We start from the raw sequence: 57,671 nt of genomic DNA, 5'->3' as shown, positions 1-57,671 counted from the left end.
GACCCTGCCCGAACAGCTACGGCTCCTCGAGGCGGCGCTCGGCGCGCGTCCGATCGCGCTCGACGATCTTCCCGAGGAGTTGGTCGCCCAGATGCAGGCGGCGGATGGGCGCGCCCGCGTCCAGATCTTCCCGCGGCGCGACGTCTCTCAGCAGGCCGAGCTGGCCGCCTTCCTCGACGCGGTCCGCGCTGTCGAACCGCGCGCCGCCGGCCCGGCGAACGAGATGGTCGAGAGCGCCCGCACGGTGGTCGGCGCGCTACAGCAAGCGCTGTTGCTGGCCACCCTCGCCGTCACCCTCGTGATGCTCTTCCTCTGGAGACGCTGGACCGACACCGCGCTCGTGTTGCTGCCGCTCGCCTTGGCATCGGCGCTCACCGTTGCGGCGGCCGTGCTCCTCGACATCCCGTTCAACTTCGCGGACGTGATCGTGCTGCCACTGCTGCTCGGCATCGGCGTCGACAGCGGCATCCACCTGGTGCATCGGGCGCGCAGCTCCGGCGACGTGCGCAACCTGTTGGGCACGAGTACCGCGCGCGCCGTCGGCTACAGCGCGATGACGACGATCGCGAGCTTCGGCACGATGGGCTTCGCATCCCACCTGGGTCTCGCAACACTCGGGCAGCTGCTCACCCTCGGCGTGGCGATGACGCTCTTTTGCAACCTGATCGTGTTGCCGGCGCTGATCCAGTGGCGCTGGCTGCCGGATGCCGCTTCGGTCAGCCGCTGAGCACGAAGTCGGAGACGGCTTCTCCGAACCCGTCCGGGTTGTCGGTCATGACCGAATGGCCCGCCTGGCCCACGACGGCGAGCCGCCCGTTCTGCAGGACGTCGTCGACCATGCGATCGGCGATCTCCGGCGAGAGGATGTCCGAGGCCGCGCCACGCACGACGAGGGTCGGACACGGCAATGCCCCGAGCGCATCCCACTGTCGTTTCTGCAGCACCGCTTCGGCGGCCTCGGCGTCGGCTTCGCTGCCGCGGCCGGCGGTGAGTCCGCGCCACGCGGGGTCCATCACGAGTTCGTAGCGCCCATCGTCGCGTTGCCGGACCCCGTGCTCGGCCATGCGGCGCAGCGCCGTCGGTGTCGCAGCGGGGTAGGAGATCGAGAGAGCGCGCGCGTACTCGTCGACGCTCTCGAAGGTGGGCGTCATGTTGTCCTCGACGTCCTGACGAATCCGCATGCTGCCGCGCGCATCGACCTCGGGCCCGATGTCGACGATCACGAGCCCGGCGACGCGCTCGGGATGTCGGCCGGCGAACAGCGTGGCGACGCGTCCGCCCAGGGAATGGGCCACTAGCACCATGCGCTCGATCCCGAGCGCCGCCGTGACTGCCTCGACGTCGTCGACGAGGTGATCGAGGTCGTAGATCCCATCGCTCGCCCAGCCCGACTGGCCGTGCCCGCGGTGATCCAAGGCGACGACCCGGTAGTAGGGCGCGACGAGCGGCGCGAAGTCGTCCCAGATGTGGGCTTCGTTTCCGAAGCCGTGGAGCAAGAGCATCGGGACGCCCTCTTGGCTCCACTCGAGGAGACGCAGTTCGAGGCCGCCGGCCCCTTTCACGCGAACGTCGGTGGGTTCCATGCCGCCATCTTACCCCGTCCGACGGGTGCTACGTTCGCCCCGTGAGCGCACCGGAAGCCGTTCTTCGCGCCCTCGACGCCGGCATGGACGCCGCGATCGACGAACTCGTCGCGCTGTCACGGATCCCCAGCGTCTCCGCGGCCGGCTTCGACCCGGCCGAGGTCGAGAAGAGTGCCGACGCCGTCGCCGACCTCTTGCGTCGCACCGGTCTCGAGAACGTCGAGGTGCTGCGACTCGGCGATGCCCACCCCTACGTCGTGGGCGACTGGCTCCACGCCGGACCCGAAGCGCCGACCGCGCTCGTCTACGCCCACCACGACGTCCAGCCGCCGGGCCGCGAGCCCCACTGGCAGAGCCCGCCCTTCGAGCCCACGCGCCGCGACGACGGACGACTCTACGGGCGCGGTGTCGTCGACGACAAAGCCGGTGTCGTGCTCCACGTCGCGGCACTGCGCGCCTGGTTCGAAGCCGAAGGCCGCCTGCCCGTGAACCTCAAGTTCGTCGTCGAAGGCGAAGAGGAGATCGGGTCGGAACACCTGGCCGAGTTCCTGCGCGCGCACCGCGAACGTCTCGATTGCGACGTACTGCTCTTGTCGGACACGGCGAACCTGGCGACGGGCGTGCCGTCGTTGACGACGAGTCTGCGCGGCATCGTCCAGGTCGACGTCACCGTGCGGGCGCTCGACCATCCCATTCACAGCGGCATGTGGGGTGGGCCCGTGCCCGACGCAGCCACCGCGATGGCCGTGCTGCTGGCCCGTCTGGTCGACGCAGATGGGGCGATCCAGGTGCCTGGCCTACTCGACGACGTCCCCGAGCTCGACGCCGAGGAGCGCCGCGAACTCGCTGCACTCCCCTTCGACGCCGACGCATTTCGGCGCGACGCGGGTATGACCGCCGCCTCGCGCTTCGCCGGCGAGGGCGACCGCAGCGTGTACGAGCGGCTGTGGCATCGGCCCGCGCTGGCCGTCACCGCACTCGAGGGCATGCCGCTGGCGACCGCCGCGAATCAGCTAATGGCCGAGGCGAAGGCGCGGATCGGGGTTCGCGTCGCTCCCGGTCAGGACGCCGATCGGGTGGCGCGTTGCGTGGCCGACTTCGTGTGCGCGGACCCGCCGGTCGGGGTCGACGTGATCACCGAGGTGCCGGCGGCGGTGCCGGGTTGGAAGACGCGCGCCGAAGGCCCCGCCTTCGACGCCGCGAAGCGCGCACTCGAGCGGGGGTACGGCTGCGCCGCCACGGTGATCGGCTGCGGCGGGACGATTCCCTTCGTGGGACCCTTCGTCGACGTGTTGGGCGGTGTGCCCGCACTGCTGCTCGGCTTGGAAGACCCGCCCTGCAACGCCCACGGCGAGAACGAGAGTCTCGACCTCGCCGACTTCCGGCGCGCCGCGCACAGCTCGGCGCACCTGCTCCAAGAGCTGCGCAGCGCCCTCGCCAAAGGCACCTAGCGAGGCGTTGTGGCCCGGCCTGAGGGCCCCAAGCCCCGCCGGGCCCGCTATCCTCGCGCCCCCCGGAGGAGCCAGCCATGCCGTCGATCGAGACCACGCCCGCCCTCGTCGAAAGCGTCTATCGGACGCTCGCCAAGAACGTCGAGACGGCGCGCGACCGCAAGGACCGCCCGCTGACCTACGCCGAGAAGGTCTTCCTCGGCCACCTCGCCGATCCCGAGGGCGAGGACCTCGACCCGGGCCAGAGCTACGTCGGTCTGCGCCCCGATCGCGTGGCGATGCAGGATGCCACCGCCCAGATGGCGGTCTTGCAGTTCATGCTCGCCGGCAAGGACGAGACTGCCGTCCCCTCCACGGTGCACTGCGACCACCTGATCCAAGCCTACGTCGGTGCCGCCCAGGACATGGAGACGGCGAGGACGACGAACCAGGAGGTCTACGACTTCCTGAAGGGCGCCTCCGCGCGCTACGGCATCGGCTTCTGGGGACCGGGCGCGGGGATCATCCACCAGGTCGTGCTCGAGCAGTACGCCTTCCCCGGCGGCATGATGATCGGCACCGACTCGCACACGCCGAATGCGGGCGGCCTCGGCATGTTTGCGTGTGGCGTCGGCGGTGCCGACGCCGTCGACGTGATGGCCGGCTTCCCGTGGGAGGTGCTCTACCCGAAGCTCGTCGGCGTGCGTCTGACCGGCAGCCTCAGCGGTTGGGCCGCGCCGAAGGATGTGATCCTCAAGGTATGCGAGATCCTCACCGTGAAGGGCGGCACCAACCGGGTCATCGAGTACTTCGGGCCGGGCACCGCTTCGATCAGCTGCACCGGCAAGGGGACGATCACGAACATGGGTGCCGAGCTCGGCGCCACCACGTCGATCTTCCCCTATGACGAGCGCATGGCGACCTACCTGAAGGCGACCGGTCGCGAGGAGATCGCCGACCTGGCGAACCGACACGCTGAGCTGCTGCGCGCGGATCCGGAGATCGAAGCCGATCCCGGGCGCTTCTTCGACGAGGTGGTCGAGATCGACCTCTCGACCCTCGAGCCCCACATCGTCGGGCCCCACACGCCGGATCTCGCGCGTCCGGTTTCCCAGATGGCGGCCGACGTCCGCTCGAACGGGTATCCGCCGGCGCTCACCTCGGCCCTGATCGGCAGCTGCACCAACTCCTCCTACGAGGATCTCGAACGCGCCGCGGACGTGGCGCGACAGGCGCGCGAGGCCGGCGCGAAGGCGAAGACGAAGCTGTGGGTGACGCCCGGCTCTGAACAGATCCACCTGACCATCCAGCGTGACGGTCAGATGGAGGACTTCGACGAGATCGGCGGACTCGTGCTCGCGAATGCCTGCGGCCCCTGCATCGGTCAGTGGAAGCGCGACGACATCGCCGAGGGCGAAGAGAACTCGATCATCAACTCGTACAACCGCAACTTCAAGAAGCGCAACGACGGCAACACCGGCACGTCGTCCTTCATCGCGAGCCCAGAGATCGTGGTGGCCTACGCCCTGGCGGGCACCCTCGAGTTCAACCCGCTCACCGACGAGATCGACTACGAGGGCACGAAGTACACCCTCGAGCCGCCGGCTCCTGCCCCCGAGATTCCGCGCGACGGCTTCGTATCGAGCCGTGCCGGCTACGCCGATCCGCCGGCGGGAGGTGCACCGGACGTGTCGGTGAGCCCGACCTCCGAACGCCTCCAGCTCCTCGAGCCGTTCGCGGCGTGGGACGGCCAGGACATCCAGGGCGTTCCGCTCCTGCTCAAGGCGAAGGGGAAGTGCACGACCGACCACATCTCGCCAGCTGGGAAGTGGCTCAAGTTCCGGGGCCACCTCGAGAACATCAGCGACAACATGTTCTCCGGCGCGATCAATGCCTTCACCGACGAAGCGGGCCTCGGCAAGAATCCGCTCACCGGCGATGGCGGCAAGACCTTCGCGGAGATCGCGAAGCACATTCGTGGCGCGGGCAGTCGCTGGATCGCGGTGGGCGACGAGAACTACGGCGAAGGGTCGAGCCGCGAGCACGCGGCGATGTCGCCGCGCCTGCTCGGGGCCGCCGCCGTGCTGGTGCGCAGCTTCGCGCGCATCGCCGAGACGAATCTCAAGAAGCAGGGCGTCCTGCCGCTCACCTTCGCGAACGCCGCCGACTACGAGAAGGTGCAGGAAGGCGATCGCCTCAGCGTAAAGGGTCTCGCGGCCCTGGCCCCGGGCCAGCCCGTGACCGTCGTGCTGCACCACGCCGACGGCAGCGAAGACGAGTTCGCGGCCGACCACACGCTGAACGAAGAGCAGATCGAGTGGTTCCAGGCGGGCTCGGCCCTGAATCTGCTGCGCAGCCAATAGCCGCCACTTCGCGAGCTCCCAGTCGCATGACGCCCCGCACGCTGGTGATCGTGAACCCGCAGAGCGGGCAGGGATCCGGTGCGGGGCGCTGGCGTCGTCTGGAGGCGCCGCTGCGCGAGCGGCTCGGTGCACTCGACGTCGCCTGGACCGAAGGCCCGGGTGACGCCGGACGTCTGGCCCGCGAGGCCGTGCAGGCGGGCATCGAGCGACTCGTCGTGGCCGGCGGCGACGGCACGCTCGGTGAGGTCGCGAGCGGCTTGCTCGCTGCGGACCTCGGTGGACGCACCGAGATCGGCGTGCTCCCGCTGGGAACCGGCTGCGACTTTGCGCGCAGCCTCGGGGTGCCCACGGATCCCGAAGCGGCGATCGAGACCCTGGTCACGGGAAGTGCACGCCGGTTCGACGCCGGGCACCTCACCTACACCGATGCCGACGGAGCGACACGTGTCACCCACTTCGTCAACGAGGTGAGCTTCGGCGTGAGTGCGCTGACCGTGGAGCTCGCGCGGCAGGCCGCTGCGCTCGGGGGCCGGCTCGCATTCGCCCTCGGCACCGTGCGCGCGCTGCTCCAGTTCCGCGCCGACCGCATCGCGTTGACGGTCGACGGCGAGAAGGTCTTCGACGGTCCGACGGTGCTGCTCGTCGTCGCGGGCGGCGGCTACTTCGGCGGCGGCATGCCGATGGCTCCCGAGTCGCGCCTCGACGACGGCCAGTTCGATCTCGTGCACGTGGCGCCGTTGCCGCTGCCCGTGCTGCTCTTTCGGCTGCGCAAGCTCTTCGTCGGAACCCACCTCAGCGACCCGATCGTCTCGAGCTGGCGGGGACGCGAGATCGCGATCGAGTCCGACGCCGCGGTGCGACTCGAGGCCGACGGCGAGCCGCTCGGGCTGGCGCCGGCGCGTGTGCGGATCCTGCCCGACGCGCTGGCCTGGATCGGCCCGAAGGGGTGAGCGACTTCTTCGCCGAGATCCGGACGGCCTGCGCGCGTGTGCGGGAGCGTGCGCGCCACGTGCGCGTCGATGCCGACGCCTTCGCGCGGTGGATCGACGAGGAGGCCGTCGCGCCGCCGACGCCGAGCCAGGATCCCGCGCACCGCGCCTTCCCCGACGCGGACACGACCCTCGCCTACGTCATCACGATGGACGCGATCAACTTCGGCTCGGGCTGGTTTCCCCATCTGCGGAAGCGCCCGGGGAAGTCGGGTTACCTGAGCCTCTCGGCCCGCCTCTACGAACACTTCGAAGCCGCCGGCGCCTGGAGCGCCGCCGACCTCCGCACGCTCGACGTCGCGCGCTGCAACCGGATCTTCGAGCAGGAAGGCGTCGCCGAAGTGCAGCCCCTGATGGAGCTCTTCGCGCGTGCCCTCCACGATCTGGGGAGCTGGCTCGAGACGCACCACGCCGGATCGTTTCGTCGGGCGGTCGAGGCGGCAGGCGGGCGCGCATCGACGCTGGCTGCCGACCTGGCCCAGATGCCCTTCTACCGGGACGTCGCGAGCTACGACGACTTCGCCGTTCCGCTCTACAAGCGCGCCCAGATCACGGCCTCGGACCTCGCGGCGGCCTTCGAGGGGAAGGGGCTCGGCGCCTTCGACGACCTCGATGCGCTCACGATCTTCGCCGACAACCTCGTGCCCCATGTGCTGCGCTGCTCGGGCGTGCTCGTCTACGACGAAGCGCTGGCGTCGCGGATTGCCGCCGAGGAGCAGCTCGAGGTGGGCTCGCCGGAAGAGGTCGAGATCCGCGCGGTCGCCCTGGACGTCGTCGAGTCGGCGGTGGCAGAGCTGCGTGCGCGCGGTGTAACGCTCACGGCCCAGCAGCTCGACACCGCGCTGTGGAATCGCGGGCAGCGGCCCGAGATCAAGGCCCACCCCCGGCATCGAGCACGCTCCTACTACTATTGAGACGATTCACGGGGAGTACCCAATGGGAGAGCCCGGTCGATGCCGGCACAGCGGAGCGTGATCGACGGAACCCTGATCGTGATGGTGGTGCTGCTCGCCGCCCTCGCGGCGCTCGCCTACGCGCAGGGCGGGCGCGATCTCCTCGTGTCCGGGCTCGGCGAGGGCGGTCAGCTGTTGCTGCGCTTCGGCTTGGTGATCGCCGTTTCCTTCTTCGCCGCCGGCCTGGTCAGCCAGTTGATTCCCGCCGACTGGGTAAGGGAGCAGCTCGGTGCCGACTCGGGGGCGCGCGGCCTCGTCATCGCGATGGGCGCCGGCATGGTGACGCCCGCCGGCCCGTTCGTGTCGATGCCGATCGCGGCGGTCATGCTGCGCAGTGGCGCCGGGGCCGGTCCCGTCGTCGCGTTCCTGGCGGCGTGGTCGCTGCTCGCCGTCCACCGTCTGCTGGCCTGGGAGGTGCCGATCCTCGGCTGGCGCTTCGCGCTGCTTCGCTACGCCACCTGCCTGGCGCTGCCCTTCGTGGCGGGTCTGGTGGCCCGGGCGCTCACGCGTCCGTAGGCGGGAGCACCGCGTCTTCGGGCAGGATCTCCGGCGGGGCGGGCGCCTCGAGCTCCTCCGGATCCTTCGGCAGGCAGTCCCCGATGGCATCGGCCAACGCGAGCCGCAGCTCGTCGTCGAGGTAGGGCGCGCGCAGTTCACTGCGTGCGCGCGCACGAATCGTCTCGAGCGGGAGGTCGGCCGGAAGCTGCAACACGAGCTGGGCTACCCGCTCACCGATGCGCACCAGCGCTGGGCGCAGCGCGGCGTCCAGGTCGGGGAGTGCCGGCGGGACGTACTCCGCGTCCTTCACCGCGCGCCACTGCACGCGCTTCGCCGCGTCGATCTGCGCCTGGAACAACGCGTGCAGGGCCGGCGTCGCCGGCGCCTCCTTCTCCTCGCGTTCGGCCGCCGCCTCCAAGTCGGCGATGGCGCGGTCGATGACGTACACCTCCCGCTCGGGCACCTCGAGCGCGACGCCGTCGCGACGCTTGACCACGCCAACGAGGGGCATCAGCGTCAAGCGTTCGTCGATGGCGCCAAGCAGCGCGCCCAGCGGGTCGGCCGTCGCGGCGGCTTCCGAGCCGAGCCACTCCTGCCGGAGGCGCGCGAGCGTGCCGTCGGCCTCGCGTGCGAGCAGCCAGGCGTCGAGTTCGCGGACGAGTTCGGCGCGGGCCGGATGCACCCACCAGGCCTTGCGGTCCGCCGACAGCGGTCCGAGTTGCCGGACGGGCACGCCGACCGCGGCCTTCCAGTGCGTTGCCTCGACGCTGTCGGTGACCACTGCGTGCACGCGCTCCTCCTGGAGCAGGGGCAGCACCGCGTGGTTGTCCGGGACGGCGACCAGGTGGGCGCGCGGAAAGCGGGCCCGGGCGACACGCTCGAGATGGCCGCCCGCGTTCACGGCGATCCGGATCTGGGGGCGGTCGAGATCGGGCAGGCCGCGGAAGCGCTCGGGGGGCCGCGCCAACACGACGGGCGACGTCTCGGCGACCGGCACCGTGAAGCGCCCCGCGACCGATCGCTCCGGGCGCATCGTGATCCCCGAGGCGACGATGTCGAACTTCCCGTCCTCGAAGGCGGCCATCAGCTTCGGCCAGCGGAAGGGCACCCAGATCACCGGGCGGCCGGTGTCCTCGGCCCAGGCTTCGATCAAGGCGATGTCGAACCCGCGCAGGGGAGCTTCCCCCTCGGCGGCCACGCTGAAGGGCTGGTAGTCGCCGCTGGTGCCGACCCGCACCGCGCCCGCCGGTAGCGGATCGCCTGGCTCCGCGACGGAGCCGACGGCTGCCGCCAGGAACAGGGAGAGGGCCGCGAGCGGCGGCCAGCGGCGCGGGAAGGAAGCTCGCAAGCCCGCACGCTAGCGAAGCGCGGCCCGAATTGACCCACCTGGGGCGATCCCCTAACCTGCGGCTCCTCCTGCGTTTCTGGCGTTCCGCCAGGTCGCTGCGGAACCCCCGCATCCCCGACGGTGTCCCCTCCCGGGCCCAGTCCCCCCGTCGGCCAGGCCGGGAATCCCGGTTCCGCCCCCGCAGGACCGAATCCCCTTCGAAAGGAGGCGCCGCCATGCTGTCGATCGAAGAGCTCGAAGAAGGATCCCTCGTGGTCCACAAGAACACGGGCCTCCGCTACACCGTCGTCGACATCAGCGACGAGGAAGTGCTGCTTTCGCCCCAGTCCGACTCGACCATGCAGGACCTGATGGTCCCGATGGAGCTATTCCGGGCCGAATTCGTCGACGGCGATCGCTACAGCGCGCCGCGCTCGCGCGGCGGCCGCGGCCGTGGGCGCCGCACCGCCCAGCAGCGCACCGTGCCCTCGGGGCCGAAGGTGCGGGGCCGCGTGAAGAAGCTCGTGCCCGACCGGGGCTTCGGCTTCGTGCGCGGTGACGACGGGAAGGAAGTCTTCTTCCACCGGTCCGGGCTCGGCACGAACGACTACGACTCCCTCTCCGAGGGCGACGTCGTGGAGTACGTCGTGCAGGAAGGGCCGCGGGGTCCGCGGGCCGAGAACGTGCGGGCGGTCGGGGCCGACGGAGCCGCCGCCTCCTAGCAGCTTGCCGAAGAACCCTGGGCCGAGCCACGCGAGCGGGTTCCGGTTGCCTTGGAGGCGCCGAAGCGAAGCCGTAGTGTCGCTACAGCGAGTTTCGGGAACGAAGAAGGCGGCCGGCAGACGCGGCGTGGCGACGGGAATGGGTTTTTCAGCATCCTGCTAGCTCCCCGGGCCGCTACGCGTAGCGGTGAACGATCGGGAGCCTGCGTCCGGTACCGAACGCCTTCGTCGAGGTGCGAATCACCAGCGGCGTCTGGCGGCGCTTGTACTCGTTGCGATCGAGTCGCGTGACCACCTGTTCCACGAGCTGCTCGCTCGCGCCAGGCGGGGGTTCGATCGCGCTCGCGCCGAGCCGGCCCTCGATGGCCTGCATCAGGATCGCATCGAGGACGTCGTAGTCGGGCAGGTCGTCGGTGTCGAGCTGGTCGGGGGCGAGTTCGGCCGACGGCGGCTTGTCGATCGTGCGCCGGGGAATGCGCTCGCCGTGGGCGTTCGCGAGCCGCGCCAGGGCGTAGACGTCGCGCTTGTAGACGTCGCCCAGGACGGCGAGGCCGCCGACGGTATCGCCGTAGAGCGTGCAGTAGCCGACCGAGAGCTCGCTCTTGTTGCCGGTGGCGAGCACCAGGCGCCCCTCGGCGTTCGAGATCGCCATCAGGAGCGCGCCGCGGATGCGGCTCTGGATGTTCTGCTGCGCGAGTCCGTAGTCGTCCCTCGAGCCGAAGAGTTCCCCGAAGAGTTCGAGGTAGGCGCGGAACACCTTCTCGATGTCGACCACCTGGGTCTTGATCCCGAGGTTCTGGCCCAGGGCGACCGCGTCCTCGATGCTGTGGTCCGAGGAGAACGGGCTCGGCATGGCGATGCCGAGTACGCGGTCCGGGCCGAGAGCGCGGGCCGCGAGGTGCGCCGTGACCGCCGAGTCGATGCCGCCCGAGAGTCCGATCACCGCGCCGGGCGGCAGCCCCTGCTTGCCGAAGTAGTCGCGAATGCCGAGGACGAGGCCGGCTTCGAGCTGCTCGACCCGGTCCATCCCCTCGATCTCCTCCGGGCGTTTCCCGAGCCCGGGAGCGGGGAGGTCGACGACGCTGAAGGCCGGCTCGAACAGGGGCAGGGCGCCGTGGATACGCCCCTGGCCGTCGGCGATGAAGGAGCCGCCGTCGAAGACGAGCTCGTCGTTGCCCCCGACCTGGTTCACGAACACCACCGGCGTAGCGTGGCGCTCGGCGAGTCGCGCGATCATCGCGCGCCGCTCGCCGGCCTTGCCAACGTGCCAGGGCGAACAGGACGGATTGATGATGAGGTGGGCGCCCGCCTTCGCGAGCTCGCCGGCCGGGTCGATCGAGTAGCCCAGGGGTTCGACCCAGACGTCCTCGCAGACGGTCAAGCCGAGCGCCGTCTCGCCGTCGCCGAAGGGCACCGGGGTCCGTCGCCGGGCGGGCGCGAAGTAGCGGCGCTCGTCGAAGACGTCGTAGGTCGGCAGATGGGTCTTGGCCCGCGTGGCCATCCGCTTGCCGCCGGCCAGGAAGACCGCCGCGTTGTGCCACGCCCCGCGCTCGGACGGCAGCACCGCCCCGAGCACGATCGCCACCTTCTGCGACACGGTCTCGAGCTTCGCCAGCTCCTGGAGCTGGTCGCGCACGAAGCCGTCGCGCTCCAGCAGGTCCATCGGCGGGTAGCCGGTGAGCACCATCTCGGGCAGCACGAGCAGATCGGCGCGCTCGGACGCAGCGCGCTCGGCCGCTTCCTCGACGAGCCGCCGGTTGCCGTCGAGGTCGCCGACGGTGGGGTTGACCTGTGCGAGGGCGATCCTCATGGAACGAAGATCGCGGCGCCCCGCGAGAGCGTCAAGACGAGGGCGGGGGCGCCGGCGCCTGCACCGTCACCCGATTCTCGACCCGCTCGACGCCGAGCGTCTTCGCCGCGACCTCTTCGGCACGCGTGCGCTGGGCCTCCTTCGGGACGCTTCCCTCGAGGGTCACGACGCGATCCCGGACCCGGGCGCTGATCGCGAGCTTCTCGAGGCTCGCGTCCTCGAGCAGCGCCTGCTGGATCGCGCGGAAGAGGTAGGCGTCGTCGGCCGCCTCGGCGACGGCGACCTCGGCGTTGGACAGGCGCTCCTGGGCCTCGCGCAGCCACTCCTGGGCCTCGGCGAGTTCTTCCTGGGCCGTCGCGAGTTCGCCGACCTCCCGTTCGACGGCCTTCTGCGCCAACTCGACGTCGCGCTGGATGCGCTCGACCTTCTCGTTGGCCTCGAGGATCTTCTCTTCGGAGCTCTTCTCGGCGCACGCCGTTCCCAGCGCGAGCACGCACGCGAGAGAGAGGAGGCCGAGTCGTCGGGGGGTTGCGGGGGTCATGAGGTCTTCGCTCCTGCGGGTTGGGGGAGATGGACATCGGTCTGCGGGTAGGGGATCGAGCACCCCGCCGCCTCGAGCTGTTCCTTGAACGCTCGAGTGAGATCGAAGCGCAGGTCCCAGTAGTCGTCCGCGTTGCACCAGGGGCGCACGACGAAGTTCACCGACGAGTCGGCGAGTTCGGACACGGCGACCACGGGCTCCGGGTCGGCCAGGACCCGACCGTCCGCGTTCAGGACGCGCAGGATCGTATCGCGCGCGACGCTCAGATCGTCGTCGTAGCTGACGCCCACCACCATGTCGTTGCGGCGCGTATCGTAGGCCGAGTAGTTGGTGATGGTGTCGTTGTAGATCGTGCTGTTGGGGATGATGATCCTCACGTTGTCCGGTGTGTTCAGCACGGTGGTGAAGATGCCGATCTGGGCGACGCTGCCCTTGACGCCGGACGCCTCGACGAAGTCGCCGTTCTTGAAGGGACGGAAGACCAGCAGCATCACGCCGGCGGAGAAGTTGGACAGCGTTCCCTGGAGAGCCAGGCCGATCGCGAGACCGGCGGCGCCGAGCACCGCCACGAGCGACGTCGTCTCGATGCCGAACAGGCCGAGCACCGCGATGATGACGACGGCGAGGGCGAGGTAGTAGACGATCCCCGAGATGAACGGGACCAGGGTCGGGTCGGTTTCGGCACGCTCGAGCGCGCGGGTCGCACCGTTCCGCAGGGCCCCGGCGACGATGCGTCCGATCACCAGAACCGCGATGGCCCCGATGACCTGGAGTCCCCAGGTCGAGACCAGCTCGATCAGGCGCTCGAGGGTCTGACGAATCGTCGCCTCGTCCATGCTGATGTCCACGTGCCCACTCCTCTCGTGTCCCGGCGCTCGGATCCGCCGCCCGGATGCGCCGGGCACATCCGCTTCGAGCACCGCGGGGTATCACGTCGCGGGGCGGCTCGCAAAGCGGTGTGTGCCGGGAGCGTCCTATTCGAAATAGGCGTAGTTCACGCGGGTTCGGCAGCCCGGCGTTTCGCTTCCCTCGATGTCGAACCAGGCATCGAAGCCCAGCCGGCAGCCGTTCGGAAGGACGCGCGCCCGGGCCAACCGCGCCCCGAGCCGCACCCGCGACCCGGCCGTGACGACGCCCGGGAACTCGGTGTGATCGACACCCGTGTTGATGGCCTTCGACCACCCGATCAGCACGATCAGCTGGGGCAGCAGATCGGGAATCAGCGAGAGGAGCAGCAGGCCGTCGGCAATGGTGCTCTTCCAGGGCGACTCGACCGCGGCCCGCTCGGGATCGACGTGGATCCAGCGGGTGTCCCCGGTAGCGGCCGCGAACCCGTCGATCCGGGCCTGATCGATCGTGACCCACTCGGTCGCGCCGAGCTCGGTGCCCTGGTAGTGGCGCGCAGCGCTCATACTCGGGATGACGACGGGGCGAGACATGACTCTCCGGGAACCTCGACCCGGAAGCCTACCCCGCCCCCTGCCGGGCCGACCAGCGGCCGCACGGCGGGCCGGGGCGAGGCCCGTCTATACTGCGCCAACCACTGTTGGGCGCGTCGCTCCAGCCCTCGGGCCGGTACGCCCGGATTCTCTTATCGGAGGAGTCGCCATGTTCGCCCGTCCCCGCAACGCCGCTCTCCTGGCCATCGGAGTCGCGCTCGTTTTCGGATTCGTCATCGTCGGAGGCCTCCTCTACGACTCGTCGATCGGTCTCGACGCCAGTGGCTTCTGGGCGGGCGAGTTCTTCCAGTCCCTTGCCCCCGGTGCCACGCGGGCGATTGGCGGCCTCGTCTGGGCAGTCCTCACCCTGTTGGCGTTGGGCGGCTTCGGCTTCTGGCTGGTGAAGCGCTCGGTCGCCGCCAGCGTCGATCCCGGTCGCCGCAGCTTCCTGACCGGCGCGGGCAGCGGGGCCGGCGTGGCTCTGGGCTCCGTCGTGGCAGCTGGCGCGGCTGGTGCTGCGCGTGCGATGTACGGCGTCGGGACCGGGACGAAGGGCTGGCGCCCCGTGCTGACCGACATCTTCTCGGACGAGGGGGTGCCCGAGACCCATCCCGAGTGGAAGGACTCCTGGAAAGGCAGCCGCGTCCAGGAGTACCGCCGTTTCGGTCGCACCGAGTGGAACGTCTCCGACATCGTCCTGGGCACCGGCTCGATCCGCGGCGAGAACGGCGAGCAGATCGCCCGGCTCGCGATCGAGCGCGGCGTCAACTACTTCGACACCTCCCCGGACTACGCCGGCTCGGGCAGCGAGCAGGCGATGGGGAAGGCGCTGAAGTCGATCCCGCGCGACCAGATCTTCATCGCGACGAAGTTCTGCACGCCGATCGGTCACCTGCCCGCCGGCACGTCGCCGGAGAAGTACATCGAAGCCGTCGAGGCCAGTCTGCAGCGCCTCGGTACCGACTACGTCGACCTGTGTCACGTGCACTCGGTCGACACCGAAGAGCGGCTGATGGATCCGAACGTCCACGAGGCCTTCGATCGTCTGAAGGAAGCCGGCAAGGTGCGTTTCCTCGGCTTCTCGACCCACACGCCCAACCTCGTCGACACCGTCAACGCGGGCATCGATTCGTCTCGCTTCGACGTGATGATGGTCGCGTACCACCACGGCATCTGGGCGCCGATGAACGAGCTCTTCCGCCGCGCGCGTGCCGAGCAGGACATGGGCGTGGTCGCGATGAAGACGCTGAAGGGCGCGAAGCACCGCGGTTTGATGGACTTCCAGAAGTACGCCGACAGCTACTCCCAGGCGGCGCTCAAGTGGGCGCTCGCCAACGAGGACGTCTCGTGCGCGGTGATTTCGTTCTTCGAGCTCCAGCACGTCGACGAGTATCTGGCTGCTTCCGGCGGCAAGCTCAGCGACGCCGACATTGCCCTGCTCCGTGAGTACGATCGCCAGATCGCCGGCACCTACTGCGGTCCGCACTGCGGGGCGTGCCTCAGCAGCTGTCCCGAGGATCTCCCGATCCACGACGTGCTGCGCCACCGCATGTACTTCGAGGACTACGGTCAGCAGAAGGAAGGCCTGCAGCGCTACGCGGAGCTGCCGAAGAACGCCAGCGCCTGCCTGTCGTGTAGCGGACCGTGTCTCGGGAGTTGCCCGGTGGGTGTGGACATTCCCACCCGTATGCGCGGGGCCCACGATCTCCTCACTCTCGGCTAGCGGTCAACCGAAGAGTCCGGCCAAGGAGGCGAGCCGCCTTGGCCGGATACGCGAGTGGATTGGTGGTCGACGCGTCGTCGGTGGCGCGCTCCCTCTTGTTGCGCTCGCTTCGCTTCCAGTGCGCCGAATCTCGAGAGGCCGACGACGTCGAGACGGCGCGCCGGCTCGCCGAGGACCTCGACGACCCGGTCGTGATCCTCGACCTCGAGTTGAAGGGTGCGCTCGACTGGCTTGCGGAGCTGAATGACGCCGGCGCGACCGCGCCCCGTCTTGCCGTGACCGCGCGACCCAACCCGGCGGAGCGCGAACGCGCACTCGCACTCGGTGCTTCCGCGTACCTGACGAAGCCGATCTCGCTCGGCGAGATCGCCCGGGCACTGTTGCTGGCGCGCGGGCCGTTGCGGGCGTCTCCGCCCCGGATCCGCTCGCGGCCCGCTACCCGCGCGGACGTGGTCGATGCCGGCAGCGCGATGCCGCAGGTCACCTGCGAGGTGCTCGACATGAGCATCAGCGGCGCGCTGGTGGCCACGCCGGCGCCCGTCCCCGTTGGCACCGAGTTGCTCCTGCGCCTCGAACTCGACGGCGACCCGGTCGAAGCGCGGGGCCGCGTGATCCGGATCCAGGAGCCCGCCTGGGGTGTGCGCGCCGGTGTCGGCGTCGTCTTCGCCTACGCCACGGACGCCGACTATCAGCGGGTCGAGGCGTTCATCGCGGCGCACCCGGATCCGGCTCCGGAACGCGACCCGGTCTAGCTCCCCGGCTCGTCCCAGTCCGGCTAGCGCGCTCAGCTCTCGCGGTTGATCGCCGCGACGAAGGCCTGGTGGAGTACCTCGCGCACCCGATCGCGGGTGGCGCTTCCGTAGGTCTCGCGGAACGCCTTCAGCGGAATGATGCCCTTCGCCATCGAGCGGTGCCCACCGCCGACGCCGAGGCCTTCGACCACGGCGCGCACGACTTCGCCAGCGGCGCGGACGTACCCGACGTTGCGCACCGAGAACACCAGGTCGCCGCCGACCGTTCCGGCGGCGATCGCCCACTCGGCGCCCTCGGCCTGCAGGGCGAGGTCGGCCACCTGGGGGATCACGTCCTCGCGGACCCGACCGAGCACCAGGATGTGCAGGTCGTCGACGACTTCCGTCTTCGCGAGCGCCTTACCGAGCGTGCGCAACGCTTCCGTCGGCAGCGCCGGGCGCTCGATGCGCCGCAGCAGCGCCGCACTGTGGAGCCCGTGCAGATAGGCGAAGGCCGACATGTCCCGGGAGCTGGTCTCTCGACCGAGCAGCTGGGTGTCACTCTTGATGCCGTAGGTGAGGGCGGTCGCGAGCTTCGGCTTCACCTCGACGCCGGCGGCCCGGAGGTACTCGGTGAGGATCGTCGCCGTCGCGCCGTAGCTCGAGCGGATGTCGCGAATCTGGGCGTCGTAGCCCGTGCGCTCGGGGTGGTGATCGATGACGACGTCGACCGAGCGCACCCGGGCCGGCGGGTTCTCGCCGAACACCGTCGGCTGGACGTCCACCAGGGCGAGGGCGTCGAAGTCGTTCAGTTCCTCGTGCGTCACGGTGCGCACGTCGATGCCGAGGGCCTGCACCATCGCGACGTTCTCGGGACGCTTCACCTCGCCGAAGGAGATCAGCGGGGAGGTCGGCGCCTTGCGACCGAGGATGGCGCGGAGGGCGTAACCGGCCGCGATGCCGTCCGGGTCCGGATCGGGCTGGAGCAGGATGCCTACCTTCTCGCGGCGCTCGAGCAGGGAGCGGATGTCGACCACCCGCCGCAGATTTCCGAGCATCGAGAACTCTTCGTCGACGTCGTCGCGGATCAGGGTCCGCAGACCGGCCGAGCGCAGGCACGGGTGGGAGGGCAGCACCTCCGGATCGACCGTGTCCGACAGCACGAGCACCGGCGCTTCCGGTGCGGCTTTGCCCAGGACCGTCACGGCCGCCTTCGCGAAGCTCGGATCCTCGGTCTGCACCGCGAACTCGTCGCCCAGCTTCGGTCCCAGCTTCTCGATCGCCTCGACGCACAGCCCACCCTGCAAGGCGGCGAAGCCCGTCGGCCGCGAGCGGGCGGACTCCTCCGGCCGCGGGATCCAGGTCAGGACCTCGTCCTCGCCCGCGCCGATGCGGCTCCACAGCCGCGCGGACCGCAAGCCATCACACACGATGATCCGGCTGCTCAACGGGACTCCTGAATGGGATCGCGGTTGCGGAAACGCGACCGGGAGACGGGGAAGGCTCGGCACCAGAGGCCGATGAAATCGGGGGGCGCTGGAATCGCCCGCCACGAGTGGATGCGAAATCGCCTGGAAGCGGATCGAGGGTCGAAGTTGTCCCCCCATCGGCCAACCGTCAAGATCGCCGAACCGGCAACTTTCCCCGCGGGAAAATCGACTTCCGCCACGCGATCCCTTGCGTCAGGCCGCCAGCTCGGGGAAAACGGACGCGTGCAGAGGATCTTCGTGGGGGACGTGCAGGGCTGCGCGGACGAACTCGCCGAGCTGCTGGCCCGGGCCGAGCGGGAGTTCGGCCGCGACTTCGAGCTCTGGGTGGTCGGAGACCTGATCAACCGGGGCCCCGAAAACCTGGGGCCGCTGCGCCAGGTCCGCGAGCTGGTCGAGGCGGGCCGCGCCCAATACATCCTCGGCAATCACGAGATCTCGCTCCTGCGCTGCTGGCTGGGGCTGCGGTCGGTGTCGCCCTTCGACTCCTTCCAGGACGTCCTCGATCACCCGACCGCCAGCGAATGGGTGGACTGGCTGCGCGAACGCCCCCTGGTCGTCACGGGCCGGCTGGGGGAACAGGCGTTCGCGATGGTCCACGCGAGCGTCCACCCGGACTGGGACCTTGCCCAGCTCGAGAAAACGGCGCGGGAGCTCGAGGCAGACCTCGCGGGCGCCGACCTCGCCGATTTCCTCGGCAGCACCGCCCCCCGCGACGACCGCCTGGGGCGCCTGACCCGCTGCCGCAGCGTCGATGCCGGCGGAGCCTGGTCCTCCGAGCTCCCCGAAGCCGAGCCCTGGCAGCCCTGGCACGCGATCTGGGGGCAGGGCGGCCACGACTACGGTGTCGTCTACGGCCACTGGGCGCTGCAGGGGCTCCACGTCGGCGCCGGCCTGCGCGGTCTGGACACCGGTTGTGTCCATCACGGCCGAGGCCGCGATGGGTTCCTCACGGCCTGGCTGCCCGACGAAGGAGCGGAGCGACCCTTCGACGTACCCGACGAGCGGTTCTGGGCGATTCCGGCCCGGCGCGCCTACTACGCCCACCGCGACCCGAGCGCCTAGTCCAGCGCCGCGTCTCAAGAGCCGGAGCGCCGCGCCCGCGCGAGCGGCGCCTGAGACCGGCCCCTACCATCGGCGCTCGCCAGGAGGACGCCATGCCCAACGTCAAGATTCCGCCGCCGTACCAGGGTCCCACCGAGGGGCGCGCGCTCGTCGACGTCGAGGGCGCCACCGTCGGCGCCTGCCTCGAGGCGCTGTGTGCGCAGTACCCGGATTTCCGCCAGCAGCTGTACGACGGTCAAGGCGCGATTCACAAGTTCGTCACCCTCTTCGTGAACGGCGACGAGATCGAGCGCAGCGCCCTCGATCGCTCGGTCGAGGCCAGCGACGAAATCGAGATTCTGGCTGCGATCGCAGGCGGATAGCGCGCTTCCCGCCGGTGGGGCCCGTGGTATGATCCACGGCCGATCGGCACCTCACCGGCGTCCCACCGACGAGGCGCGGATCGTTCGAAGTTCAGTTCACGGAGTGGGCCCCACGTCGCAGCCGCGACTTCGGACCCCTTCGCAAGCCGCCCGCACGAGAGATCGAGGAGGATTCGATGGCTGGCCCCAGTGGTGATCGTCTGATTCGGGTCGACATGACCAACCAGAGTGTCGAGATCGTCGACTTCCCCGAGGACTGGAAGTACCTCGGTGGTCGCGGCCTGTCGGCGAAGATCCTGCTCGCGGAATGCGACCCGACCTGCGACCCGCTGGGTCCCGACAACGTGCTCGTGATGGCGCCCGGTGTGATCTCGGGAACCTCCGCGCCGACGTCGGGCCGCATCTCGATCGGCGGCAAGAGCCCGTTGACCGGCGGCATCAAAGAAGCGAACGCCGGCGGCAACCCGGGCCAGGACCTGATGAAGCTCGGCTACCGCGCGATCGTCGTGACGGGCCAGCCCGCCGACGGCAGCAAGCGCTACGCCCTCGACATCGGGACGGACGGCGCGAGCGTCAAGGAAGCGAACGACACGAAGGGCATGTGGAACTACGCCCTGATCGACCATCTCGCGAAGAGCTACCCCGAGAGTGCGTCCTTCATCAGCATCGGACCCGCCGGCGAGCATCAGCTCTCGGGCGCGTCGGTGGCCTGCACCGACCAGGACGATCGCCGCCCCGCCCGTCACGCGGCACGCGGCGGCCTCGGCGCCGTGATGGGCGCGAAGGGGCTGAAGTACGTCGCCGTCGATCCCGCGAAGGAGAAGCTGCGACAGCCCGCCGAACGCAAGGAGTTCATGGGGCTCTGCAAGAAGTTCACGAAGGAGTACCTGGAAGGGCCTCAGATGTTCAAGACCGGCACGAGCACCGTCGTGCCCGTCGCCAACATGCTGAACACCTTCCCCTACAAGAACCGCACCGAGGGCCAGTCGCCCGACGCCGAGAGCCTCGACGGCAACCGCATCATCGAGAGCTTCGAGACGCGCGGCGGCCACATGCACAACTGCATGACCGGCTGCATCGTCCAGTGCAGCAACGTCGTCCACGACGCCGAGGGCAACTACAAGACCTCGGCGCTCGAGTTCGAGACGCTCACCCTGCTCGGAGCGAACTGCGCGATCCAGAGCTGGGAGGACGTCGCCGATCTCGACCGTCTGTGCGACGAGGTCGGCCTCGACACCGTCGAGACCGGTGCCGCGATCGCGGTCTACATGGACTCGGGCGAGATGCAGTGGGGCGACGCAGAAGGCGCGAAGAACCTGCTGAAGGAGATCGCGGAGGGCACCGAGGTCGGCAAGGCGATCGGCAACGGCGCGGCGGCAGTCGGCAAGAAGACCGGTCACCACCGGGTGCCGACGGTGCGCGGCCAGGCGCTGCCCGCCTGGGATCCGCGTCCGCTGAAGGCCACGGGGATCACCTACTGCACGAGCCCGATGGGCGCCGATCACACCGCCGGACTGATCGTGAACCCGGGCCTTCCGGCCGAAGAGTGGGTGCAGGCGAGCCAGGAGTGCCAGATGGTGAACGCCCTCTGCGACTCGTCGGGCTTCTGCCAGTTCCTGCAGCCGACGATCGACGACATCCGCGTGTTCTACGGGCACCTCTACGGCGAGCAGATCTCGCGTGAGCAGGCCAGCGACATGGCCTGGGAAGTGCTCCAGGACGAGTGGGAGTTCAACCGCCGCGCGGGCTTCTCCGAGTCGGGCGACCAGATGCCCGACTGCATGAAGAAGGACGCCATCGGGCCGGCTTCGGTCGTCTGGGACGTGCCGGACGACGTCGTGGTGCAGGCGTATCAGCGCCAGGGCAACCGCGAGGAGCTGTTCACCATGAAGGCGAGCGGATAGTCGTCTTCCGGCAGATCGTGTTCGAACGCGGGCAGGGGGGGCGACCTCCCTGCCCGCTCTGTTTCTCGGACGTCTCCGACGACCGGGGTTCCGAAGAGGGTCCATGCGCGACGTACGCATGAAAGGCTTCGCCGAGCGCACCGATATCGAGGTGGTGGAGCAGTTCCTGGCCGAGCGCGCGAAGCCGCTCGGCGGGGAGCCGGTCGCGATCGTCGACGCCATCGGTCGCGTCCTGGCCGAGCCGGTGCGTTCCGAAGTCGACGTGCCGAGCTTCCGTCGCTCGGCCATGGACGGCTACGCCGTCCGCGGGGAGGAGACCTTCGGCGCGTCGCCCTACGACCCGATCGTCTTCTCCGTGTTGGGCCAGGCGCTGCCCGGCGCACCCTTCGCCGGCGACATGCCGCCCGGCACCGCCGTGCGCGTGATGACCGGCGCGCCCGTGCCCGACGGCGCCGATGCGGTCGTGATGGCGGAGGTCTGCGACGAGGCGGACGGTCGGGTCGAGGTCCGCGAGGCGGTCGCGCCGCGCAAGCACGTGGGGGCGATCGGAGAGGACATTCGCAGCGGTGACGCCGTGCTCGCCGCGGGCCGACGCTTGCGGCCTCAGGACGCGGCGCTGCTCGCCTCGATCGGTGTGGCCGAACCGTCGTGTGTGCGACGGCCCCGGGTGTCTTTGTTGATCACCGGCGACGAACTCTTGCCGCCGGGCGCGCGTCCCCACGGCGCCCACATCGTCGACTCGAATTCGCTGATGCTCACGGGTCTCGCCGAGCGCGACGGGGCGCAGGTGTTGCCGCACGCGATCCTGCCCGACCGCGTCGACACGATCCGAGACGCGCTCGCCAGCGCCGACGCCGAGGTCCTGCTCGTGTCGGGCGGCAGCTCCGTCGGTCAGGAAGACCACGCCCCCCGGCTCGTTGCCGAGCTCGGTGAGCTCGATTTCCACGGCGTTTCGATGCGGCCCTCGAGCCCGGCGGGTGTCGGACGCCTGCCCGGAATCGAAGGCGGGCGCGAGCGCTTCGTGTTCCTGCTGCCGGGAAACCCGGTGAGCTGTCTGTGCGCCTACGAGTTCTTCGCGGGGCCGACGCTGCGCGCCCTCGGCGGTCGCTCGCGCGCCTGGCCGCATCCGCGCATCGAGCTCCCGCTGGCCCGCAAGATCGCGTCGGCGGTGGGGCGCACCGACTACGTGCGCGTCGCCATCGAGGCCGATCGTGTGGTGCCGCTCGCGACGTCGGGTGCGTCGATCCTGTCTTCGACGGTGCGCGCCGACGGGTGCGTGATCGTGCCGCGCAGCGCCGAGGGCATGCCCGAGGGAGCCCGGGTCGAAGTGCTCCTGTATGACGAAACCCATCCGGGGCGTGCGTGAAGCAATCCCAGTTCCTCACGATCGTCGACCGCGACGAAGCCGAACGCAGCTGGCGCGCGGTAATCGATGCGGCTCCCCGCGAGGCCGAGGAGATCTCGCTCGACGCGGCGCTCGGTCGCGTGCTCGCCGAGGACGTGCGTGCCGAGGTGGACGTCCCGGGCTTCGACCGTTCGAACATGGACGGCTTCGCCGTGCGCGCCGCCGACACCTACGGCGCCAGCGAAGACGCACCACTGCGCCTGCGCGTGAACGCCGAGAGCATCCCGACGGGCGTCGCGCCGACGATCGAAGTGACCGAGGGCACCGCGACGCCGATCGCCACGGGCGGGATGCTGCCGCGCGGCGCCGACGCGGTGCTGCCCGTCGAGTACACCGACCTCGAAGACGACGGCACGACCCTCGTCGTACGACGTGAGCGCACGCCGGGCGCCGCGCTCTCGTTCGCCGGCACCGACATCGGTTCGGGTGAGACGGTGCTCTTTGCGGGCACGCGGCTCACCTCGCGCGACACGGGCGTGCTCGCAGCGATCGGCCGCGACCGCGTGCCGGTGGTGCGGCGACCGCGGGTCGCGATCCTGTCGACGGGCGACGAGATCGTCGCGCCGGGCGCGGCGATGCGCCCCGGGCTGGTCTACGACAGCAACGGCCGGATCCTCGAGGACGCCGTCCGCGAGCTCGGTGGCGACCCGGTGTTCCTGGGCGTTTTCGCCGACGATCGCGCCGCGGTGCGGCAGGCCCTGTGTGACGCCCTCGCCGACGCGGACCTGGTGCTCCTCTCGGGCGGGACCTCGAAGGGCGAGGGCGACCTCAACCACGCCGCCGTCGCGGAGCTCGACCCGGGCATCCTGGTCCACGGTGTGGCCTTGAAACCCGGAAAGCCGATCTGCCTGGCGGCGTCGGGCTCCCGGCCCGTCGTGATCCTGCCCGGGTTCCCGACCTCGGCAGTGTTCACCTTCCACGAGTTCGTCGCGCCGGTCGTGCGCAGCATGGCCGGACTGGCAGAGGAGGCGCGCGAGACGCGTCGGGCGCGGCTGGCCCAGGCCACGGTCTCGGATCGCGGGCGACTCGAGTACCTGCTGGTCGGGCTCACCGAGCGGGGCGACGGAGCGCTGTCGGCCTATCCGATGGGGAAGGGCAGCGGCAGCGTCACCGCCTTCAGCCGCGCCGACGGCTTCGTGCGCATCGGTCGAAACACCGAACTCGTCGAGGCCGACACCGAGGTCGAGGTGACCCTCGTGGGTCGCGACCTCCCCGTCGCCGACCTGGTGGTGATCGGCAGCCACTGTGTGGGTCTCGACGTATTGGCTTCGGCGCTGTCGCGCGAAGGCTTCCGCGTGAAGGTGATGGCAGTGGGGAGCCAGGGCGGGCTCGCGGCGGCGCGTCGCGGCGAGTGCGATGTCGCTCCGATCCACCTGCTGGACGCCGACTCGGACCGCTACAACACACCTTTTCTCGACGACGGGCTCGCCCTCGTTCGCGGCTACACCCGGGTCCAAGGGGTCGCGACGCGTCCCGACGAGACCCGCGACGTCGACGCCCTGCTCGCCGATCCCGGCTTGCGCATGGTCAACCGGAACCGCGGTAGCGGGACGCGGGTACTGATCGACGGGCTCCTCTCGGGCCGCAAGCCGCCGGGCTACCCCTACGAGCCGCGCTCCCACTTCGCCGTCGCGACTGCGGTGGCGCAGAAGCGTGCCGATTGGGGCGTGACCATCGAGAGTGTCGCGGCGCGGGCCGGGCTGCGGTTCCAGCCCCTGCGTCCGGAGCACTACGACTTCGCCGTCCCGGTCGACCGTCTCGAGCGCGCGGCCGTGCGCGCCCTGGTGCGGCTGCTGGCCGAGGACGGTAGCGTGCGCGAAGCGCTCGAAGCGCTGTCCTTCGAACTTCCGGAACAGGGCCCGGAGCCCTTCCCGGAGCACCGGCGGAGCTGAATTGGCGACGGTCCTGCGCAGGGGCAGCCGACTCGGGAAATACCGGCTCGAACGACGCATCGGTCGCGGTTCGTTCGCCGACGTGTGGAAGGCCCGCGATGCGGTCGAGGGCGTCGACGTCGCGCTCAAGGTGACCCTGCTCGAAGCGGTGCGCGAGTGGGGGCCGAAGGCGATCGAGCACGAGGCGCGTATCGCGGTGCGCCTTCACCACCCCCACATCGTCGGTGTGCGCAACGCAGATTGGATCGACGGGCGCTTCGTGATGGCGACCGATCTCGCGAAGACCCACCTCGCCGACTACCGCGCTGCACGCCGCTCCGGTGCGACGGCGCTGCGGATCGTCCGCGAGATCGCGGCCGGTCTCGCCCACGCCCACAGTCAGCGGGTCCTGCACCGCGACGTGAAGCCCGAGAACATCCTGATCTTCGCCGACGGTCGCGCCGCGCTCGCCGACTTCGGCGCGTCGCGCTTCGCGAAGGGCGCCACCCAGGCCTACACCGAGGCCGGAACCCTCGGCTACATGGCGCCCGAGCAGGCCTACGGACGCGTGCGCTTCGCGTCCGACGTGTTCTCGCTGGGCCTGATCGCCTACGAGGTCCTCACCGGGGTGTTGCCCACGTGGCCCTTCGAATGGCCGCCCGAGGGCCACCGCAGCTTCGCCCAGAAGGTGCCGCCGCTGGTCCAACCCGTCCTTCGAAAGGCCGCCCAGTTCGATCCGCGCCGGCGATACCCGAATGCGGGTGAGTTCGTGAAGGCGCTGGAGCGGGCGTTCGCGCGCAGCGAAGAGCGCAGCCAGCGTCCGGCTCCACGGCGCCGCAAGAAGAAGACGCGCGGTCCGGTCTCACCGCTCGAAGCCCAGTCGGCCGCGTTTCGGCGCAGCCACGGCAAGGCCCTCGAGCTCCACTTCCACTGTCATCGCTGCAACGGGCCGATCTCGGAAGCGATGACCTTCTGTCCCTGGTGCGGGAGCGGGGACAATTCCTTCGCCGAGCTCACGCGCGCGCCGCTGGTGTGCCCCGAGTGCGAGCGCGGCGTGCGTCCCGAGTGGACGGCCTGCCCCTGGTGCTACGCCGGACGCTTCGAAGGGAACGGCCGCAAGCCGCCCGTCGACCCCAGGGCCGAGCGCGCGTGTACGAAGAAGGGCTGCGACGGACAGCTGCGCCCGTTCATGCGCTACTGCCCGCGCTGCAAGCAGAAGCCGAAGCGCGTGTGGTCGCATCCCGAGCTGCCGGACCGCTGCCCGAAGTGCCGCTGGCCGACCTCTCACGCCTACTTCCGCTTCTGTCCCTGGTGCGCGCGCCGCGAGCCCCGCGCCGGCAGCTACCGCGGCCGCTAGCTCACTCGCGGGCGAGTCGCAGGTCGGCGAAGTAGGCGATGCTCTCGGTGTCGGTCTGATCGGTGTCGCAGAAGAGCGCGACGTCGGTGATCCGCACGCCGTTCGGTTCTCCCCAGAGCGTGCGGTAGAGGTCGCTCAGGTCGACTCGCTCGCGGTGCCAGCGTCGCGCCTGGGCTTCGCCCCCGTTCACGACGTAGTGGGGGAACTCGACCAGGCCGAAGAGGAAGCCGAGGTGCAGCCAATCGCCGGCCGCGAGATGGCGATTCCCCCAGATCAGCTCGAGGGCGTGCTCTTCGCCCTCGGCGTCGGCGAAGCGGAGGTAGATGCGCGCGGGGTGATCGTCCCCGGCGACGGTGCGCTCGTCGATGTTCGTGACCACGGGCTGCTCGATCAGCCACTGCCAATGCAGCACCGGGTACTCGGCGAGCGGCACGTCGACGAAGCGGAACAGCATGGAACCGCCGGCCTGGGTGGCCAGGCGCAGGGCGTGTCGGCCGTCGCGCTCGACCGATTCGATCTCCATCGGATCGACACCGAAGAAGGTGCGGTGGTGCCAACCGGCGGGCAGCGGATCGAGGGGCAGCGGCTCGGTGAAGTCCATGACGAGCAGGGGGTGCTCGTCGCCCGGCACCAGCGCGGCTTCACGGGGCAGGCTCCGGAACGGGCCACAGGCGCAGAGCCCGATGCAGGCGAGGAGCGCCATGGCGGCGCACGGGCGGGGCAGGGCAGAGCGACTCACGGGGGACTCCGGGGTTCGGGCGCGCGCGGCCGATAGGGATACCTTCCGCAGCCATGCCCCGCACCCTGGCTCCGGGAGACGAGCTCGAACTCGCGATCACGTCACTCGCTTCGGGCGGCGAAGGCGTCGCGAGGGCCGACGACGGCCGCGTGGTGTTCGTCGAGGGGGCTGCGCCCGGCGATCGGGTGCGGGCAAGTCTCGACCAGGTCGCGCGGCGTTTCGCACGCGGCCGCGTGGCCGCGGTCCTCGCGCCCGGCGACGCTCGCGTCGAACCCCGCTGTGCCGTCTTCGGCCGCTGCGGCGGGTGCGCCTGGCAGCACGTGTCCGCATCGGCACAGGCCGAGGCGAAGCGGTCGATCGCGACGGACGCGCTGCGTCGGATCGGGAAGCTCACGTTGCCCGAGGAGCCGCTGCCCTTCCATGCCTCGCCCGATGGCTACGGCTATCGCGATCGCGCGCGGCTGGTGGTCTCCCCTGACGGCGTCGGCTTTCGCGCGGCGGGCAGCCACGACACGGTCACCGTGTCGGAATGCCCGGTGCTGACGCCGCGGGCGAACCAGCGGCTTGCGGCGTTGGCCGCGAACCCGCCGAGGGCGTTCGGCGAATGGGAGATTGCGGTCGGGCGCGGTCGTGGCCGGACCGCACGCCTCGGGGACGACGCGATGCCCATCGCGCTCGAAGCCGGCGATCGGCAGCTCCGTGTCTCGAGCGGCGTGTTCTTCCAAGCGCATCGCGCCCTGCGCTCCCGGCTGCTCGAGCGGGTCGCGGCCTTCTGCGGGGAGGGCGAACGAGCGCTCGAGCTCTATGCCGGCGCCGGCTTCTTCACGGTCGGCCTGGCGCGCGCCTTCCGAACGGTGGTCGCCGTCGAATCAGCGCCGGCCGCGGTCGAGGATCTTCGCCACAACTTCGCGACGGCCTCCCGGGTCGAGGCCCGCGAACAGCGGGTGGAGGACGCACTGGCCGAGGGCGTCGAACGCCCGGATCTCGTTTTCCTCGATCCGCCGCGCACCGGACTGGCGCCCGCGGCGAGTCGCGCGCTGGCGGCGCTGCAGCCCGATCGCATCGTCTACCTCTCGTGTGACCCGGCGACCCTGGCCCGCGATCTCGCCGTGCTGGTGTCGGAGGGCTACGGGCTCACGGCGGTCGAGGCGTTCGACCTGTTCCCCCAGACGCCCCACGTGGAGTTGCTGGCGCGCCTCGACCGCTCGGGTGCTGGCGGCGCGGTGGCCCGGTAGAATCGCGCCAGTCCGGGCCTCCGATCGCGATCCTCCGCGCCCCGTTCACGTCGCTCTTCCGCCGTTCCCACGCCGTCCTGCGGCCCCGGAGTTCGAAACCGTGCCCACGACCGACCCTGCCGCATCGCCGGAGCCGCGCTCGGGCGGCTCGGCTGCGTTCGTGTTGTACGTGGAGGGTCCCCGCGACCGCAGCATCCTGCGGGCCTGGGCGCATCGCCTGATGCCGCGCCAGGCGGCGGCTCTCGTCGCCAACGCCGTGATCCTGGGCGGGCGACGTCCGGCCCGGGCCGTCGAGGACTTCCGGGAGCGCGCGGCCGGGTCGGTGGGACTCTGCGTGCTCGATCGCGACACCGAGACACCTCCCGACCTCGACGAGGCCGCCGAGGGCCTGGCGTTCTTCACCTGGAGCCGGCGCCACATCGAGAGCTACCTGCTCGTGCCGGCGGCGATCCGTCGCGCGCTGGCCCTGCCGGCCAGCGATCATCGCCTCGAGAGTCTGCTCGCGGAGCTCTTGCCCCCCGAAGACGACATCGCCGGCTGGGAGCGTTTCGACGCGAAGCGTCTGCTCGGCACCAACGGAGCTCTCGTGCAGGAGCTGGGTCGACCCGTGTCGCTCCCGCGCGTCGCGCGGGCCACGCGCCGCGAGGAACTCCACCCGGACGTGTTGGCTCTGTTCCAGGAGCTCGAAGAGCGCATCGCGCGCGTCGCCCCCCAGCGCGGACGCCGCGGCTCGCGACCCGCGCGCCGTCGCCGCTAGTCGCCCGCCGCGTGCCCCTGCTGGCGCTCGACTTCGATGGGGTGATCTCCGACAGCGCGCCCGAGTGCTTCTGGGTGGCGCAAGCGACCTTTCACGAGCTCCGTACCGGACGCCTGACCGATCTGGCGTGCGAGCCGGCACCGCCTGCACCGGATGGGGTCCGCGCGGACCCGCGCTACGCGGCCTTCCTCCAGGGCATGCCGCTGGGCAACCGCGCCGAGGACTTCGGCGTGCTGCTCGGCGAGATCGAGGCGGGTCGGCTTCCCGCCGATCAGGCCGCCTACGATCAGGTACGCGCGGCCATCGATGCCGCTTGGATCGACCGCTTCCACGCTCGCTTCTACGCCCGTCGACATGCGCTTGCGGAGCGGCACCCGGGCCCCTGGCATGCGCTGATGCAGCCCTACCCCGGGATCGCCGAGGGACTCCGAGCCTTGCGTCCCGTCGCGACGCTAGCGATCGCGACGTCGAAGGATCGCGCCACCGTCGACGAGCTGCTCCAGCGCGACGGCTGCGCCGACCTCTTCCCGCCCGATCACATCCTCGACAAGGAGACGGGCCGAGAGAAGACGGCGCACCTGCGTGCCTTGGCCGAGCGCACGGGGATCTCGGCAGCCGAGACGCTCTTCGTCGATGACAAGTGGAACCACCTGGCGCGCGTGAGCGAGCTGGGCGTGCGCTGCGCGCTCGCGGCGTGGGGACCCAACGGGGAGCGCGAGCATCGCGGCGCATGTGACGACGGTCACATTTTGCTCGAGCGCGAGACCTGGGTGGAACAACTGCAAACGGAGTGGCTTCAACCACTTGGCGGCGCCCCGGAACGGGCGTAACCTGCGGTGGAACCCGGAGGGCTGAATGGATCTCGGCTTTCGCATGCACGCCGAGCGCACTCCCAACCCGAACAGCATCAAGTGGGTGCTGGGACGTGACGTGGTCGAAGGCGGCGCGAGCGCGCACTTCACCGCGGCGCCTCCGGAAGACGTGTCGCCGCTGGCCGCGCGCCTGTTCGACGTGAGTGGTGTGGTCGGTGCGTTCTTCGCATCGAACTTCGTCACCGTCACCAAACGCGAAGAAGTCGAGTGGACCGACATCGCGCCGTCGATCATCGACGCAATCAAGGCCGTCCTCGGCGAGGGTGGTAGCGCACTCGGCACTGCCTACGTCGCGCCCGAGCCGAGCGCGGCCGCCGGTGCCGTCGTCGAGCGCATCCAGCGCATTCTCAACGATGAAGTACGCCCCGCCGTCGCGATGGACGGTGGCGAGATCGTGTTCGCCGGTTTCCGCGATGGGATCGTCGAACTCTACATGCAGGGCTCGTGCAGTGGTTGCCCGAGTTCGACCGCGACCCTGAAGCACGGGATCGAGGCGCGACTGCGCGACGAGATTCCCGAGGTGCAGGGAGTCGTGGCCCTGTAGTCCCAGTCGCCGTCGACCCTCCCCCGAGTCGGCGCGGCCCAAGATCGAGGATTCGAGACATGTTCGGGGGAGATGCCCACCGCGGTTCGAGCCGCGGTGCGAACGATCGACGAGCGTCCAGCGCCAATTCCAAGGGCGCTCGAGGCGATTCCGTGGCCACGACGGCCGAATGGGCCATCCAGGAGCCGCGCTGGCAGCGCGATCAACGCTCGCGGCGGGGCCGTCGGATGACCGGGCGCGGACGCGCGACCCTCGCGAGCGGGGGCCTCGCCTTCGCGATCGGGCTGGCCTGGTTGATCGAGCCGATCTCGTCGCGCAGCGCCGAGCGACCGCCCGAGCCGCTGCCGCCGGTCGAAGCCGCCGCGCCGCCGGTCGCGAAGATCGATCGCCACCGGGAGCCCGAGGTCGTCGTGCCGCCTCGCGCGCCGTCGTTCGTGCTCGAGCGCCTGCCCATGACCCGTACCGCGCTGGATCTCCCGGTGACCGGCGAGGCCGACGCGTCGCCGCCGGCGAGTCTGCCGGGTCGTCTCTTCGAACGCTTCCCGGCCCCCGCGAACGGGGGCACCTACACCGTCGAGTACACCCTCGACGCAGAGCTCACCCGACAGGTGCACAAGGTGTTGCGCCGCGCCCGGGTCGAGCTGGGCAACGTGATCGTGATGGATCCCGAGCAGGGGCGTGTGCTCGCCTACGCGTCGACGGATCCCGAGCGCTTCCCTCCGACGCGGAACTACCCGGCGGCCAGCCTGGTGAAGGTGATCACCGCTGCGGCGGCGCTCGACCGCGCGCCCAGCGAGGCGCGGCTTCCGTGTCGCTACCGAGGCAGTCCCTACCGTCTGACCGAGTCGCGTCTCGACCCGCCGGATCGCGGCCGCGAAGTGACGCTGCGCAAGGCGTTGGCCACCTCCAACAACCAGTGCTTTGCCCAGCTGGCGGTGCACGCGGTCGGCGTGAACCCGCTGATCGAGGCGATCGGTCGCTTCGGCTGGCTGCGCGCTCCCGCACCGGCCCACGCACCGGGCGAGGCCGACCCTGGCGAGGACCGGCTCGACGTGGGCCGACTCGGCTGCGGCCTGGCCGGCTGCCGCATCACGCCGCTCCACGCGGCCCAGCTCGCCGGGACGCTGGTGCACGGGGAACTCGTGACACCGCGTTGGATCGAGCGGGCCTGGGACCCGCGCGGTCGTGCCCTCTCGCTCCCGGCCACGCCGGCGAATCGCCAGGTGCTCGATCCCGACCTGATGACCGAGCTCCGCGCGATGCTCATCGATACCACCCGCAAGGGCACGGCGCGGCGGGCGTTCCGCAAGCGCAACGGCCACCCGATGCTGGGCGACATCCGCGTGGCGGGGAAGACCGGAAGCCTGTCCGGGAAGGATCCCGAGGGCCGCTACGAGTGGTTCGTGGGCGTCGCGCCGGCCGACAAGCCGCGCGTCGCGATCGCCACGGTGCTCGTGCAGGGCCACCTCTACTGGCGCACCTCGTCGCAGGTGGCGGCGGAAGTGCTCCAAGGCGTGTTCTGCGAGAAGGGGAAGCGCTGTGCACCCGAGTTGGCGGATCGCTACTCGCTGCCGGGCCGGGGCACCCAGACCCTCGCGCAGCGCCGCACACGCTAGGCGGGCAGGTCCCCCGCGGGATCTGCGGGGTCAAGAAATCGGCGAGTTTCTGTGACACCTGCCGGGTCATCCGGGCCACATCCCTGCCAGACAGCAAAATATCCCCTTCCCAGGGAGGCCCGGAACGCTTCGATCGTTTCGGGCCTTTCCCTCGTCTGGGGCCCGGATCAGTTCTGGGGCCCCGGAGCTGCCGGGCTTCGCATGTTCCGCTGCAGAGGGGTATCTTCCCCGCGGGTATGAGCGGCGCTCCCTCGATCACGGTCACGAGTCAGATGATCGCGAAGCCTGGGTCCGAAGACGCGGTCGCGGCGTTGCTCGCGCGGCTCGGTGCCGAGGCCGTGAAAGCAGAGGCCGGGTGTCTCGCCTACCAGGTGCTGCGTTCGGCCCATGCGGCCGGCGAGTTCCTGGTGATCGAGCGCTACGCGGACGAGTCAGCCCTCGCCGATCACTCCAACACGGCGCACGTGAAGGCGACGATTCCCGAGCTGATGGAGTGCCTCGAGTCGCCGCCGGTGCTGGCCCTGTACCACGATTCCGGACCCTCCCCGAGCTAGGGAGGCGGAATCGGCGCTTCGCGGTGGCCGAGGTGGGTTTCGCGAACCTCGGCCGGCGCGGTCGCTAGCTGGCGGCCTGCGCGGCTGCCTGCTTCTTCCGCTTCGCGCGTCGCTTGTGGCGCTGCTTGAAGCGGTGCTTGCGGACCTTCTGCTTGCTCTTGCTGCGTGCCATGCCGGCTCCTTCCGAAGAGCGGCGGAGGCTAGCAGGGGCGCGTGCCGTCGCCACGCCGACGGGCGGCGCGGCAGGCGCACGAAGCTCCGGCGAGCGGCGGAGCCCTACTCGATGATGCGGGAGACGACGGTTCCCATCGCCTCGGCCTCGCTGCGGTGCAGCGCCTCGAAGGACGGCAGGCCGGTCACGATGCGCTCCAGGCGCGCCGAGGCCGACTCGTCGAGCTCCTCGAAGACGATCGCGTGGCCGTCCTCGCCGTCGTCACGGTGGACACGGCCCCAGACCAGGAGCGGTTCCTCGCCCTGACCGCCGTAGATCGCGAGGTGGAGTCGGTCGCCGATCTCGAGACCGTCGACGTTCTCGATGCGCATGCCGCCTGTCGAGATGTCGCGGCCGACGAGCACGCGCAGGGCGCGCTCGCTGAACGCGGGCACGGTCTGGGGATAGGCGCCGCGCGCCTGCCTGCGACGCTCGGGGCCGCTCGGCTCCGGGGCCTCGGCAGTGGGCGTGGCCTCGGGCGCGGACTCGACCGGTGTCGACTCCTGCGGCAGCGCTTGCTCCTGCACTTCGGGCGGTGCGGGGGTCGTCTCCGCGTGCGGCGTCTCCGACGAGCTTGCTCCCCAGTCCTCGCGCTTCGCGGGCGGCGGCGTGAAGTCGCGTCGGGCTTGCTTCGCCTGACGCTCCACCAGGCCACCCTTGCGCTCGCGGCGCGGCTTCTCGGCGGCCGGTTCCGGAGTCGGCGTCGGCGCCGGCGTCGGTCGCGGGATGTCGTCGGCGCCGCTGCGAAGCTTCGCCGGCCCGATCGCACGGTCTTCGATCAAGAGCTCGATCGCCTGCCGCGCGTCTTCGGTGACGGTGTCGAAGCTGATGCCGAGCACGTAGTTGTCGGCGTCCTCTTCCTTGTCGCCTTCGAGACGCACCACGCGGCCCAGCATCGTGAGCGGGTCGCCCGTGTCGAGGGCTTCGGGGATCTGCACCTTGATGCGGCGACCCGCGTCGACGCGCGAGCGCGATCGCAGCCGGCAGCCGCGGATCGACAGGTCGACGAGCGTTGCCCGGCGGGTCAGCAGACCGGTGCGGAAGGTGATCTCGAACCCGACGGCCACGCGCGGCTCGCGCCGACGCTCTTCACCCTTGTACACGCAGTGCAGCAGCAGCAGGCGCAGCGCTTCCTCGTGCACCGGACGCCGCACCAGGTAGTCGAAGCCCGAGCGCCGCAGCTGGTCGCGCAGAGCGGTCGAGTCTTCGTTCACCACCATCACGCGGATCGGAGGCGTGAGCGAATCGCCGATCGCTTCTTCCACGGCACCGATCCGGCGCGGTGTCGCGATCAGCAGGTCTTCGGGCGGCGGGCTTCCCTGCACGATCGCGCCACCGCGGATCCGCGCACAGGGAATGTTGAGCTCGAAGAGCATCTCCTGGATGTCATCGAGCTCGCCGTCGTCGAGAATCAATACGGCCGGGGTACCGCCCATCGCAGGCCTCACGCAAAGAGAACTGCTTAGACCTCGGCAGATTTCCCTCTCTGCTGAAGGCCTGGTTCAGGGAGGTCTTCCGGTGCGTTGCCAGGGTCCTTCCGGGCCTCCCCTCGGGGCCCTCGGGGCCCTCGGGGCAACCGGTGGCGGTACGCGGCATAGGCGCCCGCGGCCGCCAGCCCCAGTCCGAGCACCAGCATCGTCCCGTGGGTGGCCCGCAACTGGAGGAACCCGACCGACCCGGCCAGGGCCAGTCCGTTGTTCGCGACGTGGGCGGCGATCGCGGGGCGGGTGCTGTCGGCCCAGAAGGCGGTGACCGCGAGATACAGCCCGATCAGGAACGCGACACCGCCGTGGACCAGCTCCATGTGGAGCGCGCCGAAGAGCAGCGTGGACACGGCGATCGCGACCAGGGGGTGGATCCAGGCAACCAGGCTCCGTTGCACCACGCCGCGACACAGCAGCTCTTCCGCGATCCCGGGCAGGAGCGCCGTGCCGAACACCGCGATCCAGATCGAACGCGCATCGGGCGGAGCCGCCAAGCCGCGCGAGATCCCGGTCATGTTGCTGCCTTCGGCGACCGCCATCGCGTCGACCAGCGCGTTCATGGCGAGTGACAGGCCGAGCGTTCCGAGGACCACCGCGGCGAAGGCCCAGTGAGACAGACGACTCGGCTGCAACCCGAGTCGACGCGGCACCGAGCCGGGCAGGGCGATGGCGAGGGCGAGCGCGAGCGCGAGGACGCCCACCTCGATCCCGCCCATCTCGAAGCCCATCCGCGCGCGGTTGCCGCGCTCGGCGAGTGCGAGACCGCGCACCCAACCCGACGCCATCAGTCCGCCCGCGAGTACGCAGGCAGCGATCAGGAAGCGGCGCCACAGGACCATGCGCGGACCTTACCTTCCGACGGGCGAGGGCTCACCTGCTACGTTCGGCCCGTGAGTGCTTCGATCGCACCGTCCCTGCTGGTGGCCATGCCCCAGCTTCTCGATCCGAACTTCCATCGCACGGTCGTGTTGCTGATTCATCACGATGACGAGGGATGCTTCGGGGTCGTCCTCAACCGCGGGAGTGGAATCACCGCGCGTCGCCTCTGCGAGAGCGTCGAACTCTCGTGGGCCGGCGACCCGGAGGAGGAGATCGGCTGGGGCGGACCCGTGCAGCCGCAGACGGGCTGGGTGCTCTTCGGGGACACGGCGGGTCTCGAGCCGGAGGAGGATGTCCAGTCGCTGGTCCCGGGCGTCCACTTCGCCGGCTCCCTCGGCGTCCTGGAACAGATGGCGCAGTCTCCGCCCGCTGCCTTGCGCCTGCTGGTCGGGTACGCCGGATGGGGACCGGGCCAGCTCGAGAAGGAGCTCGCCGAGGGCGCCTGGTTGTTGGCTCCGGCCGATTCCGAGAGCGTCTTCCGGGTGCCCGAGGAGGCCCTCTGGGAGCACGTGCTGCGGGGTCTGGGCGTCGAGCCCGCCACCCTGGTGGCGAGCCGGGGTGTGCACTGAATTACCCAGGGGTGCTGCGACTCCGCGCGAGCCCTGCCCGGGTGCCCTCTCAACCCCCCGCTGCGCCGCGCCGATGCACCACCATGGACGAACGGCCGGAGAGCGGCGCGGAGCGCGCGTCCCGCCTGCGCGGGCTCGGCGAAGACCTGCCGCGCATGGCCGAGCGCTTCGAGGACGATGGCGCCCTGGCGGTCCTGCTGGTCGACGCCCAATCGCTCTCCGAGATCGAGCCCCTCTACGGAGGCGCCGCGCTCCAGGAGGCCATGGGCAACCTCGCCAACCTCGTCGAGGAGCTGATCGGCGGTTTCCTCGAGGTGAGTGACCTCGTGGTGGCGGGCGAGACCGGCCGCGAAGAGATCGCAGTGCTCCTGTTTCGCGGGTCCGACGATGTCGATTTCTACAAGCGCGAAGTCGAGCGCGCGCGCCGGGTCCTGGGCGAGGGACTCGAGCGACGCGGGCATCGCGCCGGCTATCCCTACCTTCGCAAGCTGCCGCCGCTCTGGGTCGGCGTCGGCACGGCCCTCCGCAATCCGACGATTCGCGCGGAGCTCCAGATTCGCCGCGCCCTCGAAGACGCGCGGGAACACATCGACCTGGTGTCGCGCCTGGAACAGCGACGGCGGCGGAAGCAGCTCTTCGATCTCGTGCTCGAAGGGCAGATCTACTCGGTGTACGAGCCGATCGTCGACGTCACCACGCGCACCGTGTTCGGCTATGAGGCACTGGCGCGGGGGCCGGAGGGAACCGAGCTGCATTCGCCGGCGCGTCTGTTCGCGATGGCGTCGGAGCAGGATCTGGTCTTCCAGCTCGACTGTCTGTGTCGGCAGAGCGGTCTCGACGGTGCGCGTGATCTGCCGGGTGGCGCCAAGCTCTTCCTGAACGTGCGACCGACCACGATCCACGACCCGAGCTTTCGGGCCGAAGTGCTGGAGACGACCTTGGCGCGCTGTCAGCTGTCGCCCTCCGACGTGGTCCTCGAAGTGTCCGAACAGGAATCGATCGGGAACTTCGAGATCTTCCGCGAGGTGCGCGACTACTACCGCAAGCTCGGCTTCCAGATCGCGCTCGACGACACGGGCGCCGGCTACGCGAGTCTCGAATCGGTGATGGAACTGGCACCCGACTTCATCAAGGTCGATCGCGCCTTCGTCGCGGGGATCGACCAGGATCCGGGTCGCCAGCACCTGCTGCGCGCTCTGCAGTCGCTGGCCGACCGCATCGGCGCACGCATCATCGGCGAGGGCCTCGACACCTTGGAAGAGCTCGAGACCCTGGGTCGCCTCGGGATCGAGTTCGGTCAGGGCTGGCTGTTCGGCAAGCCACACCCGCTGCGCAGCGACTAGCGTCGCCTTCCGCGAGCTTGCGGACCGCTCGGCTCGCTCGCGTCGCCCGCTGGGTTGGATTAGCTTCCGGCCGCGCCGCACTGCGGCCACCGGATCTCCTGACGATCCGGCTACCCCCCAAGGCTGACGAAGCGACCGCCGCCTCGAGACCGGTTGGACCGTCCGAGGACGCGCGTTGGCGCTGCGCAGCGGCAAAGGAGTCCCTGTGAGCATGGATCTGAATCAGACGTCGTCGATCGTGACCGGCGGCGCGTCGGGCATCGGCCAGGCCAGCGCGAAGCGCCTGGCAGCGCTCGGCGCCAAGGTCGTCGTCGTGGACCTCAACGAGGAAGCCGGCAAGGAGACCGCGAGCGAGATCAAGGGTGAGTTCGTGAAGGCGGACATCGCCGACGAGGCTCAGGTTCAGGCGGCCGTCGACGCGGCGAGCGCGATGGGCCCCCTCCGCTCGCTCGTGAACGCGGCCGGGATCGGCTTCGCGGGCCGCACCGTGAACCGGGAGGGCGAGCCCCACCCGCTCGATCGCTTCGAGTTCGTGGTGCGCGTGAACCTGGTGGGTTCCTTCAACTGCCTGCGGCTCGCCGCCGCGGCGATGTCGAAGACCGACCCGATCGATGGCGACGGCCAGCGCGGCGCCGTCGTGAACCTCACCTCGGTCGCAGCGTTCGACGGACAGATCGGCCAGGCGGCCTACTCGGCGTCGAAGGGCGGTGTGGTCGGCATGACGTTGCCGATCGCACGCGACCTCGCGGCCGTGGGCGTGCGCGTCAACACGATCGCTCCGGGCCTGATCGACACCCCGATCTACGGCTCCGGCGAGGGCAGCGACCAGTTCAAGGCGCGCCTCGGTCAGAGCGTGCTCTTCCCGAAGCGGCTGGGCTATGCCGACGAGCTGGCGTCGATGGTCGCCGAGCTGATCACCAATCCCTACATGAATGCGGAGGTCGTGCGCGTGGACGGCGGCATCCGCATGCCCCCGAAGTGAGGCAGATCCGATGAGCGATGCAGTTCTCACCGAAGTTCGGGGGCGCGTGCTCCTGATCACCCTGAACCGGCCCGATGCCATGAACGCGGTGAACACCGCGCTCGCAGAAGGGCTCAACGCGGCGGTCGAGAAGCTCGACAGCGACCCGGGCCTGACGGCCGGTGTCCTGACGGGTGCCGGTCGCGGCTTCTGCTCGGGCATGGACCTGAAGGCCTTTGCGAAGGAAGGTCCGCCCAAAGGCTTCAACACCTTCCTCGAGCAGGGCAGCAAGAAGCCGCTGATCGCCGCGATCGAAGGCTTCGCTCTGGCGGGCGGGCTCGAAGTGGCGCTCACCTGCGACCTGCTGGTCGCCGCGAAGGGCGTCCGCCTCGGGATTCCGGAGGTGAACGTCGGCCTGTTCGCCGCGGGCGGCGGCTTGATGCGCCTGCCGCGTCGGGTTCCCTATGGCGTCGCCATGGAGATGGCGATCACTTCGGATCCGATTCCGGCGGAGAAGGCCTTCGAGTACGGCCTGGTGTCGCGCCTCGCCGAACCCGGCAAGGCCGTCGATGAGGCCCTGGCCCTGGCCGAGCGGGTCGCGCAGAACGCGCCCCTCGCCGTGGCCGCGTCGAAGCAGCTGGTGCGCGAGAGCATGGGCGTCACGGAAGAGGAGTTCTGGAAGCTCCAGGCTCCGGCGCTGGCCCAGGTCTTCACCAGCGAGGACGCGAAGGAAGGTCCGAAGGCCTTCGCCGAGAAGCGTCCGCCGAACTGGGCAGGGAAGTAGGCCCCAGCCGGTTCTTCGAGAAGAGTCGGTTTCGAGACGAATCCAGCGGGCTCGGGGGGGAACCTCCGGGCCCGCTGTGCGTTTTCGGGCGCACTCCGATCCGGCGAGCCGGGCGGTATGCTCCCGCCCCATGCAGCCCGAAGAGATCCTCGCCCTCGACGACATCGACCTCTCGGACCCGGAGTTCTGGGTCCGGCCCCTCGTGGAACGCGAGGGGGCCTTCCTGACCCTGCGCCGCGACCGCCCGATGTCGTTCCACGAGGAGCGGGTACCGCCGGGGGGACTCGTCGAGCAGGGCCCGGGGTATTGGGCGGTCACGCGACATGCCGACGTCTGCGAGGCGAGCCGGAATCCGGAGATCTTCTCGAGCGCCCAGGGCGCAACGAGCATCCCGGACCTGCCGGCGCCGTTCCTGCAGTTCTTCGGCGGTTTCATCAACATGGACGACCCGGAACATCTGCGGCAACGCAAGCTGGTGTCGCTCGGGTTCACGCCGCAGCGCTTGAAGAAGCTCGAGCAGATGACCCTCGACGCCGCCACGCACACCATCGATCAGGTGATCGAGAAGGGAGAGTGCGACTTCGTCACGGACCTCTCCGCGCCGTTCCCGATTCGCATCATCTGCGAGATGATGGGCATCCCCGAGAGCCAACACGCCTTCGTCTTCGAGAAGACGAACATCATCCTGGGGCCGGGCGATCCCGAGTTCATCCCGGAAGGCACCGACATTGCGACGGCGCTGGTGGGAGCGGGCTCGGCGCTCGCCGAGCTCATGAAAGAGATGCGCGCCGATCGACTCGCGAACCCCGGCGACGACCTGACCTCGATCATCGTGAACGCCGAGATCGACGGGCAGCGGATGAGCGAAAACGACCTCGCGTCCTTCTTCGTCCTGCTCGTCACCGCGGGGAACGAGACCACCCGCAACGCGATCAGCCACGGCATGCGAGCGCTCCAGGACTACCCCGACGAGCGCGCGGCTTGGCAGGCGGACTTCGCGGGCGTCACGAAGACGGCGGTCGAGGAGATCGTGCGCTGGGCGTCCCCCGTGATCTTCATGCGCCGCACGACCACCCGGACCTGCGAACTCGGCGGGCAGGCGCTCGACGCCGGGGAGAAGGTGGTGCTCTTCTACAACTCGGCGAACCGCGACGAGGCCGTCTTCGATGCGCCCTTCGCCTTCGATCTGCGCCGGCGCCCGAACGAGCACGTCGGCTTCGGTGGGCCCGGACCCCATTTCTGCCTGGGAGCGAATCTCGCCCGGCGGGAGATCGCCCTCTTCTTCGAGCAGCTCTTCACCCGCCTGCCGGATCTCGAGCTGGTCGGCCCGCCGGACCGGCTCGCATCCAATTTCATTCACGGAATCAAGCACATGCAGTGCCGCTTCAGACCGGGCCCGCGGGTCGGAGGGGGAGCCGCGCCGCGGCTGCGCGCCGCCTGACGGAATCAGCATCGGAAATCGAACTCAGTAATTCGATTTTCGAACTTTTCTCTTCGGATTCGAGATAAGATCCGGCCATGCCGGACCTCCGCTACGCCCAGTTCTGCCCGATGGCCCGGGCGGCGGAGATCGTCGGCGAGCGCTGGACGCTGCTGATCGTTCGCGAGCTCCTCTGCGGGCCCCAGCGCTTCAGTGATCTGAAGCGCCGCCTGCCGGGCATCAGCTCGAGCGTGCTCGCCGATCGACTCGTCCGTCTCGAAGAGCGCGAGATCGTCGCCCAGCAGGAAGCGCCGCCGCCCGCGCCGGCGAGCCTGTACGTCCTGACCGAGCACGGCGAGGCACTGCGTCCCGTCGCGAGGGAGTTGATGCGCTTCGGCATCCGCTTCATGGCGATCCCCCAGCCCGGCGATCACATCGAGGCCGGATGGATTCCCCTCGCGCTGGACGCCTTCTCCCAGGCCAGTGTCAGCCCGGCACGCCGCCTGCGGGTAGAGCTCGACGATGGCGACCACCCGCTGCGCTTCCTGGTGATCGGCGGGCGACGGGGGACTCGCGTCCAGGACGACGCCGACGGCCCCGTCGACGCCACCCTGGCGCTGGATCCCTTCACGAGCCTCGGGCTCGCGACCGGGCTGGTCCCGGTCGACGACGCGGTCCGCGACGGCCGTCTACGCGTCGACGGAGACGTCGCGGCCGCCCGCGACTTCCCCGCACTCTTCGATCTGGTTTCCCGACTCGCGCGCCCAGCTCACCCCAACCCCGAGGGCTGACACCCAGCCCCACCTCCAAAGGAGACGACCATGTCCAAGCCGATCATTCACGGCGTCGGCCTCTCGCCCTTCGTTCGCAAGGTGCGCGTGGCACTGATCGAGAAAGGCCTCGACTACGACCTCGAACCGGTCATGCCGGGGATGGGGCCCGAGGGCTACCTCGAGAAGAGCCCGCTCGGAAAGGTGCCCTGTTACGAGGAGGGATCCTTCGTGGTGCCCGATTCCTCGGTGATCATCGCCTACCTCGAGCGAAAGCAGCCGACGCCCGCGCTCTACCCCAGTGACCCCGAGCAGTTCGCACGGGCGCTGTGGTACGAGGAGTACGCCGACACGAAGGTCATCGAGGTGTGCTCCGCACCGTTCTTCCAGCGGGTGGTGCGTCCGATGATGGGCGAGCAGACCGACGAGGACGCGGTCCGCCGCACGCTGGAAGAGCACGCCCCGGGCGTGTTCGGGTACCTCGAGGGTCAGCTCGACGGCCGCGAGTATCTCGCCGGCGGCCAATTCAGCATCGCGGATCTCGCGACCGCGAGCCCCTTCGCGAACATGCAGCACGGCGGTGAGACGGTCGACGCGGCGAAGTTCCCGAAGCTCGCCGACTACGTCGCGCGGATTCACGCCCGTCCCTCGTTCAAGGCGCTGATCGAGGAAGAGAAGGCGGCGCTTCCGTCCTGACCGAACTGCGCCGGGCGCGTCGCTTTGCGGCGCGCTCGGCGCCGATTCTCTCGGCCGCTTGCCACTGCCCGCGCGGCCTGGCCCGTTCCGTGAGTCGGGTCGCGTATACTGCGCGCCGAGCCGAACCGGTCGTGCCGGTCGAGCGAAGCGGGAGGGGCCATGAAGCGGATCCTTGGCGGCATCGCCGCCCTGATCGTGCTGGGCGTCGCGCTGGGCGGGATTGCCGTCTACCAGCAGATCCAGGATCTCGAGGTCGCCCAGGTCACGGATGACATCCATGTCATCTATGGCCTCGGCAGCAACGTGGGGATCTTGCGCACCAACGACGGCGCCGTCGTCGTCGACACGATGACCTTCCGCAGCCAGGGCAGCCGCATCCTCGAAGTGTCGGAGGAGCTCGGCGGCCCGCTCCAGGCCGTGATCAACACCCACTACCACTTCGATCACACTCACGGAAACATCGCGTTCCCGAGCGGCGCCCGGTTCATCGCCACCGAGCGCACCCGGGCCTATCTCGATCATCTCGACGCCGACTACTGGACCGATGCACCGGGCACACTGCCCGGCGAAACTTTCCGCAACGAGCGGGAGATCTCGATCGGAGGCAAGACGCTGCGCCTGCTGCACCCGGGCCGGGGGCACACCGATGGCGATCTCGTGGTGCTGTTCGTAGAGGACAAGGTCCTCCACACCGGCGATCTCTTCTTCAACGGCCGCTATCCGAACATCGACCTCGAGGCGGGAGGTTCGGTGCGGGATTGGGTGGCCACGATCGACCGCGTTCTCGAGCTCGACTTCGATCGGGTGATTCCGGGCCACGGTCCGGTGACGGATCGCGACGGCCTGAGGGCGTTCCAGTCGTTCATGCGCCAGCTCGCCGAGGCCGGGGAGCAGGCCGTGCGGCGCGGCTGGACCGTCGACCAGATGCAGGCCGAGGCCGAGCTCGACAAGGATGCCGGCTACGAGACCATGGAGATTCCGCTGCTGATGAAGCTGGATCGCGACTTCGTGCTGCGCCGAGCCTGGGAAGAGGCGACCGGAAACGTCGATCGCATCCGTCTGCCCGAGGAGACCCCGTGAAGAATCTGTTTTCGGTGGAAGGGAAGGTGGCGCTGGTCACCGGCGGGAGCCGCGGAATCGGCCTGATGATCGCCCGGGGCTACGTGGAGAACGGGGCGCGGGTGTACATCTCGTCGCGCAACGCCGACGTCTGTACCGAGGTGGCGGCCGAACTCTCGAAACACGGCACCTGCGTGGCGCTGCCGGGGGACCTCGCGAAGGAAGCGGAAGCCGTGCGCGTCGCCGGCGAGCTCGCCGCACGCGAGTCGGACCTGCACATCCTCGTGAACAACGCGGGCGCGAACTGGGGAGCGCCGCTCGAGGAGTACCCGGACGCGGCCTGGGACAAGGTGCTCGCCCTCAACGTGAAGAGCGTCTTCCATCTCACGCGTCTGCTGCTCCCGCAGCTGCGCGCCGCCGCGACACCCGAGGACCCGGCGCGCGTGATCAACATCGGGTCGATCGACGGCCTTCAGGTTCCGTCCCTCGAGACCTACGCCTACTCGGCCAGCAAGGCCGCGGTGCACCAACTCACGCGCGTGCTGGCGAAGAAGCTCGCCGAGGACGACATCACCGTGAACGCCGTCGCCCCGGGGCCCTTCGAGAGCAAGATGATGGCTGCGACGCTCGACGCCTTCGGAGACGCCATCGCGGCGGGGTGTCCGCGCAAACGGATCGGCACGCCGGAGGACATGGCTGGAGTCGCCATCTACCTCGCCTCGCGCGCCGGGGCCTACGTCACGGGCGCCGTGATCCCCGTCGACGGGGGCATCGCCACTACGAAGTAGCTTGCGTAGCCGCCAAATCGGCTCGAGAGGCCCGATTTCGCCGGCCTCAGCCGGGGCGGCCCTCACGCAACTTGGCTCTCCAGATCGGCTGCCGTTAGGTCGAAATCCTTATGGCACTCGGGGAGCCTGTGGAATCGAGTTCGGAAATCGCTCTGTCCGCGATCGAAATGTGGGGCCTACTGCTCGCCGCAGTGGTTCCCGTGCTCGCGGCCGTCCGCATGGGTCCCCACGCTTCGCGGGCACCTGCCTTGACCGCTTCGCTGATCGCGTTGGCGGCCTGGTGCGTCGGGGTGGGCGTCTCGACGGGCAACGAGGCCGTAGGCGCGCCGCCTTCCGAACTCCTCGCCGTGGCGGTGGCCGGCTGTCTGTGGCTCGGCTCCCGCCAGTGGACCGGGGAAGGCCGCAGCTGGCTCCTGCCGGTGTCGATCACGGTGGCCGCGGCGGTGGCCGTGCTCACCGCGGGCCCGTACTGGAACGTCCAGACGCCGTTCTCGGCGCCCGCCGCGATCGCGGCAGGCTTCGCGCTCCTGACGGCGCCCCAGGTGATCACCGATCTCGTTCGCGGCGGACAGCTTCGCAGCCATGGCGTGCGCGCGGCCCTGGTCCTCGCCGTGTTCGGGCCGATCGCCGCGGCGACGGGCTTCGCCTTCGTGAACGGCATCGCCCAGTTCACCCTGCACCCGGTGGCCTACCTCCCGCTGGCCGGGGCGCTGACCTGGCTCGTCACGAGCCGCGGCGTCGGCGCGACTGGCATGGCCGCCATCTCCGAGCCGATCATCTTCGTCGACAGCCAGGGACAGGTCGTCGACGGCAACCCGGCTGCCTTCGAGCTCCTCGGGGTCGCCACGCGCAACCCGCAGATGCTGCACCGCCAGGTGATGGGCGTCCCGGGCTTGCGACGCCTGCTCGAGGATCCCACCCGCGAATGCGGCGAGTTCTTCACGGGCACCACGGTGGGCGACCGCCGCTGCTACGAAGCGCGCGTGCTCCGCTCGGCCGGTGAGTCGGGAGAGGTTCGCGTGCTGTCGGTGCAGGACGTCACCTCGCGCCGCGAGTCCGAACGACAGCTCTTCCACCAGGCGCACTTCGACAGCCTGACGGGCCTCGCGAACCGTCGGTACTTCCTCGACCGCCTCGAAGACGCCGTCGAGGGCGTGCAGGGCTCCAACGACGCGGATCTCGCGGTCATGTACATCGACCTCGACCGCTTCAAGGAGATCAACGACACCTTCGGCCACGCCGCGGGTGACGAGCTGCTGCGCACCATGGCGCACCGCCTCCGACAGCACCTGCGGGTCAGCGATCTGGTGTCGGCAGCGGGCGTGGTCCCGAGCGCTCCGACCGTGGCACGGCTCGGTGGCGACGAGTTCGCCCTCGTCCTGACCGGGATCGGAGAGGCGGAACTCGCCGAGAAGGTGGCCGAGCGCATTCTCGCGCTCCTGTCCGAGCCCGTGATCCTGGATGGGAAGAAGGTATGGGCCGCGGGCAGCGTCGGCATCGCGCTCTATCCCCAGCATGGCACCGATGCGCAGCAGCTCCTGCGATCGGCGGACATCGCGCTGTACCACGCGAAGGCGAACCATCGCAGCAGCTTCCAGTTCTTCCGACCCGAGCTGATGGCCGAGACCCAGCGGAAGGCGGCCCTCGATCGTCACCTGCGCGGCGCTATGGACTCGGGCGAACTCGAGCTCCACTTCCAGCCCAAGGTGGACGTCGCGAGCAACGAGCTGACGGGCGCCGAGGCGCTCCTGCGCTGGCGGAACGCCGAGCTCGGAACGGTGGCTCCGAAGGAGTTCATCCCGGTCGCCGAGGACTTCGGTCTGATCGGCCCGATCGGTACCTGGGTGATCGAGAACGTCTGCGAGCACCTGAACCGCTGGCGCGCGGCGGGCCTTCCGATCGTTCCGGTCTCGATCAACGTCTCGCCCCAACAGTTCACCCAGATGGACCTCACGGCGACGATCGCGAGCGCGCTCGAGTCCTACGACCTGCCGCCGTCGTGGCTCGAGGTGGAGCTCACCGAGAGCGTGATCCTCGAGCAGGACGACAACACGACCTCGGCGCTCCGCACGCTTCAGACGATCGGGGTGCGGATCGCGCTAGACGACTTCGGGACGGGCTACTCCTCCCTGAGCTATCTGAACCGGGTTCCGCTCGACGTCCTCAAGATGGACCGCAACTTCGTGCGCGACATCCATCTCGATCCGGGCGCCGAGGGCGTGGTGAGCGCCGTGATCTCGATGGCCCACAGCCTGTCGCTCGAGGTGATCGCCGAGGGTGTCGACTGCGACGAGCAGATCGAGATCCTGCAGCGGATGGGCTGCGACCAGATCCAGGGCTTCGTGTTCGGACCGGCGGTGTCCGAGAATGAGTTCACCCAGATCCTGCGCGCAGGGAACGTGCCCCTCGCGAGCGAGGCGAAGGGCGAGAGCGACACGATCACGGGAACGCCGCTCGAAGAGATCGGCTCCGACCGCAACGAGTTCGAGCGCACCATCGACGAGACCGCTGCTCCCGGCGACGAGATCCAGGGCGTCGCGGACGCCGGGGAAGCCGCCGACGACGAGCTCGAAGTCGATGCCGACGTCTCCGGTGTCGCCCCCGAGCTGGAGACGGACCCCGACGACGACGAGGCTTCGCTGCCCGCCATCTTCGGCGAGGAGAGCGCCTCCAACGGCGAGGCGAACGAGGAACCGGACGTCACCGAGATGGCCTCCGAGGAGTCCGTGGAGACCGCGACGGCCGCCGAGTCGACGCTGGTCGCGGCGGACGACGACGTCGAGGCGCCCGAGATCGAGGCCGATCTCGACGACGACCTTCCCGCGCCCTTCCAGCCCGAAGAGGGCCCGGTGGCGCTCACCGGTGCGACGAGCACCGCGAGTTCCGAACAGGCAACGTCCGCAGACGAAGTGACTCCCGAGGCTCTCGTGGACGTCGCCCTCGAGGGTGAGACCGACGCAGCCGAGGACTCGACGGACGAGACCGCAGACGCCGCGGAGCTCGTGGAACCTGCCGAAACCGAACTCGAGGTTCCGGACACGGTCGTCGACCTCGACGCGGATGGGTCCGAGCCCGTGACGGACGCCGCCGAGTCTGCGGTCGCGGAGGTCGCGTCAGACGCCCCGGAGACCCACCCGGACGCTTCGGAGACCGAAGGGGCGCACCTCGAAGACGAACCCACGGTCGTCGAGGCCGCGGAGGACGGGGAAGGGGCGGTCGCCGCCGAGGACGCTCCCGATGCCAGCGAGCGCTCCGAGGACGCGTCGGTCGAGGCCGCCGTTGCTGCGGAAGCCGATGGGGACGTGGCCGATTCTGGCGAGGCCGACACAGAGGAAGCCGATACGGAAGGCGACGTGCTCGCCGCCAGCGCATCCGAGTCCGAGGCGACCGACGGTGACGCCGCGCCCGCGTTCACACCCTACTGCCTCGTGGTCGACGATGGCAGCGATCGTCTGGGCCTGCTCGCCATGCGCATGAACCGGATCGGTGCGCTGGCGCTCTACGCGCGCGTCTACGACGAGGGGCTGCTCTTCGTCGCCCAGGAAGGCGAAGCGATCCGCTCGGTGATGGTCTCGACGACGGCACCGGTCGAAGAAGTGCGACGCCTGGCCGAGCGCATCGCCTCCGATGCCGGCGTGGCGCCCTCGATCCTGCTCGTGGGTCCGGGGGAAGCGCCGAAGGAACTCCTGGATCTCCGCGGGCGCTGCCGCATCTGGGGCGTACGCGAACCGATCGATGACGCTCTGCTGGGCCATCTGCTGGGTGCGGTACACCTCGGCGACGGCACCGACACACCCGCTGTGCAGCGCGAACGTCCGCGGGCGCCCTACGACATCATGGCCAGCGTCGAGACGAGCGAAGGCTCGGAGGCGGTGCTGCTCAGCTCGCTCTCCGATCGGGGCGCCTTCCTCGAGATGTCGAAGCCGCCCGAAGTGACCGCCACCCTCGACCTCGAGTTCACGCTCGAGGAGATGGTCGTCGGCACCGTGGGCAAGGTGCTCTACCGGATCGAAGGCGACGACGCGCGCACGGGCGGAGTCGGCGTCGAGTTCGTCGGATTGGACGCGGACACCCAGGAGCGGATCGCGGCTGCCGTCGACGAGCGCGCCGTTCGCTGCCTCGCCTGATCCAGCGCGACCCGCTCGCGCTCAGTCCGACGAAGACAGCGCCCGCACATCGGCGCCGCTCGGGCTCTGGAACATGCGGAGACCGAAGTCGGGCGCGATCGCGAAGAAGTGGTCGAAGAGGTCCGACTGGATGCCTTCGTAGGCCGCCCAGTCGGTGGTCTTCGTGAAGCAGTAGATCTCGAGGGGGATGCCCTCGGACCCGGCCGCGAGCTGGCGCACGATCAGGGTCATGCCCGTGGCATGGATCTGGGGGTGGCTCTTCAGGTACTGCTCGACGTACGCCCGGAACGTGCCCAGGTTGGTCAGGCGGCGAATGTTCGGATTGAGGTTGGTGTCGCCCGTACGGCCCTGGTTGTCCGTGTCGATCTCGCGCGTCTTCGCGTCCAGGTAGTCGTCGATCAAGGCGAAGGAGCGGAAGCGCTCGATCTCTTCGGGTTCGAGGAAGCGGACCGAGCTCATCTCGATGAACATCGAGCGCTTGATGCGTCGTCCCCCCGAGAGGGACATGAACCGCCAATTCTTGAACGGGTCCGAGATCAGGCGGTGGGTCGGGATCGTCGTGATCGTCTTGTCCCAGTTCTGCACCTTCACTGTGTGGAGCGCGACGTCGATGACGTCGCCGTCCGCGCCGTACTGGGGCATCTCGATCCAGTCGCCGACCCGCACCATGTCGTTGCCGGTGATCTGAACACTCGCGACCAGGGAGAGGATCGTGTCGCGGAAGATCAGCAGCAGGACCGCGGTCATCGCGCCGAGGCCCGACAGGAAGATGACGGGCGACCGGTCCAGCAGGATCGCCAGGATCAGCACGCCCATGATCACGCCGACGATGATCTGGACGACCTGCAGGTAGCCCTTGACGGGCCGGTCGCGATTCTCCGGGTTCTCGGCGTAGATGTCGTTCGCGGCCGAGAGCAGGGCGATCACCGCGCGCCCACCGAACAGCACCATCATGGCGAGAGCGAGACGGCCGCCGACGATCTGCACCGTTTCGCTGATCCCGGGCAGCAGGCGAACGCCGTACCACCCGAGGATCGCCGGCAGCAGCGCGATCAGTCGATCGAAGACTTCTTCGTCGTGGAGCGCATCGTCCCAGCGCGTGGAGCTGCGCAGCACCCACTTCTCGATCCAGCGCACGAGAATGCGGCGGGTGAGGAGGTGCAGTGCGAGGAGGCCCAGCCCCAGAGCGGCGAGGCTCGCGACCTCGATGGCGACCGGGTGGGCAGCGATCCGTTCGAGAAGCTCCACGGGGCCGAACCATACCATCCTCGAATTCGACCGGCGTCGGTATACTGCGGCGCCGACGCGCGCGACGTACGGGTCGTTCCCGGCTCCGAGGCACAGGGCTCCCGACGCTGAGCTCCCAGATATCTTGCTCAGAGACAGACAAGGAGATCGACGTGAAGATCAAGGCTGCTGTCGCTTTCGAACCCGCGAAACCGCTCGTGATCGAGGAGCTCGATCTCGAGGGCCCGAAGGCCGGCGAGGTGCTGGTGAAGCTCGCCGCCACGGGTGTGTGTCACACCGACGCGTACACGCTTTCCGGTCGCGATCCCGAGGGCCTGTTCCCGTCGGTGCTCGGGCACGAGGGAGCGGGTGTCGTCGAGGACGTCGGTCCGGGTGTCACCTCGGTGTCACCGGGTGACCACGTGGTTCCGCTCTATATGCCCGAGTGCCGACAGTGCAAGTTCTGCTTGTCCGGCAAGACGAACCTGTGCATCACGCTGCGCGACAAGCAGGGGCAGGGCCTCATGCCCGATGGCACCAGCCGTCTCAGCTACAAGGGCCAGACGATCCACCACTACATGGGGACATCGACCTTCGGCGAGCGCACAGTGCTTCCCGAGATCGCCCTCGCGAAGATCCGGCCGGACGCACCCTTCGACAAGGTGTGCCTCTTCGGTTGCGCCGTCAGCACCGGCATCGGCGCGGTGCTCTACACGGCGAAGGTCGAGCCCGGAGCCAACGTGGCCGTCTTCGGCCTCGGCGGTGTGGGGTTGTCGGTGATCCAGGGCGCGGCCCTGGCGGGGGCAGAGCAGATCATCGCGATCGACAAGAACCCAGCGAAGTTCGATCTAGCGCGCGAGTTCGGCGCTACCCACTTTCTGAACCCGGACGACACGGCCGACCTCGTGGACGCCGTCCTCGAAGTGTCGGGCGGCGGCGTCGACTACTCCTTCGAGTGCATCGGCAACGTCGAAGTGATGGGCCAGGCGCTGCAGGTGGCGCACCGCGGCTGGGGTGAATCGATCATCATCGGAGTTGCCGGCGCTGGCGAAGAGATCCACGCGCGCCCGTTCCTGCTGGTGACGGGCCGCAACTGGCGCGGCTCCGCCTTCGGTGGCGTGAAGGGCCGCACGCAGGTGCCGAAGTTCGTCGACCAGTACATGAGCGGACGGATCCGCTTGGACGAGTACGTCACCGAGAAGGTGCCGCTCGAAGAGATCAACGGCGCATTCGACAAGATGCACGGCGGTGAGGTCATTCGCAGTGTCATCGTCTACTAGGAGAGAGCGATTCATGTTCCATCGAGTTGTGGCGACTGCCGTCGAGGCGACACCCAAGCGATCGCGATCCGTGTCCGGCGCCGCCTGGGCGCTGGTGCTCGTGATGTCGTTGTGCGGATCGTCCGCCCTGGCGATCGAAGAGGCCGTCGAAGCGGCGATGGCTCTCGAGTCGCGGAGCGAGGCCGACCGCGAGCGGGACGCCAACCGCAAGCCCGCCGAGACCCTGGCCTTCTTCGGGCTCGAGGCCGACGATCGGGTGCTCGAGCTCTTCCCCGGCGGCGGCTGGTACACGAAGATCCTGGCGCCTGTGCTCGCAGAGGAAGGCAAGCTCCTGCTGTTCCAGGGCCAGACCGATCGCCTGAAGAAGCTGCTCGATGAGAACGAAGGGCTCGAGAACGTCGCGATCGCCGAAGGAGGTGGGACGATCAAGCCCACCGCCGAGCGCGGGATCTTCGAGATCGAGGGCCTCTCGATCGACGAGGACGACATCGACCTCGTGCTGACCTTCCGCAACCTGCACAACTTCACACCCGAGTCGCGGAAGCGGCTCTACGCCGAGGTTCTCGAGACCCTCGTGGACGGCGGCCGCTTCGGCGTCGTCGATCACACCCGGCGCCACATGGCACCGGACACGCGCGAAGTGTGGCGGCGTCTCGACCCCGTGCTGATGATCCAGGAGATCACCGAGGCCGGGTTCCGCTTCGTGGGTTACTCGGACCTGCACTATCGGCCCGACGACGAGCTTCGCTACGAGGTCGGACGCAAGAGCGTGAAGGGGAATACCGACCGCTTCACGCTGCTCTTCGAGAAGGTGGACTGAGCTCCGGTCGCTGGAGCCGACCGCCGCGTTCGGGTCGGCCCTGACACTGTTCGCCGGGCTCCGGCAGCCGGCGCCAGGCCTTGGCCTGCCTCGGAGCGGATCGGACGGCGTCGAAGCTGGTGCCCGTCGGCGACTTCGCTTTCTCTGTGCGGGTGCAAGCACTTCCCCGTCTCGTCTCCTGCAGTCCGGCGATGCGTCGGTTTCGGCGCGCCCTCGGGCGCGCGGCCGCGAGTACCGCGCACGTCTTGCTCGAAGGCGAGACCGGCTCGGGCAAGGGGCTGGCGGCGCGCTGGTTGCACCGGCTGTCGCCGCGTCGCCAGGAGCCCTTCGTTCACACCGACTGCGGCGCCCTGGCCGCTGGGCTCCTCGAGAGCGAGCTCTTCGGACACGAGCGGGGCGCCTTCACCGGAGCCGTCGTGCGACACCGGGGACGCCTCGAGCGGTCGGGGGGCGGCACGCTCTTCCTCGACGAGGTGTTGGAGCTGGATCCAGCGCTGCAGGCACGCCTGCTCCGCGTGCTGCAGGACCGCGAGTTCGAGCGGGTCGGGGGCTCCGAGACCCAGAGCCTTCGCGCGCGGGTGATCGCGGCGAGTCAGGTCGACCTCGCAACGCGGGTGCGCGAGGGGAGCTTCCGGGCGGACCTCTACTACCGGCTTGCCGTGATCCCGCTCCGCGTTCCTCCGCTCCGGCAGCGTGTCGAGGACCTTCCGGAGCTCGTGCAGACGGTCCTCGAAGGCATCGCCCGGCGCGAAGGACGACCGTGTCTGCGTCTCTTTGGAGGCGCGCTCGATGCCCTCGTCGCCCACGCCTGGCCGGGCAACGTCCGTGAGCTCGAGAACGTCCTCGAGCGTCTCTACTGGGCCGTGGGCGGCGACGCGGTGGGCGCGGCCGATGTCGAAGCCGCCCTCGGTCGCGACGCCTGGACGTTTGCGGCACCGACGCCCACGGAGGACCCCGCCGCGCTGGCAGCGGCCTGGTCTGCCGCCGATGGAAACGTGAGCCGCCTGGCCCGCGACCTGGGCATTCCCCGAACGAGCCTGCGCCGCCGCCTGCGCGCGCAGGGGCTCACGCGTTCAACCCCACCCGAACGCAGCCAGGCCGTCCCATACGACGAGCCGGAGCGCGACCAGTGTGAGGACCGTCTTGTAGAGCCGCACGAAGGTCGCCTCGGTCACTCGCCCGAGAATGCGACTGCCCAGCCAGGTCCCGAGCACGACGCTCGCCGCGAGTACGGCCAGGGGCGCCAGGAACCCGAGAAACGCGAAGCCCGCGACTCCGAAGATCACCGCTTTCGCCAGGTGACCGAGCGTCTGGCAGGCCGCTTTGGTGCCGATCAGCGCCCGTCGCTCCATGCCGAGATCCAGGAAGAAGGGAGCGATCAGCGGTCCCGTCGCGCCCACCACGGTGTTGAGCGCGCCGACCACGCCACCGAGCACGAGGAATCGGCGGCCGCGGTCGAGGCGGTCGGGATGGGTTCCCAGCAAGAGCAGGCCGGGCAGCCAGGTGGCGACCAGCACGAAGGCGCCGATCAAGGCGCGTGCTCCGTCCGGGGGCAGCGCGCGCAGGAACGCCAGCCCGAGGAACCCCATCGGCAAGAGCAACACGGAGTAGCGCCACACCAGGTCCCAATCGACGTAGGCGCGTTGAATCACCGTCCGTGAGCTGTTCGACACCAGCTGCACCAGACCGTGGAGCGGGATCGCGACCAGCGGCTCGAAGAACAGCAGCATCACCGTCAGCAGGACGATGCCGCCGGCCATCCCGACGATCGCCGAGAGGATGGAGGTCGCGACCGCGGTCGCTGCGAGGACGCCGAGGGTGGTCGCGTCCATCGCGCGGGCTCAGCCCGCGGCCGGTTGGGCGCGTCTCGCCAGCCAGGTGAGCACGCCCTGGACGGCATCCACGTTCTTGAGGCGCCGGGTCGCCGCGGTGGGCGTGTCCGGGCTACCGACCCGGAAGGTCAGCGCGAGGCCCGCGAGGAAGCGGAAGGCGTCCTCGTCGGTCTGGTCGTCGCCCAGATAGACCACGCGCACCGACTCGGACCAGCTCGGGCCGTAGCGGGCGCGCAGGATGTGCAGGACGGCACGCCCCTTGTCCCAGCCGATGGGCGGGCGCGCCTCGACGGCGCAGTGGGCATCGCGGGGCTGGTAGCCCGCCTTGCGAACCACCTCGTGGGCGTCGCGCATCAGCCCGGGCCGCAGCGCCTCGGGGACGCTGCGGTAGTGGAAGGTCAGGGTGGGGCCCTTTCGTTCCGTCCAGGCGCCATTCGTCGCCAGCCGGTCGAGCTCGGACGCGAGCTCCTCGGCCCGGCCGCGATAGTGGACGAGGTCTTCGTGCTCGAAGAGCGGGAGCTCGGGGCCGACGATCTCGAGCCCGTGGTTGCCCGCGTAGGTGAGGTCGGCTTCGCCGACCCGCTCGCGAATGCCGCCGAGCGCACGACCGCTCACGATCGCGACGTCGGTGTCCGCGCGATGGGCGCACCCCACTACGGCCTCGCGCATCTCCGGGGACAGCACGGCCTGGTCCGGGTGATCGCGTAGCGGTGTCAGCGTGCCGTCGTAGTCGAGGAAGAGGGCGAGCCGGTACGACTTCAGGAAGTCGGCGAACCATCCCTCGTACTCGACGTCGCTCATCGTGGGGAGCGCCTGGCGGGCCTCGACCGCCGAGGAGATGAAGGCGTGGGTCCAGGCGTCGAGGTTGTCGCGCTGCTCCCGGCGGCGCAGCGCGGCGATGCGGGAGCGCCGCTCGTCCTCCCCCATCGACAGCGCGCGGTGCAGCTCTTCGGCGGTGCCGTCGAGGTCGTAGGGATTCACGAGGAGCGCCTCGCGCATCGTCTCGGCTGCGCCCGCCAGGCGCGACAGGATCAACACGCCCGGGTCGTTCACCTGGCAGGCGGCGAACTCCTTCGCCACCAGGTTCATGCCGTCGCGGAGGGGCGTCACCAGCGCGACGTCCGAGTCGCGGTAGAGGCCCGCCAACACGTCCCGGTCGAGGGAGCGATAGAGGTAACGGATCGGCGACCAACCCGCGGTGGCAAAGCGCCCGTTGATCGCCCCGACCAGCGCATCGATCTCGTTTTTGAGATCGCGATACTCGGTGACTTCTTCGCGGCTCGGCACCGCGACCTGCAGCATCACGACGTTCTCCCGGTACTCCGGGTGCAGCTCGAGCAGCCGCTCGAACGCGCGCATCCGCTCGGGGATGCCCTTCGTGTAATCGAGACGGTCGACGCCCAGCACGACGCGCTCGCGTCCCAGCTCGGGCTGACGTTCCGCACTCTTCGCCAGCCCGTCGAAGGTCTCGAACTCGATACCGATCGGCAGCGCAGCGACCTGGGTCGTGCGGTCGCCGTACTCGACGAGCATGGTGCGGGGGTCGACGCGGGCTCCGAGGATCCGCTCGGCGCAATCCAGGAAGTTGCGCGCGTAGCCCCGCACGTGGAAGGCGATCAGATCGCACGAGAGCAGGCTGCGCAGCAGCTCGCGATCCCAGGGGCAGAGCCGAAAGACGTCGTAGGGCGGGAACGGAACGTGGAGGAAGAAAGCCAGCGACACACCCTCGGGCAGGCCCGCGCGCACGCGCCGCGGTGCGAGCATCAGGTGGTAGTCGTGGATCCAGACGAGCCCCGAACCCGGGGCGTGTTCCAAGATCGAAGTCGCGAAGCGATCGTTGATCTCGGTGTACATCTCGAAGTCGCGCCGATCGAAGCGGCTGCGTCCCGGCATCGCGTGGAGCAGCGGCCAGAGCATGCCGTTCGATGCGCCGTGGTAGTAGAGCTCGAGTTCGTCGTCCGTGAGGTGCAGCGGCGCAATGTCGTAGGGCCGGTCGGGGACGGGCACCGATTCGTCGCGGCGCAGCTCGATACCCGGCCATCCGAGCCAGGTGCCACCGCGCTTGCGCAACACCGGGTCCATCGCGGAGACGAGGCCACCCGGTGCGGGTTGCACCAGCAGGCCGTCGGGGCCGCGCTGAATCGTGAACGGGAGGCGATTGCTGGCGACGACGATCGGTCGCTCGGCGTTCGAGTTGGTGTCCAGTTCCGACACGCGGCGACGATACCGGGGTTCCCGCAGGCGCGCTCGGCGGAGCAGGCCGGTATGCTCCGCGCGTGGATTTCACGGCCCTGGCGCTCTGGTACGTCGCGCTGCTCTTTTCGCTCGTGTGCCACGAAGCCGCACACGCCTGGGCCGCGCTTCGCGGCGGAGATCCCACCGCGTACCACGGCGGCCAGGTCAGTCTGGACCCGCGTCCCCACATCCAGCGGGAGCCTTTCGGAACGATCTTCGCGCCGCTGCTCGCCTTTGCCTGGGGTGGTTGGATGATCGGTTGGGCGAGCACCCCCTACGATCCGCGCTGGGCAGCCGCTTATCCGAAGCGGGCGGCTTGGATGGCGTTGGCCGGTCCGGCCGCCAACGCGCTGCTGATGGTGTCCGCCGCGATCGTGATCCGGATCGGCTTGCTCCTCGGCTTCTTCGAAATCCCGATCGACTTCGACATCGACCTGTTGGTCGCCGGCACGATGGGGGGTCTCACGGACACGCTGGCGAGCTTCGTGTCGATCGTGTTCGCGCTGAACCTCTTGCTCTTGATCTTCAACCTGATCCCGGTTCCGCCCCTGGACGGGGCAGGCGCGCTGCCTCTGGTGCTGCCCGACGCGCTCGCCCTGCGTGTCCGAGTCGCCTTCGCCAACCCGATGTGGAGCTTCTTCGGGATTCTGGTCGCCTGGATCACGATCCGGCAGCTCTTCGTGCCCGCGCTCGTGATCGCGCTGCGCGTGCTCTACCCGGAACTCAGCTGAGCCCGCCGCGGTAGACGAGTGCCGGCGGATCCGCCTCGGCCGCGTCGCGTGCCTCGACGATCCGGCCGTGGGCCGGCGCCAGGCTGCAGGCCGGGTCGGTGGCGGCCGCATCGCCGGTGAGCGCGAAGGCCTGGCAGCGGCAGCCGGCGAAGTCGCGCTGGCGCTCTGGGCAGGTGCGGCAAGGCGGCTGCATCCAAGCATCGCCGCGGTAGGCGTTCATGCCGGGCGCTTTGCGCCAGCAGTCTCCGAGCGCGCGCTCGGGAACCCGCCAGAACTCAAGACCCGGCAGTTCGGCGGCACCGTGGCACGGCAGCACCTTCCCGTCGGGCGCCACCACCACGATGCGCTGGCCCCAGCCGCCCATGCAGGGTTTCGGCCGGTCGCTGAGATAGTCGGGAAGGACGAACAGGATTTCGAGCTGCGGGTACGCGGCGCGCATCCGTTCGACGGTGGACGCCGCGGCGTCGAGCGCCGCTCGGGTCGGAAGCAGGGCGTCGCGGTTGCGCAGGGCCCAACCGTGGTACTGGGTGTTCGCGAGTTCGAGCCGCTTCGCACCGAACTGGTCGGCGAGTCCGACGAGCTCGGGGACCTCGTCCAGGTTGTCGCGATGAAGCACGACGTTGACGGTGAGTGGCAGGTCCAGTGCGCGGACGTCCGCTGCGAAGCGCGCCTTCTGCGTCGCCACGTCCACGCCGGCCACGCGTCGCGCCGTATCGGCACGAGCGCTCTGGATCGACAGCTGCACGCTCCGAAGGCCGGCGCGGGCGAGCGCCTCCAGGCCTTCTCGGTCCAGCGTCGTGCCGGCGGTCACCAGGTGCGGGTACAGGTCTGCGTTCGCCGCCGCCGTCACGATCTCGAGCAGGTCCGGGTGGAGCGTGGGCTCGCCACCGGTCAGCCCGACGTGCACGACGCCGAGGGCCGCGGCTTCTTCCATCACCACCGACCACGCCGCGCCGTCGAGCTGCTCCCGCACCTGGGCGTACTCGAGCGGGTTCGAGCAGTAGACGCAGCGCAGCGGGCAGCGGTAGGTCAGCTCCGCCACGAGGTTGTAGGGTCGGGGCGCCGTCACCCGTGCAGGCTAGGAGACGGGGGTGACTCCCGCATCGGCGTCGGGAGCGACCAGGACGCCGAGGCGGGTCATCTCTCCGAGGAAGGCGTGGACGTCGTCGGCGAGCTGGTCGACGTCGGGATGACGCGCGCGCAGGGTGTCGACGATCTCGATCGCACTGCGCTGACCGTCGCAGAGCGAGAGGATCTCGCGGCCGCTGCCACCGAGCCGGACCGCCCGCTCCGGAAGCACCACCATCGGCTCCGCGTCGTCGAGGCGGGGCTTCGCTTCCGGTGCGAAGGTGGGTCGCGCGTGGGCGGCTTCGATCGCGTCGAGCAGGCTCCAGAGGATCTCGCACTTGCGCTCGAGAGCCGCTTCGCAGCGCTCCTGATCGGCGCGGCTGCGCGCTTCGCGGGCGACGAACTCCAGACCGAACCGCGCGTCGTTCGGCGCCTGGACCGTGCGGTTGCGGAAGTAGCGCAGCCCGTCCGCGTCGACCCACGGATAGTGGGCCTCGAAGGCGGCGATCCGGGTGCCCATGATGTCACCAGCGAAGAGCTCCGTCAGCGAAGCGGCGACGCTCACGAGCAGGTCGTGACCCTCGACGAACTCCACGTAGGCGTCGCACGCGCGCCGCACCCCGGGCAGGACCCCCGCGAGCGACTCCACGTCGGTGCGGTCGAGGCCGACGGCGTCGGCGAGCAGGAGCCAGAGTTCGAGCCCGCCCGGCGTCTCGGGCGTGCCGTCGTGGTCGTGGATGCGTTGGATCCAATCACGTCGGAACGCGGGCGCCGGTGACTTCGAGAGGATCAGCCCGTCCTTGATGGGGATGCGTGTCTGGTAGTAGTACCGGTTCGCCACCCACGTCCGGAGTTCCTCGCGGGACAGCCTGCCTGCGTGCATGCGCAGGTTGAACGGGTGGCGGTGGTGATAGCGCTCGTCGCCGATCGCCCGAAGCCGCGCTTCGAAGGCTTCGGGGGAGAGGGCCTCGCTCACAGCTCGAACTCCAATCCGTCTTCGGCGATGCGCACCCCGGTGCGTTCGACGCGGGCGCGCTCTTCCGAGGCACGGTCGAGCACCGGATTCGTGTTGTTCATGTGGATGTAATAGGTACGGCCGGGCAGCTCGGCCAGCGCGGCGAGGCTCGAGTCGGGACCGGTGATCGGCAGGTGCCCCATGGCGAATGCGTCGGGGGCTCCCGGTCGGAGCTCGCGCAGCTCGTCGGCGACGAAGAAGGTGCCGTCGACGAAGCGCAGGTCGGCGGCGGCGAGCTCGGCGAGGCTGGCCGAGTCGAGCGCGCCGAGGCCCGGCAGGAAGACGAGGCGCGCACCCGTGGCCCGCTCGGTGATGCGCAGGCCCGTGGTGGTCTCGGGAGAGGGTTTCTCGATGTCGCGCGCGAAGGGCGGAATCTTCGGCGTCACCGGGAACAGGCGCGCTTCGAGCGCTCCGTCGCGATCGAGTGGAATCGGCTGGTCGAGGCCCACCGTGCCCCAGGCGGGTTCGAGCAGGCGCCACGCCGCGTTGTGATCC

50 protein-coding genes (2 of these 50 running past the window's edge) are annotated in these 57,671 nt (G+C 69.7%); 34 read left to right on the top strand and 16 right to left on the bottom strand.

The window, feature by feature from the left end; all coding sequences use genetic code 11:
* Window positions 1–727: the final stretch of an MMPL family transporter gene (locus AAF430_05955; protein MEM7409756.1), read on the top strand. The gene continues 1,934 nt to the left of window position 1, outside the view; 727 of the gene's 2,661 nt are visible here — the last part of the coding sequence; its start codon lies beyond the left edge, outside the window; its stop codon occupies window positions 725–727.
* Here AAF430_05955 and AAF430_05950 read toward each other — a convergent pair.
* Window positions 717–1,583 carry an alpha/beta hydrolase gene (locus AAF430_05950; GenBank protein ID MEM7409755.1) on the bottom strand — a complete coding sequence of 289 codons (867 nt, stop codon included), beginning with the start codon at window positions 1,581–1,583 and terminating at the stop codon, window positions 717–719. The genes AAF430_05955 and AAF430_05950 overlap by 11 nt on opposite strands.
* A gap of 41 nt (window positions 1,584–1,624) precedes the next feature.
* Here AAF430_05950 and AAF430_05945 point away from each other — a divergent pair, with 41 nt between their 5' ends.
* The 5 genes from AAF430_05945 (at window position 1,625) to AAF430_05925 (ending at window position 7,834) form a co-directional block, all read left to right on the top strand.
* Window positions 1,625–3,034: a M20/M25/M40 family metallo-hydrolase gene (locus tag AAF430_05945; GenBank protein MEM7409754.1), complete on the top strand. Its 1,410-nt coding sequence runs from the start codon at window positions 1,625–1,627 to the stop codon at window positions 3,032–3,034.
* 77 nt (window positions 3,035–3,111) lie between these two features.
* The gene (locus AAF430_05940) at window positions 3,112–5,376 is read left to right on the top strand and encodes an aconitate hydratase (GenBank protein MEM7409753.1); all 2,265 of its coding nucleotides are present in this window, start codon (window positions 3,112–3,114) and stop codon (window positions 5,374–5,376) included.
* A 26-nt stretch (window positions 5,377–5,402) separates the two neighbouring features.
* On the top strand, window positions 5,403–6,326 hold the full coding sequence (locus AAF430_05935; GenBank protein ID MEM7409752.1) for a diacylglycerol kinase family protein: 924 nt from the start codon (window positions 5,403–5,405) through the stop codon (window positions 6,324–6,326).
* A complete protein-coding gene (locus tag AAF430_05930) occupies window positions 6,323–7,279 on the top strand; it encodes a queuosine salvage family protein (protein ID MEM7409751.1) in 957 nt (318 codons plus the stop codon). Before AAF430_05935 ends, AAF430_05930 begins: the two co-directional genes overlap by 4 nt.
* A 39-nt stretch (window positions 7,280–7,318) precedes the next feature.
* Window positions 7,319–7,834, top strand: coding sequence for a permease (locus tag AAF430_05925; protein ID MEM7409750.1), 516 nt, complete (start codon window positions 7,319–7,321; stop codon window positions 7,832–7,834).
* Here the strand turns inward: AAF430_05925 and AAF430_05920 are convergent.
* Entirely contained in the window at window positions 7,821–9,164 is a 1,344-nt protein-coding gene (locus AAF430_05920; GenBank protein MEM7409749.1) for a transporter substrate-binding domain-containing protein, read from the bottom strand. The genes AAF430_05925 and AAF430_05920 overlap by 14 nt on opposite strands.
* A gap of 215 nt (window positions 9,165–9,379) precedes the next feature.
* On the opposite strand from AAF430_05920, the gene AAF430_05915 reads away from it, so the two are divergent.
* Window positions 9,380–9,865 carry a cold shock domain-containing protein gene (locus AAF430_05915; GenBank protein ID MEM7409748.1) on the top strand — a complete coding sequence of 162 codons (486 nt, stop codon included), beginning with the start codon at window positions 9,380–9,382 and terminating at the stop codon, window positions 9,863–9,865.
* 175 nt (window positions 9,866–10,040) lie between these two features.
* Here AAF430_05915 and AAF430_05910 read toward each other — a convergent pair whose 3' ends face one another.
* From AAF430_05910 to AAF430_05895, 4 genes are all read right to left on the bottom strand, one after another.
* Window positions 10,041–11,675 carry an NAD+ synthase gene (locus tag AAF430_05910; protein MEM7409747.1) on the bottom strand — a complete coding sequence of 545 codons (1,635 nt, stop codon included), beginning with the start codon at window positions 11,673–11,675 and terminating at the stop codon, window positions 10,041–10,043.
* Between the two features lie 31 nt (window positions 11,676–11,706).
* Window positions 11,707–12,216, bottom strand: a complete 510-nt coding sequence (locus AAF430_05905) for a BON domain-containing protein (protein MEM7409746.1) — start codon at window positions 12,214–12,216, stop codon at window positions 11,707–11,709.
* Window positions 12,213–13,064, bottom strand: coding sequence for a mechanosensitive ion channel domain-containing protein (locus tag AAF430_05900; GenBank protein ID MEM7409745.1), 852 nt, complete (start codon window positions 13,062–13,064; stop codon window positions 12,213–12,215). Before AAF430_05900 ends, AAF430_05905 begins: the two co-directional genes overlap by 4 nt.
* A 126-nt stretch (window positions 13,065–13,190) precedes the next feature.
* On the bottom strand, window positions 13,191–13,655 hold the full coding sequence (locus AAF430_05895) for a MaoC/PaaZ C-terminal domain-containing protein (protein MEM7409744.1): 465 nt from the start codon (window positions 13,653–13,655) through the stop codon (window positions 13,191–13,193).
* A gap of 169 nt (window positions 13,656–13,824) precedes the next feature.
* Here AAF430_05895 and AAF430_05890 point away from each other — a divergent pair, with 169 nt between their 5' ends.
* Window positions 13,825–15,378, top strand: coding sequence for an aldo/keto reductase (locus tag AAF430_05890; protein MEM7409743.1), 1,554 nt, complete (start codon window positions 13,825–13,827; stop codon window positions 15,376–15,378).
* 38 nt (window positions 15,379–15,416) lie between these two features.
* A complete protein-coding gene (locus tag AAF430_05885) occupies window positions 15,417–16,130 on the top strand; it encodes a response regulator (protein MEM7409742.1) in 714 nt (237 codons plus the stop codon).
* 32 nt (window positions 16,131–16,162) lie between these two features.
* Here the strand turns inward: AAF430_05885 and AAF430_05880 are convergent, their stop codons facing one another.
* Complete coding sequence (locus AAF430_05880; GenBank protein MEM7409741.1) at window positions 16,163–17,557, bottom strand: DHH family phosphoesterase; 1,395 nt, start codon at window positions 17,555–17,557, stop codon at window positions 16,163–16,165.
* Window positions 17,558–17,821: 264 nt separating this feature from the next.
* Between AAF430_05880 and AAF430_05875 the strand changes: the two genes are divergently transcribed.
* From AAF430_05875 to AAF430_05850, 6 genes are all read left to right on the top strand, one after another.
* The gene (locus AAF430_05875; protein ID MEM7409740.1) at window positions 17,822–18,661 is read left to right on the top strand and encodes a metallophosphoesterase; all 840 of its coding nucleotides are present in this window, start codon (window positions 17,822–17,824) and stop codon (window positions 18,659–18,661) included.
* A 92-nt stretch (window positions 18,662–18,753) separates the two neighbouring features.
* Window positions 18,754–19,023, top strand: coding sequence for a MoaD/ThiS family protein (locus AAF430_05870; GenBank protein MEM7409739.1), 270 nt, complete (start codon window positions 18,754–18,756; stop codon window positions 19,021–19,023).
* Between the two features lie 176 nt (window positions 19,024–19,199).
* Window positions 19,200–20,927 carry an aldehyde ferredoxin oxidoreductase N-terminal domain-containing protein gene (locus AAF430_05865; protein MEM7409738.1) on the top strand — a complete coding sequence of 576 codons (1,728 nt, stop codon included), beginning with the start codon at window positions 19,200–19,202 and terminating at the stop codon, window positions 20,925–20,927.
* Window positions 20,928–21,030: 103 nt separating this feature from the next.
* Window positions 21,031–22,293, top strand: coding sequence for a gephyrin-like molybdotransferase Glp (gene glp / locus AAF430_05860; protein MEM7409737.1), 1,263 nt, complete (start codon window positions 21,031–21,033; stop codon window positions 22,291–22,293).
* Window positions 22,290–24,224 carry a molybdopterin biosynthesis protein gene (locus AAF430_05855; protein ID MEM7409736.1) on the top strand — a complete coding sequence of 645 codons (1,935 nt, stop codon included), beginning with the start codon at window positions 22,290–22,292 and terminating at the stop codon, window positions 24,222–24,224. Before glp ends, AAF430_05855 begins: the two co-directional genes overlap by 4 nt.
* A gap of 1 nt (window position 24,225) precedes the next feature.
* Entirely contained in the window at window positions 24,226–25,560 is a 1,335-nt protein-coding gene (locus AAF430_05850; GenBank protein ID MEM7409735.1) for a serine/threonine-protein kinase, read from the top strand.
* Between the two features lies 1 nt (window position 25,561).
* On the opposite strand, the gene AAF430_05845 is transcribed toward AAF430_05850, so the two are convergent.
* Entirely contained in the window at window positions 25,562–26,299 is a 738-nt protein-coding gene (locus AAF430_05845) for a DUF3047 domain-containing protein (protein ID MEM7409734.1), read from the bottom strand.
* Window positions 26,300–26,352: 53 nt separating this feature from the next.
* On the opposite strand from AAF430_05845, the gene AAF430_05840 reads away from it, so the two are divergent.
* The 6 genes from AAF430_05840 (at window position 26,353) to AAF430_05815 (ending at window position 31,877) form a co-directional block, all read left to right on the top strand.
* A complete protein-coding gene (locus AAF430_05840) occupies window positions 26,353–27,534 on the top strand; it encodes a class I SAM-dependent RNA methyltransferase (GenBank protein MEM7409733.1) in 1,182 nt (393 codons plus the stop codon).
* 100 nt (window positions 27,535–27,634) lie between these two features.
* Window positions 27,635–28,291 carry a hypothetical protein gene (locus AAF430_05835; GenBank protein MEM7409732.1) on the top strand — a complete coding sequence of 219 codons (657 nt, stop codon included), beginning with the start codon at window positions 27,635–27,637 and terminating at the stop codon, window positions 28,289–28,291.
* A gap of 11 nt (window positions 28,292–28,302) precedes the next feature.
* Window positions 28,303–29,121 (top strand): HAD family hydrolase, encoded by an 819-nt coding sequence (locus tag AAF430_05830; GenBank protein MEM7409731.1) that lies wholly within the window; start codon window positions 28,303–28,305, stop codon window positions 29,119–29,121.
* A gap of 25 nt (window positions 29,122–29,146) precedes the next feature.
* Complete coding sequence (locus AAF430_05825; GenBank protein MEM7409730.1) at window positions 29,147–29,707, top strand: NifU family protein; 561 nt, start codon at window positions 29,147–29,149, stop codon at window positions 29,705–29,707.
* A gap of 152 nt (window positions 29,708–29,859) precedes the next feature.
* A complete protein-coding gene (locus AAF430_05820; protein MEM7409729.1) occupies window positions 29,860–31,323 on the top strand; it encodes a penicillin-binding transpeptidase domain-containing protein in 1,464 nt (487 codons plus the stop codon).
* Window positions 31,324–31,559: 236 nt separating this feature from the next.
* Window positions 31,560–31,877, top strand: coding sequence for a putative quinol monooxygenase (locus tag AAF430_05815; GenBank protein MEM7409728.1), 318 nt, complete (start codon window positions 31,560–31,562; stop codon window positions 31,875–31,877).
* Between the two features lie 276 nt (window positions 31,878–32,153).
* On the opposite strand, the gene AAF430_05810 is transcribed toward AAF430_05815, so the two are convergent.
* Both AAF430_05810 and AAF430_05805 read right to left on the bottom strand, forming a co-directional pair.
* Window positions 32,154–33,524, bottom strand: a complete 1,371-nt coding sequence (locus tag AAF430_05810; GenBank protein MEM7409727.1) for a PilZ domain-containing protein — start codon at window positions 33,522–33,524, stop codon at window positions 32,154–32,156.
* Window positions 33,525–33,550: 26 nt separating this feature from the next.
* A complete protein-coding gene (locus tag AAF430_05805) occupies window positions 33,551–34,411 on the bottom strand; it encodes a CPBP family intramembrane glutamic endopeptidase (protein ID MEM7409726.1) in 861 nt (286 codons plus the stop codon).
* Window positions 34,412–34,462: 51 nt separating this feature from the next.
* Here AAF430_05805 and AAF430_05800 point away from each other — a divergent pair, with 51 nt between their 5' ends.
* The 10 genes from AAF430_05800 (at window position 34,463) to AAF430_05755 (ending at window position 46,968) form a co-directional block, all read left to right on the top strand.
* Complete coding sequence (locus AAF430_05800; protein MEM7409725.1) at window positions 34,463–35,020, top strand: YqgE/AlgH family protein; 558 nt, start codon at window positions 34,463–34,465, stop codon at window positions 35,018–35,020.
* Between the two features lie 83 nt (window positions 35,021–35,103).
* On the top strand, window positions 35,104–36,363 hold the full coding sequence (locus AAF430_05795; GenBank protein MEM7409724.1) for an EAL domain-containing protein: 1,260 nt from the start codon (window positions 35,104–35,106) through the stop codon (window positions 36,361–36,363).
* A 211-nt stretch (window positions 36,364–36,574) separates the two neighbouring features.
* A complete protein-coding gene (locus AAF430_05790; protein ID MEM7409723.1) occupies window positions 36,575–37,345 on the top strand; it encodes an SDR family NAD(P)-dependent oxidoreductase in 771 nt (256 codons plus the stop codon).
* Between the two features lie 10 nt (window positions 37,346–37,355).
* Window positions 37,356–38,108 (top strand): crotonase/enoyl-CoA hydratase family protein, encoded by a 753-nt coding sequence (locus tag AAF430_05785; GenBank protein MEM7409722.1) that lies wholly within the window; start codon window positions 37,356–37,358, stop codon window positions 38,106–38,108.
* 130 nt (window positions 38,109–38,238) lie between these two features.
* Window positions 38,239–39,549, top strand: a complete 1,311-nt coding sequence (locus AAF430_05780) for a cytochrome P450 (GenBank protein MEM7409721.1) — start codon at window positions 38,239–38,241, stop codon at window positions 39,547–39,549.
* A gap of 77 nt (window positions 39,550–39,626) precedes the next feature.
* A complete protein-coding gene (locus AAF430_05775; protein ID MEM7409720.1) occupies window positions 39,627–40,319 on the top strand; it encodes a winged helix-turn-helix transcriptional regulator in 693 nt (230 codons plus the stop codon).
* A 30-nt stretch (window positions 40,320–40,349) separates the two neighbouring features.
* Complete coding sequence (locus AAF430_05770) at window positions 40,350–40,994, top strand: glutathione S-transferase family protein (protein MEM7409719.1); 645 nt, start codon at window positions 40,350–40,352, stop codon at window positions 40,992–40,994.
* A gap of 159 nt (window positions 40,995–41,153) precedes the next feature.
* Complete coding sequence (locus AAF430_05765) at window positions 41,154–42,074, top strand: MBL fold metallo-hydrolase (GenBank protein MEM7409718.1); 921 nt, start codon at window positions 41,154–41,156, stop codon at window positions 42,072–42,074.
* Window positions 42,071–42,841 carry an SDR family NAD(P)-dependent oxidoreductase gene (locus AAF430_05760; protein MEM7409717.1) on the top strand — a complete coding sequence of 257 codons (771 nt, stop codon included), beginning with the start codon at window positions 42,071–42,073 and terminating at the stop codon, window positions 42,839–42,841. Before AAF430_05765 ends, AAF430_05760 begins: the two co-directional genes overlap by 4 nt.
* A 167-nt stretch (window positions 42,842–43,008) precedes the next feature.
* Window positions 43,009–46,968 (top strand): EAL domain-containing protein, encoded by a 3,960-nt coding sequence (locus AAF430_05755; GenBank protein ID MEM7409716.1) that lies wholly within the window; start codon window positions 43,009–43,011, stop codon window positions 46,966–46,968.
* 21 nt (window positions 46,969–46,989) lie between these two features.
* Here AAF430_05755 and AAF430_05750 read toward each other — a convergent pair whose 3' ends face one another.
* Window positions 46,990–48,216 carry a mechanosensitive ion channel family protein gene (locus AAF430_05750; protein MEM7409715.1) on the bottom strand — a complete coding sequence of 409 codons (1,227 nt, stop codon included), beginning with the start codon at window positions 48,214–48,216 and terminating at the stop codon, window positions 46,990–46,992.
* A gap of 152 nt (window positions 48,217–48,368) precedes the next feature.
* On the opposite strand from AAF430_05750, the gene AAF430_05745 reads away from it, so the two are divergent.
* Window positions 48,369–49,475: an S-(hydroxymethyl)glutathione dehydrogenase/class III alcohol dehydrogenase gene (locus AAF430_05745; GenBank protein ID MEM7409714.1), complete on the top strand. Its 1,107-nt coding sequence runs from the start codon at window positions 48,369–48,371 to the stop codon at window positions 49,473–49,475.
* 13 nt (window positions 49,476–49,488) lie between these two features.
* Complete coding sequence (locus AAF430_05740; GenBank protein ID MEM7409713.1) at window positions 49,489–50,295, top strand: methyltransferase; 807 nt, start codon at window positions 49,489–49,491, stop codon at window positions 50,293–50,295.
* 1,073 nt (window positions 50,296–51,368) lie between these two features.
* On the opposite strand, the gene AAF430_05735 is transcribed toward AAF430_05740, so the two are convergent.
* Together AAF430_05735 and AAF430_05730 are read right to left on the bottom strand one after the other, a co-directional pair.
* On the bottom strand, window positions 51,369–52,127 hold the full coding sequence (locus AAF430_05735; protein MEM7409712.1) for a sulfite exporter TauE/SafE family protein: 759 nt from the start codon (window positions 52,125–52,127) through the stop codon (window positions 51,369–51,371).
* A 9-nt stretch (window positions 52,128–52,136) separates the two neighbouring features.
* The gene (locus AAF430_05730; protein MEM7409711.1) at window positions 52,137–54,341 is read right to left on the bottom strand and encodes a bifunctional alpha,alpha-trehalose-phosphate synthase (UDP-forming)/trehalose-phosphatase; all 2,205 of its coding nucleotides are present in this window, start codon (window positions 54,339–54,341) and stop codon (window positions 52,137–52,139) included.
* A 62-nt stretch (window positions 54,342–54,403) separates the two neighbouring features.
* Between AAF430_05730 and AAF430_05725 the strand changes: the two genes are divergently transcribed.
* Window positions 54,404–55,093, top strand: coding sequence for a site-2 protease family protein (locus tag AAF430_05725; protein ID MEM7409710.1), 690 nt, complete (start codon window positions 54,404–54,406; stop codon window positions 55,091–55,093).
* On the opposite strand, the gene pqqE is transcribed toward AAF430_05725, so the two are convergent.
* The 3 genes in view from pqqE to AAF430_05710 are tightly spaced (at most 9 nt apart) and all read right to left on the bottom strand, a layout consistent with a single transcriptional unit that may run on beyond the window.
* Window positions 55,086–56,162 carry a pyrroloquinoline quinone biosynthesis protein PqqE gene (gene pqqE, locus AAF430_05720; protein MEM7409709.1) on the bottom strand — a complete coding sequence of 359 codons (1,077 nt, stop codon included), beginning with the start codon at window positions 56,160–56,162 and terminating at the stop codon, window positions 55,086–55,088. The two genes, AAF430_05725 and pqqE, sit on opposite strands and share 8 nt — an antisense overlap.
* A 9-nt stretch (window positions 56,163–56,171) precedes the next feature.
* Window positions 56,172–57,137, bottom strand: coding sequence for a pyrroloquinoline-quinone synthase PqqC (pqqC, locus tag AAF430_05715; protein ID MEM7409708.1), 966 nt, complete (start codon window positions 57,135–57,137; stop codon window positions 56,172–56,174).
* Window positions 57,134–57,671 carry the 3' portion of an MBL fold metallo-hydrolase gene (locus tag AAF430_05710; GenBank protein MEM7409707.1) on the bottom strand. Its footprint extends 356 nt past the window's final position, so the window shows 538 of its 894 coding nt (coding positions 357–894); the start codon falls outside the window, past its right edge; its stop codon occupies window positions 57,134–57,136. The genes pqqC and AAF430_05710 overlap by 4 nt, the downstream gene beginning before the upstream one ends.

This window comes from Myxococcota bacterium (genome assembly GCA_039030075.1).
GTDB lineage: Bacteria > Myxococcota_A > UBA9160 > UBA9160 > SMWR01 > JAHEJV01.
This window is presented reverse-complemented; position numbering and strand designations above follow the sequence as displayed.

Bases quoted from the DNA above. Each gene is read 5' to 3' on its own strand.
- AAF430_05950 (MEM7409755.1), bottom strand. From the start codon at position 1,583: ATGGAACCCACCGACGTTCGCGTGAAAGGGGCCGGCGGCCTCGAACTG.
- AAF430_05940 (MEM7409753.1), top strand. From the start codon at position 3,112: ATGCCGTCGATCGAGACCACGCCCGCCCTCGTCGAAAGCGTCTATCGG.
- AAF430_05935 (MEM7409752.1), top strand. From the start codon at position 5,403: ATGACGCCCCGCACGCTGGTGATCGTGAACCCGCAGAGCGGGCAGGGA.
- AAF430_05925 (MEM7409750.1), top strand. From the start codon at position 7,319: ATGCCGGCACAGCGGAGCGTGATCGACGGAACCCTGATCGTGATGGTG.
- AAF430_05915 (MEM7409748.1), top strand. From the start codon at position 9,380: ATGCTGTCGATCGAAGAGCTCGAAGAAGGATCCCTCGTGGTCCACAAG.
- AAF430_05910 (MEM7409747.1), bottom strand. From the start codon at position 11,675: ATGAGGATCGCCCTCGCACAGGTCAACCCCACCGTCGGCGACCTCGAC.
- AAF430_05905 (MEM7409746.1), bottom strand. From the start codon at position 12,216: ATGACCCCCGCAACCCCCCGACGACTCGGCCTCCTCTCTCTCGCGTGC.
- AAF430_05895 (MEM7409744.1), bottom strand. From the start codon at position 13,655: ATGTCTCGCCCCGTCGTCATCCCGAGTATGAGCGCTGCGCGCCACTAC.
- AAF430_05890 (MEM7409743.1), top strand. From the start codon at position 13,825: ATGTTCGCCCGTCCCCGCAACGCCGCTCTCCTGGCCATCGGAGTCGCG.
- AAF430_05870 (MEM7409739.1), top strand. From the start codon at position 18,754: ATGCCCAACGTCAAGATTCCGCCGCCGTACCAGGGTCCCACCGAGGGG.
- AAF430_05865 (MEM7409738.1), top strand. From the start codon at position 19,200: ATGGCTGGCCCCAGTGGTGATCGTCTGATTCGGGTCGACATGACCAAC.
- glp (MEM7409737.1), top strand. From the start codon at position 21,031: ATGCGCGACGTACGCATGAAAGGCTTCGCCGAGCGCACCGATATCGAG.
- AAF430_05840 (MEM7409733.1), top strand. From the start codon at position 26,353: ATGCCCCGCACCCTGGCTCCGGGAGACGAGCTCGAACTCGCGATCACG.
- AAF430_05825 (MEM7409730.1), top strand. From the start codon at position 29,147: ATGGATCTCGGCTTTCGCATGCACGCCGAGCGCACTCCCAACCCGAAC.
- AAF430_05815 (MEM7409728.1), top strand. From the start codon at position 31,560: ATGAGCGGCGCTCCCTCGATCACGGTCACGAGTCAGATGATCGCGAAG.
- AAF430_05810 (MEM7409727.1), bottom strand. From the start codon at position 33,524: ATGGGCGGTACCCCGGCCGTATTGATTCTCGACGACGGCGAGCTCGAT.
- AAF430_05805 (MEM7409726.1), bottom strand. From the start codon at position 34,411: ATGGTCCTGTGGCGCCGCTTCCTGATCGCTGCCTGCGTACTCGCGGGC.
- AAF430_05795 (MEM7409724.1), top strand. From the start codon at position 35,104: ATGGACGAACGGCCGGAGAGCGGCGCGGAGCGCGCGTCCCGCCTGCGC.
- AAF430_05790 (MEM7409723.1), top strand. From the start codon at position 36,575: ATGGATCTGAATCAGACGTCGTCGATCGTGACCGGCGGCGCGTCGGGC.
- AAF430_05785 (MEM7409722.1), top strand. From the start codon at position 37,356: ATGAGCGATGCAGTTCTCACCGAAGTTCGGGGGCGCGTGCTCCTGATC.
- AAF430_05780 (MEM7409721.1), top strand. From the start codon at position 38,239: ATGCAGCCCGAAGAGATCCTCGCCCTCGACGACATCGACCTCTCGGAC.
- AAF430_05775 (MEM7409720.1), top strand. From the start codon at position 39,627: ATGCCGGACCTCCGCTACGCCCAGTTCTGCCCGATGGCCCGGGCGGCG.
- AAF430_05770 (MEM7409719.1), top strand. From the start codon at position 40,350: ATGTCCAAGCCGATCATTCACGGCGTCGGCCTCTCGCCCTTCGTTCGC.
- AAF430_05765 (MEM7409718.1), top strand. From the start codon at position 41,154: ATGAAGCGGATCCTTGGCGGCATCGCCGCCCTGATCGTGCTGGGCGTC.
- AAF430_05755 (MEM7409716.1), top strand. From the start codon at position 43,009: ATGTGGGGCCTACTGCTCGCCGCAGTGGTTCCCGTGCTCGCGGCCGTC.
- AAF430_05740 (MEM7409713.1), top strand. From the start codon at position 49,489: ATGTTCCATCGAGTTGTGGCGACTGCCGTCGAGGCGACACCCAAGCGA.
- AAF430_05735 (MEM7409712.1), bottom strand. From the start codon at position 52,127: ATGGACGCGACCACCCTCGGCGTCCTCGCAGCGACCGCGGTCGCGACC.